53 protein-coding genes and 1 pseudogene (2 of these 54 running past the window's edge) are annotated in these 57,671 nt (G+C 47.0%); 30 read left to right on the top strand and 24 right to left on the bottom strand.

Annotation, left to right across the window (positions count from 1 at the left end; genetic code table 11):
• Positions 1-1,050, top strand: the 3' portion of a protein-coding gene (locus C943_RS05105) for an NAD(P)/FAD-dependent oxidoreductase (protein WP_008624945.1). It extends 63 nt beyond the left edge of the window; the window shows 1,050 of its 1,113 coding nt (coding positions 64-1,113); the start codon falls outside the window, past its left edge; the stop codon is at positions 1,048-1,050.
• Positions 1,051-1,075: 25 nt separating this feature from the next.
• Here the strand turns inward: C943_RS05105 and C943_RS05110 are convergent, their stop codons facing one another.
• Positions 1,076-1,969, bottom strand: coding sequence for a UbiA family prenyltransferase (locus C943_RS05110; RefSeq protein ID WP_008624947.1), 894 nt, complete (start codon positions 1,967-1,969; stop codon positions 1,076-1,078).
• 85 nt (positions 1,970-2,054) lie between these two features.
• Between C943_RS05110 and C943_RS05115 the strand changes: the two genes are divergently transcribed.
• From C943_RS05115 to C943_RS05125, 3 genes are read left to right on the top strand one after another with little or no spacing between them, the layout of a single operon-like run.
• Positions 2,055-3,131 carry a type III polyketide synthase gene (locus C943_RS05115; RefSeq protein ID WP_008624950.1) on the top strand — a complete coding sequence of 359 codons (1,077 nt, stop codon included), beginning with the start codon at positions 2,055-2,057 and terminating at the stop codon, positions 3,129-3,131.
• On the top strand, positions 3,131-3,838 hold the full coding sequence (locus C943_RS05120; RefSeq protein WP_008624951.1) for a methyltransferase domain-containing protein: 708 nt from the start codon (positions 3,131-3,133) through the stop codon (positions 3,836-3,838). Before C943_RS05115 ends, C943_RS05120 begins: the two co-directional genes overlap by 1 nt.
• A gap of 42 nt (positions 3,839-3,880) precedes the next feature.
• On the top strand, positions 3,881-4,726 hold the full coding sequence (locus tag C943_RS05125) for a mechanosensitive ion channel family protein (protein WP_008624953.1): 846 nt from the start codon (positions 3,881-3,883) through the stop codon (positions 4,724-4,726).
• Between the two features lie 77 nt (positions 4,727-4,803).
• Here C943_RS05125 and recG read toward each other — a convergent pair whose 3' ends face one another.
• A complete protein-coding gene (gene recG / locus C943_RS05130) occupies positions 4,804-6,897 on the bottom strand; it encodes an ATP-dependent DNA helicase RecG (protein ID WP_008624955.1) in 2,094 nt (697 codons plus the stop codon).
• Positions 6,898-7,100: 203 nt separating this feature from the next.
• On the opposite strand from recG, the gene C943_RS05135 reads away from it, so the two are divergent.
• Positions 7,101-8,915 (top strand): serine hydrolase, encoded by a 1,815-nt coding sequence (locus C943_RS05135; protein WP_008624966.1) that lies wholly within the window; start codon positions 7,101-7,103, stop codon positions 8,913-8,915.
• Positions 8,916-8,925: 10 nt separating this feature from the next.
• Here the strand turns inward: C943_RS05135 and C943_RS05140 are convergent, their stop codons facing one another.
• From C943_RS05140 to dapF, 8 genes are all read right to left on the bottom strand, one after another.
• Positions 8,926-9,327, bottom strand: coding sequence for a hypothetical protein (locus tag C943_RS05140; protein ID WP_157198435.1), 402 nt, complete (start codon positions 9,325-9,327; stop codon positions 8,926-8,928).
• A gap of 176 nt (positions 9,328-9,503) precedes the next feature.
• The gene (locus tag C943_RS05145) at positions 9,504-10,316 is read right to left on the bottom strand and encodes a mechanosensitive ion channel family protein (protein WP_008624975.1); all 813 of its coding nucleotides are present in this window, start codon (positions 10,314-10,316) and stop codon (positions 9,504-9,506) included.
• A 128-nt stretch (positions 10,317-10,444) separates the two neighbouring features.
• Positions 10,445-11,302: a histidinol-phosphatase gene (locus C943_RS05150; protein WP_008624976.1), complete on the bottom strand. Its 858-nt coding sequence runs from the start codon at positions 11,300-11,302 to the stop codon at positions 10,445-10,447.
• Positions 11,303-11,314: 12 nt separating this feature from the next.
• Complete coding sequence (locus C943_RS05155) at positions 11,315-12,094, bottom strand: S1/P1 nuclease (protein ID WP_008624977.1); 780 nt, start codon at positions 12,092-12,094, stop codon at positions 11,315-11,317.
• A gap of 33 nt (positions 12,095-12,127) precedes the next feature.
• Positions 12,128-13,315, bottom strand: a complete 1,188-nt coding sequence (locus C943_RS05160) for a M20 metallopeptidase family protein (protein WP_008624978.1) — start codon at positions 13,313-13,315, stop codon at positions 12,128-12,130.
• A complete protein-coding gene (locus C943_RS05165) occupies positions 13,302-13,847 on the bottom strand; it encodes a hypothetical protein (protein WP_008624979.1) in 546 nt (181 codons plus the stop codon). The genes C943_RS05160 and C943_RS05165 overlap by 14 nt, the downstream gene beginning before the upstream one ends.
• A 10-nt stretch (positions 13,848-13,857) precedes the next feature.
• Positions 13,858-17,238 carry a preprotein translocase subunit SecA gene (gene secA / locus C943_RS05170; protein WP_008624980.1) on the bottom strand — a complete coding sequence of 1,127 codons (3,381 nt, stop codon included), beginning with the start codon at positions 17,236-17,238 and terminating at the stop codon, positions 13,858-13,860.
• Positions 17,239-17,401: 163 nt separating this feature from the next.
• Positions 17,402-18,178 (bottom strand): diaminopimelate epimerase, encoded by a 777-nt coding sequence (gene dapF / locus C943_RS05175; protein WP_040479172.1) that lies wholly within the window; start codon positions 18,176-18,178, stop codon positions 17,402-17,404.
• Positions 18,179-18,360: 182 nt separating this feature from the next.
• Between dapF and C943_RS05180 the strand changes: the two genes are divergently transcribed.
• From C943_RS05180 to C943_RS05195, 3 genes are all read left to right on the top strand, one after another.
• The gene (locus C943_RS05180; RefSeq protein ID WP_008624984.1) at positions 18,361-19,131 is read left to right on the top strand and encodes a superoxide dismutase; all 771 of its coding nucleotides are present in this window, start codon (positions 18,361-18,363) and stop codon (positions 19,129-19,131) included.
• A gap of 178 nt (positions 19,132-19,309) precedes the next feature.
• On the top strand, positions 19,310-19,774 hold the full coding sequence (locus C943_RS05185) for a pyrophosphohydrolase domain-containing protein (protein WP_008624988.1): 465 nt from the start codon (positions 19,310-19,312) through the stop codon (positions 19,772-19,774).
• Between the two features lie 693 nt (positions 19,775-20,467).
• Positions 20,468-20,890 carry a hypothetical protein gene (locus tag C943_RS05195; RefSeq protein ID WP_040479086.1) on the top strand — a complete coding sequence of 141 codons (423 nt, stop codon included), beginning with the start codon at positions 20,468-20,470 and terminating at the stop codon, positions 20,888-20,890.
• A gap of 205 nt (positions 20,891-21,095) precedes the next feature.
• Here C943_RS05195 and C943_RS05200 read toward each other — a convergent pair whose 3' ends face one another.
• Positions 21,096-22,670, bottom strand: a complete 1,575-nt coding sequence (locus C943_RS05200; RefSeq protein ID WP_008624990.1) for a tetratricopeptide repeat protein — start codon at positions 22,668-22,670, stop codon at positions 21,096-21,098.
• 313 nt (positions 22,671-22,983) lie between these two features.
• Here C943_RS05200 and C943_RS05205 point away from each other — a divergent pair, with 313 nt between their 5' ends.
• From C943_RS05205 to bla, 12 genes are all read left to right on the top strand, one after another.
• Positions 22,984-23,661 carry a hypothetical protein gene (locus C943_RS05205; protein ID WP_008624995.1) on the top strand — a complete coding sequence of 226 codons (678 nt, stop codon included), beginning with the start codon at positions 22,984-22,986 and terminating at the stop codon, positions 23,659-23,661.
• A gap of 18 nt (positions 23,662-23,679) precedes the next feature.
• Positions 23,680-24,249, top strand: a complete 570-nt coding sequence (locus C943_RS05210; protein ID WP_008624997.1) for a DUF4136 domain-containing protein — start codon at positions 23,680-23,682, stop codon at positions 24,247-24,249.
• Between the two features lie 22 nt (positions 24,250-24,271).
• Entirely contained in the window at positions 24,272-25,948 is a 1,677-nt protein-coding gene (locus C943_RS05215) for an arylsulfatase (protein ID WP_008624999.1), read from the top strand.
• A gap of 31 nt (positions 25,949-25,979) precedes the next feature.
• The gene (locus C943_RS05220) at positions 25,980-26,426 is read left to right on the top strand and encodes a YqhA family protein (RefSeq protein WP_008625001.1); all 447 of its coding nucleotides are present in this window, start codon (positions 25,980-25,982) and stop codon (positions 26,424-26,426) included.
• Positions 26,427-26,487: 61 nt separating this feature from the next.
• A complete protein-coding gene (locus C943_RS05225) occupies positions 26,488-26,760 on the top strand; it encodes a hypothetical protein (RefSeq protein ID WP_040479178.1) in 273 nt (90 codons plus the stop codon).
• A 24-nt stretch (positions 26,761-26,784) separates the two neighbouring features.
• Positions 26,785-27,366, top strand: a complete 582-nt coding sequence (locus tag C943_RS05230; protein ID WP_040479090.1) for a hypothetical protein — start codon at positions 26,785-26,787, stop codon at positions 27,364-27,366.
• Between the two features lie 8 nt (positions 27,367-27,374).
• Complete coding sequence (locus C943_RS05235) at positions 27,375-28,115, top strand: DUF2490 domain-containing protein (protein WP_008625008.1); 741 nt, start codon at positions 27,375-27,377, stop codon at positions 28,113-28,115.
• 355 nt (positions 28,116-28,470) lie between these two features.
• Positions 28,471-29,070: a hypothetical protein gene (locus C943_RS05240; protein ID WP_040479091.1), complete on the top strand. Its 600-nt coding sequence runs from the start codon at positions 28,471-28,473 to the stop codon at positions 29,068-29,070.
• Between the two features lie 180 nt (positions 29,071-29,250).
• Entirely contained in the window at positions 29,251-29,706 is a 456-nt protein-coding gene (locus tag C943_RS05245) for a hypothetical protein (RefSeq protein ID WP_157198437.1), read from the top strand.
• Positions 29,703-30,272 carry a DUF1990 family protein gene (locus C943_RS05250; protein WP_040479096.1) on the top strand — a complete coding sequence of 190 codons (570 nt, stop codon included), beginning with the start codon at positions 29,703-29,705 and terminating at the stop codon, positions 30,270-30,272. The genes C943_RS05245 and C943_RS05250 overlap by 4 nt, the downstream gene beginning before the upstream one ends.
• A 373-nt stretch (positions 30,273-30,645) precedes the next feature.
• Positions 30,646-31,056 carry a VOC family protein gene (locus C943_RS05255; RefSeq protein ID WP_008625020.1) on the top strand — a complete coding sequence of 137 codons (411 nt, stop codon included), beginning with the start codon at positions 30,646-30,648 and terminating at the stop codon, positions 31,054-31,056.
• A 238-nt stretch (positions 31,057-31,294) separates the two neighbouring features.
• Positions 31,295-32,086: a subclass B1 metallo-beta-lactamase gene (gene bla / locus C943_RS05260; RefSeq protein WP_008625024.1), complete on the top strand. Its 792-nt coding sequence runs from the start codon at positions 31,295-31,297 to the stop codon at positions 32,084-32,086.
• Positions 32,087-32,099: 13 nt separating this feature from the next.
• On the opposite strand, the gene greB is transcribed toward bla, so the two are convergent.
• A complete protein-coding gene (gene greB, locus C943_RS05265; RefSeq protein ID WP_040479097.1) occupies positions 32,100-32,573 on the bottom strand; it encodes a transcription elongation factor GreB in 474 nt (157 codons plus the stop codon).
• A 320-nt stretch (positions 32,574-32,893) separates the two neighbouring features.
• Here greB and C943_RS05270 point away from each other — a divergent pair, with 320 nt between their 5' ends.
• Complete coding sequence (locus C943_RS05270) at positions 32,894-33,379, top strand: hypothetical protein (RefSeq protein ID WP_157198438.1); 486 nt, start codon at positions 32,894-32,896, stop codon at positions 33,377-33,379.
• A gap of 190 nt (positions 33,380-33,569) precedes the next feature.
• The gene (locus tag C943_RS05275) at positions 33,570-34,451 is read left to right on the top strand and encodes a bestrophin family protein (RefSeq protein WP_008625028.1); all 882 of its coding nucleotides are present in this window, start codon (positions 33,570-33,572) and stop codon (positions 34,449-34,451) included.
• 69 nt (positions 34,452-34,520) lie between these two features.
• Here the strand turns inward: C943_RS05275 and katG are convergent, their stop codons facing one another.
• Both katG and C943_RS05285 read right to left on the bottom strand, forming a co-directional pair.
• Positions 34,521-36,725 (bottom strand): catalase/peroxidase HPI, encoded by a 2,205-nt coding sequence (gene katG, locus C943_RS05280; RefSeq protein WP_040479101.1) that lies wholly within the window; start codon positions 36,723-36,725, stop codon positions 34,521-34,523.
• A 300-nt stretch (positions 36,726-37,025) separates the two neighbouring features.
• The gene (locus tag C943_RS05285; protein ID WP_040479103.1) at positions 37,026-38,030 is read right to left on the bottom strand and encodes an SMP-30/gluconolactonase/LRE family protein; all 1,005 of its coding nucleotides are present in this window, start codon (positions 38,028-38,030) and stop codon (positions 37,026-37,028) included.
• A gap of 209 nt (positions 38,031-38,239) precedes the next feature.
• Here C943_RS05285 and C943_RS05290 point away from each other — a divergent pair, with 209 nt between their 5' ends.
• Both C943_RS05290 and C943_RS05295 read left to right on the top strand, forming a co-directional pair.
• Positions 38,240-38,728, top strand: a complete 489-nt coding sequence (locus tag C943_RS05290; RefSeq protein ID WP_008625038.1) for a DoxX family protein — start codon at positions 38,240-38,242, stop codon at positions 38,726-38,728.
• 12 nt (positions 38,729-38,740) lie between these two features.
• Positions 38,741-40,378 carry a Gfo/Idh/MocA family protein gene (locus C943_RS05295; protein WP_008625040.1) on the top strand — a complete coding sequence of 546 codons (1,638 nt, stop codon included), beginning with the start codon at positions 38,741-38,743 and terminating at the stop codon, positions 40,376-40,378.
• A gap of 180 nt (positions 40,379-40,558) precedes the next feature.
• Here the strand turns inward: C943_RS05295 and C943_RS05300 are convergent, their stop codons facing one another.
• Together C943_RS05300 and hemH are read right to left on the bottom strand one after the other, a co-directional pair.
• Positions 40,559-41,266 (bottom strand): hypothetical protein, encoded by a 708-nt coding sequence (locus C943_RS05300; RefSeq protein ID WP_008625052.1) that lies wholly within the window; start codon positions 41,264-41,266, stop codon positions 40,559-40,561.
• A 194-nt stretch (positions 41,267-41,460) separates the two neighbouring features.
• A complete protein-coding gene (gene hemH / locus C943_RS05305) occupies positions 41,461-42,495 on the bottom strand; it encodes a ferrochelatase (protein ID WP_040479104.1) in 1,035 nt (344 codons plus the stop codon).
• A gap of 190 nt (positions 42,496-42,685) precedes the next feature.
• Here hemH and C943_RS05310 point away from each other — a divergent pair, with 190 nt between their 5' ends.
• The 4 genes from C943_RS05310 (at position 42,686) to C943_RS05330 (ending at position 49,530) form a co-directional block, all read left to right on the top strand.
• Complete coding sequence (locus tag C943_RS05310) at positions 42,686-43,489, top strand: inositol monophosphatase family protein (protein WP_008625054.1); 804 nt, start codon at positions 42,686-42,688, stop codon at positions 43,487-43,489.
• A gap of 133 nt (positions 43,490-43,622) precedes the next feature.
• Positions 43,623-46,607, top strand: coding sequence for an AsmA-like C-terminal region-containing protein (locus C943_RS05315; RefSeq protein ID WP_008625055.1), 2,985 nt, complete (start codon positions 43,623-43,625; stop codon positions 46,605-46,607).
• A 672-nt stretch (positions 46,608-47,279) separates the two neighbouring features.
• Positions 47,280-47,831 carry a gluconate 2-dehydrogenase subunit 3 family protein gene (locus tag C943_RS05325; protein ID WP_008625057.1) on the top strand — a complete coding sequence of 184 codons (552 nt, stop codon included), beginning with the start codon at positions 47,280-47,282 and terminating at the stop codon, positions 47,829-47,831.
• Positions 47,824-49,530, top strand: a complete 1,707-nt coding sequence (locus C943_RS05330) for a GMC oxidoreductase (RefSeq protein ID WP_008625058.1) — start codon at positions 47,824-47,826, stop codon at positions 49,528-49,530. Before C943_RS05325 ends, C943_RS05330 begins: the two co-directional genes overlap by 8 nt.
• Before the next feature lie 45 nt (positions 49,531-49,575).
• Here C943_RS05330 and C943_RS05335 read toward each other — a convergent pair whose 3' ends face one another.
• Both C943_RS05335 and C943_RS05340 read right to left on the bottom strand, forming a co-directional pair.
• A complete protein-coding gene (locus tag C943_RS05335) occupies positions 49,576-50,268 on the bottom strand; it encodes a hypothetical protein (RefSeq protein ID WP_008625059.1) in 693 nt (230 codons plus the stop codon).
• 271 nt (positions 50,269-50,539) lie between these two features.
• On the bottom strand, positions 50,540-51,658 hold the full coding sequence (locus C943_RS05340) for a fatty acid desaturase family protein (protein ID WP_008625066.1): 1,119 nt from the start codon (positions 51,656-51,658) through the stop codon (positions 50,540-50,542).
• A gap of 317 nt (positions 51,659-51,975) precedes the next feature.
• Here C943_RS05340 and C943_RS05345 point away from each other — a divergent pair.
• Positions 51,976-52,242, top strand: a pseudogene (locus C943_RS05345) (23S rRNA (pseudouridine(1915)-N(3))-methyltransferase RlmH); the annotation flags it as partial.
• A gap of 77 nt (positions 52,243-52,319) precedes the next feature.
• On the opposite strand, the gene C943_RS05350 reads toward C943_RS05345, so the two are convergent.
• From C943_RS05350 to C943_RS05370, 5 genes are all read right to left on the bottom strand, one after another.
• Positions 52,320-52,751, bottom strand: a complete 432-nt coding sequence (locus C943_RS05350; RefSeq protein WP_008625068.1) for a type II toxin-antitoxin system VapC family toxin — start codon at positions 52,749-52,751, stop codon at positions 52,320-52,322.
• Entirely contained in the window at positions 52,751-53,002 is a 252-nt protein-coding gene (locus tag C943_RS05355) for a DUF6364 family protein (protein WP_157198439.1), read from the bottom strand. Before C943_RS05355 ends, C943_RS05350 begins: the two co-directional genes overlap by 1 nt.
• 78 nt (positions 53,003-53,080) lie before the next feature.
• Positions 53,081-54,223 carry a cysteine desulfurase family protein gene (locus C943_RS05360; protein WP_040479181.1) on the bottom strand — a complete coding sequence of 381 codons (1,143 nt, stop codon included), beginning with the start codon at positions 54,221-54,223 and terminating at the stop codon, positions 53,081-53,083.
• 64 nt (positions 54,224-54,287) lie between these two features.
• Positions 54,288-55,679 carry a phosphoglucosamine mutase gene (gene glmM, locus C943_RS05365; protein ID WP_008625072.1) on the bottom strand — a complete coding sequence of 464 codons (1,392 nt, stop codon included), beginning with the start codon at positions 55,677-55,679 and terminating at the stop codon, positions 54,288-54,290.
• Between the two features lie 59 nt (positions 55,680-55,738).
• Positions 55,739-55,969 (bottom strand): hypothetical protein, encoded by a 231-nt coding sequence (locus tag C943_RS05370; RefSeq protein WP_008625073.1) that lies wholly within the window; start codon positions 55,967-55,969, stop codon positions 55,739-55,741.
• Positions 55,970-56,040: 71 nt separating this feature from the next.
• Between C943_RS05370 and mazG the strand changes: the two genes are divergently transcribed.
• A complete protein-coding gene (gene mazG, locus C943_RS05375) occupies positions 56,041-56,841 on the top strand; it encodes a nucleoside triphosphate pyrophosphohydrolase (protein WP_008625074.1) in 801 nt (266 codons plus the stop codon).
• An 88-nt stretch (positions 56,842-56,929) separates the two neighbouring features.
• On the opposite strand, the gene C943_RS05380 is transcribed toward mazG, so the two are convergent.
• Positions 56,930-57,671, bottom strand: the 3' portion of a protein-coding gene (locus C943_RS05380) for an NAD(P)/FAD-dependent oxidoreductase (RefSeq protein ID WP_008625075.1). The gene runs 461 nt beyond the window's last position; only the last 742 of its 1,203 coding nucleotides appear in the window; its start codon lies off the right edge, out of view; its stop codon occupies positions 56,930-56,932.

Genomic DNA, 57,671 nt, shown 5'->3' on the forward strand with positions numbered 1-57,671 from the left:
CTGGCGAAGGCAGGCCGCGAGGTTTTACTGGTGGAGAAAAAGGCTTACCCTTTTCACCGGGTTTGCGGAGAATACATTTCAAATGAGGTTAGGGGCTTTTTGGAACAAAACGGACTTTTCCCAGAATCGCTTGCACCATCCCAAATCGATCGATTTGTCTTGACTTCTACCGACGGCAATCGCGCCGAAATCCCGCTCGAAATGGGCGGATTTGGCATCAGCCGCTATGCCTTGGATTTGTTTTTGATGGAAAAAGCAAAAGCTGCCGGTGCCCAAATCCTCGAAAAAACCCAAGTCGAATCGCTAGCCTACGACAAATTTCAAGACGGTTTCGAAGCGGTTTTGGCAGACGGCAAGCGGATACGTGCAAAATATATCCTCGGTGCCTTTGGCAAAAGGTCCAAGTTGGACAAGGCATTGGACCGGGATTTTATCCACCGCCGCAGTCCATACATTGGTGTCAAATACCATATCCGAACGGATTTTGATCCCCATACGGTGGCCTTACACAACTTCGATGGGGGCTACTGCGGCGTCAATCGGGTCGAAAACGGGACATACAATCTTTGTTACCTTGGCTCCCAAAAACAACTGCGCCAATATGGGAATATTGCCGCCATGGAAAAGGCCGTACTTTATCAAAATCCTTTTCTCAAGGAAATCTTCGAGCATTCAGAGTTCCTTTTTGATAAACCCGAAGTGATCAATGAGATCAATTTTTCACCCAAGTCGCCCGTCGAAAACCACGTGTTGATGCTTGGGGATGCGGCAGGCCTGATTACTCCGCTTTGTGGCAACGGGATGGCCATCGCTATCCACACCGGCAAATTGGCGACAGAAGCGATCTTACAAAACAAGGACAGGCAAGCCATCGAAGCCCAATACCGAACGGAATGGAAAAGCCATTTCCAGCATCGTCTGTGGTTCGGACGCCAGATCCAATCCCTCTTCGGGGCCAAGTGGGTATCTGAGTTTTCGGTTGGATTGATCAAAAAATCCCCTTTTCTGGCGCGACAGATTATCAGGATGACGCATGGGAAGAGGATTTGAGGTTGGAAGATTGAGGACTTCAGAATTACCCAAAAACCTGCATCACCTGCGTATTTTCCAAGAAGTACCAAGCGAAGAAAATATTGAGCGCAGTGGCGGAGATACGGTTCATCCACATCGCCCAAGTGTAGTTGATGTACTTTTCCTCGTCTTTGCGCACAAAGGAAAACCATATCAGGAAAAACAAGATCACGGGAAGCATGGCAGCCAAAAAGCCGAAAAGAGCCGTTTCTTGATTTCTCCCCAAGAAAAACCAAGCAAAGCAAATCCCCGTCAACAAAAACCACACGCTGGAAAAAAGAAAGGTGCCCTTTTTCCCCAACTTCAAGCTCAGTGTCATGTCGCCCCGTTTGGCATCCTCTTCATGTTGGTAGATTTGGGTCAGGGGATAGGAACCCCAAAGCATGATACTGGTCAACATGCCAGGAACCAGCACATGCGGCATCGCGAATACCTCCCAGCCAAAATCGCTCAATCCCGCATAGGCCATTCCAAATGTAAAACACCCTTGAAAGAACCCCGCGACCAGCCAACTGCCGTAGGGGTACTTTTTGAGACGGACGCTTGGATGGCTGTAGGCCATCGACACGAGGCTGTAGACCAATAGCATGCTGCTGAACTGCCAATTGACGAGGAATCCAAGCGCCAAGGCAATCAGGAAAAATACGAGCGAAAGGTAATAAAGCCCCTTCGTGACTTTGGGAGGGTTTCGGAGGCCACCGATGCTTTTCTCATCCTTGTCAAAATAGCTGTTATAGCCATTGCTGGACGGATACAGAAAAAAGTGCAGCGTCACCAGGACAATCAGCAACCGGTCCGGACTCAGATTGGGTGTAAGTGCCAAGGCAAACAGGAATACCGGCAGGAGATAAAAAGAAAACGGAATGCGGAGGTGCTTCCAACTGGCTAGCTCAAACATAAAATTGGTTTATGGGTAACTTTTGGGAGATGCTTTGGTTATCAATGCAGCGATGAAGTTAGAAAATTTAGATTAACTTACCTTGATGAACAACCACATCCTCAGTGTCGGTACTTCGAATCCGGGTCCTCCGGTTTCCCAACAGCAGATTGCGGCTTTTATGAAATTGGCTCATGGCTTAGACCATGAGGAAAACCGGAAGCTGCAGTTTATCTACCGACAGACGGGAATTCACAATAGGTATTCGGTAATCGATGACTTCCGGCATTTGGATGTGGACAAATTCAGCTTTTTCCCACAGGATCCTTCTTTTGAACCTTTCCCTTCGACCAAAAAAAGAATGGGGCTTTTTCAGATGAAGGCGATGGATTTGGCCACGATGGCCATCCGTGAATGTCTGGAGAAAGGTGGGATATCCACTGCTGAAGTGACCCATATTGTGCTAGTTTCCTGTACGGGCATGTTTGCCCCGGGCTTGGAGTTGGAGATCATCCACCAGATGGGTTTCTCTCCCGACGTCGAGCGCTATGCGATCCATTTCATGGGATGCTATGCCGCTTTCAATGCCATTCGGCTTGCGGATAGAATCTGCGACAGTGACCCAAAGGCCAAGGTTTTGATCATATCCGTGGAGCTCTGCACCATTCATTTCCAAAAGGACTATACCGAAGACAATTTGTTGGCAAATGCGATTTTTGGTGACGGGGCCGCCGCGGCCTTGGTCAGTCGCCAAGAAAGTGGCTTGACGATCAAGGATTACAACAGCCGCGTCTTTCGGGAAGGCGAGCAGGATATGGCTTGGGGAATTGGGGATTTCGGCTTTGAGATGAAGCTCAGCAAATACGTCCCCGAGCTGCTGCAAAAGGGGTTGGGTGAAATCATGGCTTTCTTGGAATCGAAATTCGAGATTTCGAAAATCAGAAATTTTGCAATCCATCCAGGAGGCAAGCAGATTTTGGCAAAGGTCGAAGAGGCATTTGGCATCCAAAGCATATCCAACCAATACTCCCACGAAGTGCTGAAGGACTTTGGTAACATGTCCTCGGCGACGATTCTTTTTGTCCTAAAGAAATGGCTCGAAAATCCCGCTTCAAAAGGGGATATCCTTGCCATGGGCTTTGGGCCTGGTCTGACCTTGGAGACTTTATTGTTGGAAGCCTGATGGGGAAATTTGCGCAGCGCAGCTACCAAAAAGAGATCATGGACGATCTGGAGGTCGGGGGTGAAGTGCTGGAGCAGACCTTGCGGGAACTCAAGACCATCAACCGCTTACTTGGCGGTAATGCGGTCACTACGGCTGGGTTGAGAAAATTGTTGGAAAACAATTCGGAAACCGAAATCACCGTTGCAGACATCGGCTGCGGCGGCGGAGATATGATCGCTGTGATGAACGATTGGGCGAAGGCAATCTCCCAAAACCCCAATTTTCTTGGCATCGATGCCAATCCAAATATCATCAGGAGGGCTGAGAAAAACCTGCGAGCTTTCACAAATGTGTCTTTCAAAGTACAAAATGTCTTTGATCCGGAATTTCCGCAGGAAAAAGTAGACATCCTTACCTGTACGCTTTTTACCCACCATTTTACACAAATACAACTTCTCGAGATGCTGGCCTCGTTCAAGCGAAAAGCCCGATTGGGAATCGTTATCAACGACCTTCACAGGCATCCGCTTGCTTATTACAGCATACGCATTTTGACAAAACTTTTCTCCAAATCCCCCATGGTCAAAAACGACGGCCCACTGTCCGTCTTGCGGGGATTTCGACGCGACGAATGGGAGGTTTTGCTCCAAAAATCGGGTTTCCAAAAATTCGAAATCCGCTGGAAATGGGCTTTTCGTTGGCAGGTAGTGGCCTGGATTGCTTAATTTAGTGGGATAAATCAAAATTTTAACCTAAGTAAAACAGTCATGGATTACAGTTTGGATTTGAAAACATTGGATTTGATCAAGCAGCAATTGATCGATTTGGCATTCCAAGTTGGGCCGAAAATCGTGTTGGGCCTGATCATATTTTTTATCGGAAAGTACCTCATAGGCATGGCAAACAAGATCATGCGGAGGGCTTTTGATCGTTCTGAAGTCGATCCTTCCCTTGCCACCTTTCTGCTGAGCTTTTCGCGAGTGGTGCTATGGGTGTTGCTTTTGATCAGTATCGCGACTACGATGGGGGTTCAAATGACCTCTTTTATTGCCATTTTGGGTGCTGCCGGCTTGGCCGTAGGCCTCGCATTGCAGGGCTCACTTTCAAATTTTGCAGGAGGGGTATTGATCCTCTTGTTCAAGCCTTTCAAAGTAGGCGATACCGTGGAAGCGCAAGGAACAACCGGAGAAGTCGAGAGCATCGATATTCTCTACACCAAAATCAAGAACTTCGACAACAAACTCGTCACGCTTCCCAATGGGATTTTAGCCAATAACCTGATTGTGAACTATTCCCAAAAATCAACAAGAAGGGTTGACATGAAAGTGGGCATTGCCTATGGCACAGATATCAAAAAAGTCAGAAAAATAATCCTAGGCATCCTGGCAAAGGACGAGCGTATCCACCATGAACCGGTAGCAGTGGTTTTATTCAACAACTTCGGGGAAAGCTCACTTGACCTCATTATTCGCTGCTGGACCGATACAGCCAACCTATGGCCAGTATATTGGGAAAACATGGAGGCGATCAAGGAGGCTTTGGAAAAAAATCAAATCAGCATTCCTTTCCCACAGCGCGAGGTGCATCACCTTTATCCGGAGGAAAAAAAGTAAGCGAATCTGCCGTGTCTTTTATCAGGAATAGCCACTCTGTTAGGTGGCTATTTTCTTTTACAATCTGTCCTGAAACCCTAAGAAATCCTACTCCAGTTCATTTCGTGTTTCCGTTGCACTTGGATTTGGCGGAGCACCATCACATTTTCCGGTTTTTCAAAAAGCGGGTCTTCCTGGAGGAGATTTTGCGCGGCATCCCGCGCCATGGTCAGGATAGTGGCATCCTTGCTCAAGTCCGCAATCAACAAATCCGTCAATCCGCTTTGCTGCGTACCCATCAAGTCACCAGGGCCACGAAGCCGCAGGTCGACATCCGCGATTTCGAAGCCGTTGTTGGTACGCACCATCGTGTCTAAGCGCAGGCGGCTGTCTTTGGAGAGTTCGTACTTGCTCATGAGGATGCAATAACTTTGGTCTGCGCCCCGACCTACCCTGCCCCGCAACTGGTGGAGCTGGGAAAGGCCGAAACGCTCGGCATTCTCTACAATCATCACGGAGGCGTTGGGAACGTTGACCCCAACTTCAATCACGGTAGTGGCGACCATGATTTTGGTTTCCCCCTTGACAAACCGCTGCATTTCGAAATCCTTATCCGCCGCCTTCATATTGCCATGGACAATGCTGACTGGAAACTCCGGAAAAGCCCGAAAAATACTCTCATAGCCATCCATGAGATTCTTGAGGTCCATGACCTCGGACTCTTCGATGAGGGGATAGACCACGTAGACTTGCCTGCCCGCCAGTATCTGCTGCCGCATAAAACCAAAAACCTTCAAGCGGTCCTTGTCATACCGATGCACGGTCTCGATCGGTTTCCTTCCCGCAGGTAGCTCGTCGATGACCGAAATATCCAAATCCCCGTAGAGCGTCATGGCCAAGGTTCGCGGAATCGGCGTCGCCGTCATTACCAATACATGTGGCCAAAATCGCTCGTTTTTCGCCCAAAGCTTTGCCCGCTGCGCTACCCCAAATCGGTGCTGTTCATCGACAATGGCCAGGCCGAGGTTTTTGAACTGGACTATATCTTCCAACAGCGCATGCGTGCCGATCAAAATAGGCAATTCACCCTGCAGCAGCAGTTCATGGATGATTTTCCGCTCGGACTTCTTGGTAGATCCGGTCAGGAGCGCGATGCGAAGACCCATCAATTTGGCATAAGGTTTTAGGCCTTCGAAGTGTTGGTTGGCCAAAATCTCCGTCGGTGCCATCAGGCAGGTTTGTGCACCAGAACTGATCGCGATCAGCATACAGATAAACGCCACCATCGTCTTGCCGCTGCCCACGTCACCCTGGATCAGTCGGTTCATCTGTTTGCCGGACTTCATATCCGTAAAGGCTTCCCGAATCACCCGCTTTTGTGCACCCGTCAGTTCGAAGGGAAGGTGCTCTTTGTAGAATACATTTACCAATTCCGTTTGTCCTAAAACCTGTCCCTGCGACTTCTCGGTGCGTGTAAGCTTCAGCTTTAGCAGACGCAGTTGGAGAAAAAAGAACTCCTCAAACTTCAGCCTGAACCGGGCCCTTTTCAACTCTTCCAATCCGGATGGGAAATGGATTTGTTGGATCGCAGCCTTTTTTTCTTGCAGGTTGAACCGCCGGATGATTTCAGGGGGAAGCGTTTCCTGGATTTGGGGCAACGATGCGGGGACCAGGACTTCCATGATTTTGGAAATACCCCGTGAGTCGAGAAACTTGGCGCGCAGCTTTTCGGTGGTATTGTATACGGGCTGGAAGAAGCTTCTTTGTTCCTGTAGCGAAGTCAGAGGTTCCATCTCGGGATGGGCGATGCTCATTTTCCGGCCATATCTGTTGGGTTTCCCATAAAAGACCATCGGCACACCCGGCATGAGTTTTTTGACCACCCACTGCAATCCTTGGAACCAAGTCAGTTCCATTTCCCCCGTCTCGTCTTCGATAATGGCGACGAGGCGCTTTCTCCTCCCATCCCCGATCGTTTCGATTTTCCGGATCTTAGCGATGAGCTGGACATTTTCCAGATCTTCGTTGATTTCCCGGATTTTGTAGAATTTGGTGCGGTCCTCATAGCGGAAGGGGTAGTGTTGCAGCATTTCCCCATAGGTAAAAATATTCAGCTCCTTGTTGATCAAAGCAGCCTTTTGGGGCCCCACGCCCCGGATAAATTCAATTCTAGTATCGAAAAAGGTGGACAATCGCGTTGCTATTTGAGAAGGCAAATTAACAAGGGGAGATTGGATAAGCTATCTTTTGGTCCTAAGGTTCATCATTTTCCAAGACCATGGACTCGCCTCTCTTAGGCTGCATGGCAGTGTTAGTTGTTAGAGATAAAAACTCGATTCCAATCATTTTTTGCCAAAAAGCAGGTAAATTGATGCTTTTCAAACCCCAACACAAAATGAAAGCTAGAATATTGACCATCATTGCTTTGTTATTTTTTCAAGCGGCCTTCGCCCAGCGCAAGCCCGCCGAAGATACCCGCCTCAAGGGCTTGGATGCCGAACTGCAGGTGCTGCTCGATACTTGGAAGGCTGCGGGCTTTGCTGTGGCTGTGGTTGAAAAGGACAAAATCGTTTATGCCAAAGGTTTTGGATATCGTGACTATGAAAACAAGCTACCAGTCACGCCACAAACGCTTTTTGCGATTGGGTCAAGCTCCAAGGCCTTTACTTCGGGTCTGTTGGGAATACTGCGGGAACAGAAGAAACTTGAATTTGGAGAGAGTCCAATAAAATATATTCCCGAACTGAAGTTCAAGACAAATGAGATGAACAACCTCATCACGATCAAGGAATTGATGACCCATAGCACGGGGCTTCCAAGGCATGATTTCAGTTGGTATCTGTTTCCAAGCAATTCCAGGGACAGCCTGATTCAGCGGATTGCAAACCAAGAGCCTTTCGCCAAGGTGCGGGAAAGGTGGTACTACAACAACTTCATGTTTTTGGCACAGGGAGTGGTTACGGAGAAGATCACCGGGAAATCTTGGGACGAGAATATCAAGGAACATTTTTTCACACCCTTGAATATGACAACATCCACTACGGTCATTGATGGACTGAAGAATGGAAAAGACGCGGCATTTGGCTATCAAGTCCTAAGTGACAGCATCATCAAGAAGATGGACTACTACGATATCGCCGCGATGGGCCCTGCCGGAAGTATCAACAGTAGCGTGACGGAAATGTCAAACTGGGCGATCACGTGGATCAACGGAGGTAAGTTCCAAGGAAATCAAATCCTTCCTGAATCCTACGTCAAAGAGGCGATGGGCTCGCGAATGATCATCAATTCGGATATTCCTGACGCTGAGTTTCCCGATATCCAATTCGGCAACTATGGCTATGGATGGTTTGTATCTTCCTACAAGGGCCACTATCGCGTGGACCATGGCGGCAATATCGACGGCTTTTCGGCCAACGTGAGCTTCTTCCCAACAGATAGCCTTGGAATCGTGGTCCTTGCCAACCAAAACGGATCCGTCATTCCCAATCTTGTCCGTAACATCATATCGGACCGGATGCTGAAGGAGTCGAAAACCGACTGGAACAAATACTACAAAGACCGGGCGGACAAAGCAAAAGCGGCCGAAAAGGAAGCCTTGGCCACCAAAACCTCCAGCCAAAAGAAAGGCACCAAACCATCTCATCTATTGGTGGAATTTACGGGTGATTATGAAAACCCTGGCTATGGGAAGATGGACGTTTATACCAAAAACGACTCGCTTTTTGCGCAGATGAAAACGAGGAAAATATGGCTCAGGCATCACCATTACGATATCTTTGCGCCCTACCAGTTTGCGGATGGCAAGCCCGATACGACCCAAGCCATCCCTCTTTTCTTCAACTTCCGAACCAATGACCAAGGGGAAATTGCGTCCCTCATTGTCAAATTCGAACCCACTACGGATCCAATCGAATTCAAGCGGACACCAAAAGCGATGGCGATGGAGAAAGCGGATTTGGAAAAACTGGCAGGGGAATATGAATTGGCTGGGATGGTGGCCAAATTCTACCTCAAGGGGGAAAATCCGATTCTATACTTGACCGTGCCCGGACAGCCCGAATATGAACTCGTAGCGGTCGAAGAAAACAAGTTTCTGATCAAAAACCTGGAAGGATTCAAAGTAGAATTTGTGGTAAATGAGGCTGGAACACCGCAAGAAGCCATGTTTGTCCAACCCAACGGCACCTTCAGGGCAAAGAAAAAATAACAGCAAATCCCTACTCAAGCCGCTCAAAAGCGTAGACCAAAAACCATCGGTTTCCCAGAAGTGCGAATCTTCTGTCCCAAAGCATGCCCTCCTTTTTGGACCAGGCCTTCTCGTCTACGGTGTAGGATTTTTGCTTGCGTTTTGATTTGTATATGGACAGGTCGAGACTGTCCTTAGGCGTTTTTAGCATGGTCCATTCGTCGTCTTTCCAGCGGAATTCGTCGGTGCCCTTCATATAGGAACCTTGGAGGGGAAAATAGATTCGAGAAGCTTGGAAAGTACTGTCCGCGAAAAACTGGGCGTAGAACATTTCAAAATCCTCAGTAGGCCCCATCTTGATTTTAGCCATACCTGCGGGGGCAGTTTGGCTGTAGGCGAAGACGGGTAGAAAAAGAAGGCACAGATATGCCATGACCATTCTAATCGAAAAAAGCCCTTTTCTGATTTGCATACGTCTCTGAGGGAAATGGGTGATTTTCAGATTTTTAAATCCCTATTTTTTCGTGAATTACATGATGAAAATTAAAAAATGCAACAATCCAAGCCTGTTTTTAAACTAAAACAAGCTTGGACAAAAGAAATACGCTACTAAGTCTTATTGATGATGACCCTCGTCGGTACAGGTCCGGCGATTTTGTTGTTGGCAAAGGCGTCCCTGACTCGTTCCTGTATGGAGAAAAACACGTCCCAATAATGGTCTGGGCTTGCGTAGGGCCTGATTGCCAAGGTTACCATGCCGTCCGCGATCTTCAAGACATTGACGCTCGGTGCCGGATCCTTCAAGACAAATTCGTGGTCCTCCAGGACTTTCAATGCTACTGATTTCGCTGCCGTCAAGTCGGCGTCCGGTGCCACAGCCATGGTGATGTCCACGCGAAGGTTTCCGTGACGGGTGAAGTTGACAATTGTATTGTTGGAAACCGCACCGTTGGCCAAGATCACGGTTTTGTTTTCGGCGGTAAGTAGCACGGTGTTGAAAATCTGAATCTCGGTGACCACGCCGGTTTGCCCGTTTGATTCAATCAAGTCTCCGACCTTAAAGGGCTTGAAGACCAAAATCAGCACACCTCCAGCAAAATTTGCCAAGGAACCCTGCAGTGCCAGGCCAACCGCCAAACCCAAGGCACCAATGACTGCAATAAAGGAGGTGGTCTGAATGCCCAACATTCCCGCCACGGAAATCAGCAAAAGCACCTTAAGACCGACACCGACAAGACTGCTGAAAAATGATTGTAATGAGACGTCAATTCCCCGCTTGTTGAGGACTTTTGAAACCATTCCCGAGAGGTAATTGACGATGTATAGACCGACTACGAAGACGATGATGGCTCCGAGTAGTTTTGGACCGAAAACTTCCGCCCATTCCAAAAACTTCTTTAAGTAACCTGATGCTTCTTCCATATCAAAAATATTTAGCGTGTTTGGTTGTATTTTGATTCTTGTAATTTATGAAGAATTTTCAACACAAAATCATGTGTAACGAGACCTCCTGTAATTATTGGCTAAAAATTAGCAACCTTTTGAAGAACCTATGATACAAGGCCTTTCAGCGGAACAAAGCACCATTGGCCTTGCTTCAGAACCATGAGTTCACGGAATCCAATTTCCAATAGAAGCTTGACGGTCTGTTCAAATTCCTTGGTGATCTCCGAAGGGTGGTGGGCGTCTGAATTGAGGCAAACAGGGATATCCAATTCCCGCATGATTTTCAGGCCAATGATTCCGGGATAGGGCTCTGAAGTGCGCTTTTTATAGATTCCCCGGGTATTGACTTCGACGATGACCTCGGATTTCTTCGCCAGCTGAAGCGTTTCCGTAAGTCTGTCGCGATACCATCGATCAGCTTCATCAAAAAATGGAAACTTGCTGTTGTGCATCTTGATTTTGTCCACATGCCCAAGGATGGTGGGCTTGTCTCTCTCCAGCATTTGGCAGGTCAGGGCAAAATAAGAACTGATTGCCTTTTGGACATTGCCTTCAAAAATCTCCCTGAGGCCTTTTTGGAACAGCTCGAGGGTGCCGTCAATTTCCCAAGGTTTTCCGTCTTCAAGCTCCTTGACGAAATGGACTGAACCGACCGTAAAATCCAATTTGCCCCTATCTGTCCATGATTTGATTTGCCGCGGCCACTTTTCCAAAAAGTCTACTTCCAGTCCCTTGTAGATTTCGATGCGGTCCGAATACTTGGACTTTACCGCTTCCAAATCCCGGAGATACGCATCAAAATCCGCTTCCTTCATCGACCACGTCGTATCAAACGGCACCGGACTGTGGGAAGTGAAGCCCAGGCTCCCTATGTTTTGCCTGATGGCTTCCTGGACATGCTCCTCCAATTCCCCCACGCCGTCGCAGTATTTGCAGTGGTGGTGGTAATTGGTCCAAGGCATATGTGTGGGGTTCTAACCGTATATTTCTTCCAAAACTTGCGCCAGACGAATGCCCGCCGCCGTGAGTCGCTCCTCTACGTGGTGGTAATGCTTATAGATGTACTCATACCCAATCCGCCCATTTTCAGGAATGTCATACATGTCAGGTCTCATCGCGGCTGCTTCTTTCAGCCATTCCGGCGGACCTGCAGATTGGTATTGGGAGATTTTGGCCGGGGTGATGCGTTTGTGGAGTTCTGTGGCGATTTCGGTGTAGCTCATCTTTTTGCCCTCGATCAGGTCAGAATCCCAAATCGCGTGGATGTTGGTCTCTTTGTTGAAAAACGTCACCTTGACGTCGTTTCCGCCACGGTCTCCCGGCTTGCCTACGTGGAATGGCTGGTGCAAATCACCGACGATATGGATCAGCATGCGGAGTTGGTCTCTTTCTTCCTCAGGGCTCAAGCCGCCTTTTTTGAGGGTTTCTTTGATCTTAAGAAAAGCGGTGTAGGCATCTCCCGCCGGTTCCTGCAATGCAGGATCGTAGCTTCCGTCGGCTGTGGTGACCCAATGCCAAGTATTGGTATAGTCATATTTCCTGTCCGATCGGATATTGTCCATCCAGACCCCGACACCGGAAATGGACTCCTGCTGCAGGATGGCCTCCACTTTTTTCACGGTCTTTGGTTTCATTTGCCATTCCGCCAATTTTCCGATCACATAGTGTCCGATAGGTCCCCAGGCAAAGGAATTGATCTGAAGGCCGAGCACCAGTAACAGGGTGAATCCGATTTGTTTGGTTTTAATGATCATTACTTGTCTATCTTTTATTGAAAGAGATATGAGTCAATTTTTAAGTTCATTTACGGCAATGAAGGCCATCAAGCCCGAACCGATTTCCAAGGCTTCCTCATCGATATCGAAAGTCGGCGTATGTACTCCGGAGGTAATTCCTTTGGATTCGTTCCGTGTGCCGAGGCGGTAGAAGCAGCCGTCAATTTCTTGGGTATAGTAGGCAAAATCCTCCGCGGCCATCCAGATGTCCAGGTCCAGAACATTGTCTTCTCCCAAATAATCGATCGCTGCCTGCTGGGCTTTTTCCGTCAAGGCATCGGCATTTTTGAGAAAAGGATAGCCCTTTCGGATTTCGAAATCGAGCTGTCCACCCATGCCTTCCACAATGCCATGGGCAATTTGCAGCATGTGTTGGTGGGCTTTGGCCCGCCAGTCTTCATTGAGGGTACGGAAGGTTCCCTGGATTTTTACCTCATTGGGAATGATATTGGTAGCACCGAGCGCTTCGACGCGGCCAAAGGACAAAACAGAAGGGATCTTGGGGGAGGCATTTCTGCTGACAACTTGCTGCAGGGCGACGATCATGTGTGAAGCGATCAATACCGGATCGACCAAAGTCTCTGGCATCGCACCGTGTCCACCTTTTCCCTTTACGGTTATATACAATTCATCGGCGCTTGCCATGTACATGCCCTTTCGAAAGCCGACTTTGCCAACAGGAATCATCGGCATGACGTGCTGTCCGATTATTCCCGAGGGTTTGGGGTTTTCCAAGGCTTTGTCTTTGATCATCAGCGAAGCACCACCCGGGATCAATTCCTCTCCGGGTTGAAAAATGAGTTTTACGGTTCCCTCAAATTCATCCCGGATCTCATGCAGAATTTTCGCCGCCCCCAGCAAGGAAGCGGTGTGTACATCATGCCCGCAGGCATGCATGACCCCATGGTTTTGGGATTTGTAGGAAACCTCGTTTTGTTCAATGATGGGAAGGGCGTCCATGTCGGCCCGAAGCGCGACGGTCTTTTTTCCGGGGTTTTTTCCCTCGACCAAAGCGACCAAACCGGTTTCGGCCTTTTTTTCCAAATGGTTGATGCCAAAGGCACGAAGCTGCTTTTCTACAAAAGCAACCGTCTGGTATTCATGGAATGATAGCTCAGGGTGGGCGTGGAGGTGTCGTCTCGCATCAATCGTCTCCTGCTTGATTTGCTGGGCTATGGTTTTGATTCTATTGATTACCATCGATTGGCTTGACTTCTGGTACAACATATCCCTCTCTTACAAACCTATCCTGGATAATTCTGGCAGAAGGGAATTGGGGTTTGAGTTGGTGGTAAAATGACAGGGCTTCGATCCGGTTGGCAAACTTCCCGACTTTAATCAAGTAGCGGGGCTGTTGGTATTGCATGTCGGTCTTGAATTCGGGGAAATAGGTGAAAAGCTCGTTTCTGGTCTTGAATGCCAAATCCCTGTCCACTCCACTGAATACCAAAACCGTGAATCCGCTCCAATACATTTCCGCTTCGTTGGTTTGCTTCAAGCGATCCAAAGCAATTCCCAATTCCTCGTCCACCGCCAAAGAACCACTCGGCTTCACCTCTTCCTCCACGTCCTTGGCAAGCTGCTCTTCCAAATCAGGAAATGTGATTCGCGTTTCATCCAAACTTTCCGAATAGGAACCAAACTCATTGGCGGTTGCTGCGGGCTTTTTGAGCAGGCTGCAGGAACCCAATAAAATTACGGCTATGAAAGATAGAAGAAGTGGTCCTTTCATGATGTTTTTGTTAATGTTCGAGGACAACGCATTTGCCGGCAGCTACATCTTGCTCGACGCTTTTAAACTTCACGTCCTTGAGAACCTTGCCATCCGGATATTGTACCGACACTTTGTCGTTGCGTCCATATGAGCGTTCAGATTTTCTTGGTGCCACGATTTGCGGAGGCGCAGTCCTGTTTGCGACCGCGGCTGCCGCCTGCCTTGCTGCACCTGGATTGAGAGTGCTGTGGACTTCTTCCTTGGAAGTCTGGATTTTGGGCTCTTCCCTTCTCGGTGCCTGCGCTGCCTTTACTTGGCTTGGATCTTGGGCAGGCAGATCTGCCTTGGAAATGAATGAAATCGTGTCCTCATTGAGCTTGCCTACAAAGCGCTTAAACATCTCGAAGGCTTCGAATTTGTAGATCAACAGCGGATCCTTCTGCTCATAGACGGCATTTTGAACCGACTGCTTCAGGTCGTCCATATCGCGAAGGTGTTCCTTCCAGTTCTGGTCAATAATCGCCAAAGTCACATTCTTCTCAATCGCCCGGATCAAGTCCCTGCCTTCGTTTTGGACGGTGGATTCGAGGTTGATGACTACGCCGATTTGCTTGAAATTATCGGTAATGGGTACCATGATCTCTTTTACCGTAGCGCCTCTTTGGGTATACACATCCCTGAGGACAGGGAGCGCTTTTTGGAGGATTCGCTGGTTCTTGTTGGTATAATGCGCATAGGCCGCGTCAAACAACTGCTGCGTCAGCACGTTGGCCTCTTTGGTTTTCAATTCATCCTCCGTGAATGGATGGTCGATACCCAAGGAACTGTAAATATTGACCCTGAGGTTGTCGGCATCCAAGGTGGACTTGCCCATGGTGACCAGGTCAAAGGCAACATCGTACATGACATTGAGGATGTCGAGCTCGAGTCGCTCACCCTTGAGGGCATTTCTACGACGGCGGTACACGACTTCCCTTTGGGAGTTCATCACGTCATCGTACTCCAAGAGACGCTTCCGGACACCAAAGTTGTTTTCCTCGACTTTTTTCTGTGCCCGCTCGATGGACTTGGTAATCATGGAGTGCTGGATCACTTCGCCCTCTTCCAATCCCATCCTATCCATCAACTTGGCTATCCTATCGGAGCCAAACAAACGCATCAGGTTGTCTTCCAAGGAAACAAAGAACTGTGAGGAACCTACGTCTCCTTGACGACCGGAACGACCTCTCAGCTGCCTGTCCACACGTCTGGATTCGTGTCTTTCCGTACCGATAATCGCCAATCCACCTGCTTTTCTGGATTCGGGCGTCAACTTGATATCCGTACCACGACCAGCCATGTTGGTGGCGATGGTGACCGTCCCTGCCTTACCCGCTTCGGCTACGATATCAGCTTCACGGGCATGCTGCTTGGCGTTCAATACTTGATGCGGAATCTTCCTCAACGTTAGCATTCGGCTGAGTACTTCCGATATTTCAACCGAAGTCGTACCTACTAGTACTGGTCTGCCAGCATCCGTCAGTTCCTTGATTTCGTCAGCGACGGCGTTGAACTTCTCGCGGACGGTTTTGTAGACTTTGTCTTCCTTGTCCTTTCTGATGATTGGCCTATTGGTTGGGATGACCACCACGTCCAACTTGTAAATCGTCCAAAACTCACCCGCTTCGGTCTCTGCGGTACCGGTCATACCGGCAAGTTTGTGGTACATTCTAAAGTAGTTCTGTAAGGTAATCGTCGCATAGGTCTGGGTCGCGTCTTCGACTTTAACGTTTTCCTTCGCTTCGATCGCTTGGTGGAGACCATCGGAATACCTTCTTCCCTCCATCACGCGGCCTGTCTGTTCGTCGACGATTTTCACTTTTCCATCCACAATGATGTACTCGGTGTCCTTCTCAAACATGCAATAAGCCTTCAGCAATTGGTTGACCGTATGGATACGCTGCGCCTTGACTCCATAGTCTTTGATGATTTCCTCCTTGCGGATCAGCTTTTCGGTATCATCGATGCTGGTATCTTTTTCCAACTCAGCCACCACAGTACCGATATCCGGCAGGATGAAGAAGTTGGGATTCTCGTTTTTCTGGGTGATGACCTCGATGCCGTTGTCGGTTAGCTCGACGGTATTGGTTTTTTCGTCAATGGTAAACAACAAGGGTTGGTCAGCCTCAGGCATCATCCGCTTGTTGTCTTGGAGGTAGTAGTTTTCTGTTTTTTGAAGAATGACCTTGATACCCGGTTCAGAGAGATACTTGATCAATGGCTTGTATTTCGGCATACCGCGATAAGCACGGAAAAGCGGCAAACCTGCCTCTTTTTCATTGCCTTCCTGGATGAGTTTCTTGGCGGTGTTGAGGTAGCCCTGTACGAGCTTACGCTGCTCGTCAACCAAGGTCGAAACCCTCGGTTTCATATCCATAAACTCGTGTTGGTCGCCACGGGGAACCGGACCGGAAATGATCAAAGGCGTCCGCGCATCATCAATCAGAACCGAGTCCACTTCGTCAATCATCGCGTAGTGGTGCTTACCTTGTACAAGGTCATTGGCGTCACGGGCCATATTGTCCCGGAGGTAATCGAAGCCAAACTCGTTGTTGGTACCATAGACGATATCGGAGGCATAAGCTTTCCTGCGGAGATCGGAGTTTGGCGGGTACTTGTCGATACAGTCGACAGTAAGGCCATGGAACTCAAAAAGCGGGGCGTTCCATTCGGAGTCCCTTTTGGCGAGGTAATCGTTGACGGTGACGATATGGACACCGCGGCCTGAAAGCGCATTGAGGTAGGCTGGCAGGGTGGAAACGAGCGTTTTACCCTCACCTGTGGCCATCTCGGCGATTTTTCCCTTGTGGAGTACCATACCACCGATGAGCTGTACGTCGTAGTGGACCATGTCCCAAACCACTTCGTTGCCGGCGGCGATCCACTTGTTGTGCCAAATGGCATCTTCTCCCTGGATCTCGATATTTGGTTTTTTGGCAGCGAGTTCGCGGTCACGCAAGGTTGCCTTGACCACCAATTTGCCGTTTTCCTTGAACCTCCTTGCCGTTTCCTTGACAATGGCAAAGGCATCCACCATCACTTTGTCAAGTGCGAGTTCCAAAGCCTCGTCTCTGGATTTTTCCGTTTTGTCTATTTCTGTGAAAAGGGCATCCTTTTCATGGACCTTCTCCGGTGCAAGGGCAGCAATCTGTGCGCGGATGCCTGCAATTTTCTCGTCGATTGACTTGAGGTCCGCGTCGATGATAGCCTTGATTTCGACTGTTTTTGCCCTTAGTTGCTCGTCATTCAGACTTTTGAGTTTCTCGAAAGCCTGATTGATCAAAGCTACTTTTGGACTGAATTCCTTGACATCTCTTTCCGACTTGGTTCCGAATATTTTTGCCAATCCCTTGGCGACAAATTCTAACATAATTTCTGTCTAGCTAATGCGGGCCTAAAATTACGCCCTTTTTATGAATAATTAGGAATCGAATCCCGGCTTCCCGTCTATCAAATCCTGACTGGAAAACCTGTTCCAAATACTGAATGCAATCGAATGTAACCGATCACAGCTAACCGGTACTGCCAACTGATCACTGCACGCTGATTTTCCCCTCAAACACTTGCTCTGCAGGACCGATCAGCAGGATATCAGTGAAGCTCCCGTCCGCCGCTTTTGTAAATCTCACACGGAGATTTCCCCCGGGGGTTTTGATGTTGACCTCATTGAGTTGGTTTTGGAAGCCATAGACCAAGGCGCAAGCAGTCACGCCCGTGCCACAGGAAAGTGTCTCGTTTTCCACACCCCGTTCGTAGGTCCTGACATATAGCTCGTCTTCCGAAAGCGGTGTGATGAAATTGACATTGGTGCCGCCCGGGGCATACTCACTGGAAAACCTGATCTTCCTTCCTTCTTCAAACACGGGATAATCCGCCACATTCTCGACGTAGCGGACATGGTGCGGAGAGCCGGTGTTGACAAAGAAATCTACGCCAGCATTGCTGAGGCTAAGGACGTCCCGCATGCCCAATTCCACCCAATCGCCGGCCACGCGTGCATCATGGGCGCCATCGATGGCCCAAAAGGAAGTACGCTGATCGATGATCCCAAGAAACTTCGAGAAAGCAACCGCACAGCGCGCCCCATTGCCGCACATGCTTTGTGAGCCGTCTGCATTGAAATATATCATCTCGAAGTCGTAGCCTTGCTTGTTTCGGATCAGGATCAGCCCGTCCGCGCCGATGCCAAACCTCCGGTCGCAGAGGCGCTGCACCAAGGCAAGATCCCGTTCGGGGAAGGCTTCGGACCGATCGTCGATCATGACAAAATCATTTCCGGTACCTTGGTATTTGTAGAAAGTAATTTCCATGTGAAAACCTTGTTGCGGCAGGTTTTTTCTTTTTTCAAAAACCAAACCAACAATTTGACTGTTCTGCAAACATAACCAAGTTGTCAGGAAATAGGACGTTCTGTCCGACTTTCCGTTTCATAATGTGGACGATTTGGTTAACTTGAGCCTCTTTCCATTTTAAACACAAGAACTACAAACCCATGAAAAAGAAATCTTTTGACCCGAATAGAAGGAAATTTTTGGACCAAGGCGCCAAGGCTACCTTGGCTTTGGGGATAGGTGCGGGATTGATTGGACTTCCATCGGTTTCGGCTTTTGCCAATCAACCAAGGAGAAGTCCGAAGTTCCTCGCCCAAACGGGATTTGCGCAGACGCCTTTGGCATATGCCTACAATGCCCTTGAGCCGCATATAGATGCCATGACCATGGAAATTCACTATACCAAGCATGCCGCAGCCTACGCCAACAACCTGAAAGATGCAGCGCGCGACGAAAAGGTGGATACCAGCAAGCCGTTGGAGGACGTGATGAAGAACATTTCCAAATACTCCGTCAAGATGCGGAACAATGGGGGCGGCCATTACAACCACGAGTTGTTTTGGAAAATCATGTCGCCCAAAGGTGGAGGCGAGCCCGCAGGGGACTTGGCAAAGGCCATTGCTGCTGATTTCGGTTCATTCGCGGCATTCAAGACCAAGTTTGAAGATGCAGCCAAGGCCCGCTTCGGCTCAGGATGGGCCTGGCTCTCAGTCGATGCCAACAAGAAGCTGGTGGTAAGCTCTACACCCAACCAAGACAATCCCCTGATGGACGTGGCCGATGTGAAGGGCACGCCGATATTGGGCTTGGACGTATGGGAACATGCCTATTACCTCAAATACCAAAACAGAAGGCCCGACTACATCACGGCATTTTGGAATCTCGTGGATTGGAACGCGGTGGCGGAGAGGTATAAGATGGCGGTCAAGTAGGAAGTACGAGGGTTGGAGGTACGAAGTACGAAGTACAAAGAACCAAGTAGGAAGGAACTTTAAGGCTTTGGAGTCTCCCTTCCCTCAAGGGAAGGCGGAGAGGATAGAATAGAAATTTCAGAAAAAACGGGGCGGATTCGTCCCGTTTTTGTTTTTTTAGGGGAAAATAAGACAAGCCATGCAAGACCCCAAGAGCCTCACATCCGTAGCTGCATTCCATGAGACCTTCAAGCACCCGATTTTGCCTTTTCCACAGGTACCGGACGAAAAACGCTGCCAACTGCGTGTGGCGCTCTTGGCTGAGGAACTGAAGGAACTGGAGGCGGGCATCCGCAACAAGGACATCGTGGAAATTGCCGACGCGCTCTGCGACTTGCAGTACGTGTTGTCGGGGGCGGTATTGGAATTTGGCTTGGCGGAAAAGTTCAAGGCATTGTTTGACGAGGTGCAGCGCTCCAATATGAGCAAAGCCTGCAAAACCATCGAGGAAGCCCAAGCCACCGTGGCGCATTACCAAAGCCAAGGCGTAGACTGCCACTTTGAGCAGTCCGGAGAACTCTATCTGGTCTATCGTACCGAGGACCGCAAGACGCTGAAGTCGGTGTTTTATTCTCCGGCGGATTTGAGGGAGTTTTTGAAATGAGGGGATGACGAGGTAGAAATACGAAGTACGATGTACCAAGAATCGGAGAGCGGAAGGTGGATTTTTTGATGGAGATTTTCATCCAATTATTAGTATCAAAACTTCTAGAAATCAAGTCGCCCTTTGACGATTTGTGATAATTCCATAGTTTTAATAAACCCTGATAAATACAGGCACGAAATCAGGCTTAGCAGCCTAGATGCGGTATGCTAAGCTTGAAAGTCGTCAGGGGTATATACAAGTTAGCGGTCATTGTAAAGAGACAACATAAAGAAACAGTAAAATAGAAAAATTAACACAGCAATTTTGATAGTAAACTTCTTGACACTTTTAGCATTTGTTCTTCACACTTTCTGTGGGTGACAAGAAATAGAAAGTAAACGATCCGGTAGAATGGAATGACAAAATTTTCCGAAAAAGAGAGAAATGGAAGATGCCAAGATGTGGTTGGCATTGGGTTTCGTTTGACTTACTTTTTGCTTCAATCGCACCTGGAGTTATTAACTTTACTGAATTCTTTGATAACGAAAAAATATTGTTACAAATATTGAAAATATATTTTTCAGGAAATGCAGTAGATTGGACTTTGACAATTGCAATTTCAAAACAGTTTTCCAAAAATCATTTAAAACTATCACAATGGATATTGCATATTGATGGACTTATTTACCTAGGAACAAATAAATTGGACTTATGCTTAAACTTGGCGGATACCTGAATATTCTATTTGCAATCTTACATATTGTTGGATTGCTTTGGGCTGAAAAAATGTTTGAAGTTGTTGGTATAGCAGAGGGAATGGCTCTTGCTAAACAAGACATACATCCTCTGTATCCTTATTTTATTACAATAGTAGTAGGAGTTTTATTTTATATAATGGGCCTGTATGGTCTTTCGGCTGATAACAGGTATAAAAAACTACCATTATTAAAACCAATAGTATTTTGTATTGGAGGGATCTATTTGTTACGTGGAATAGGTGAACTTATTTTTGATATAGGTTGGCAAAAAGCAAGTCCATTATTAGAAAACACCTACTCACTAATAGCGATTTTCGTTGGACTTTTGTATTTAGTAGGAGGACTGAAAAAATGGAAAATAAAAAAGGCAAAATAATTTACAACGACCCGCTAACATCGGTAACCGTCGCACATAACCGTCGCTTAACCTCCCGTTGAATCAAGAAAACAGACTTTTTTCTCGCCCGGCTGCATAAGGAATTTGACCCCTGCGGAAAAACCCTGAACTGAATTTGCTGAATTCATCAGGTCGGTGGAATGGGAGCGGAGATATTGGTTGGGACTTTTTACAAAGTTTGACGTTATCGATCAGCCATCTTGAGTGCTACCGACAAGCGATCGATCATTTCGTCCGATTGCAGAAAGGATCCTAGAATATGCTTCGATAAGGCCCAAAAATCAGGAATAAGTTGGATCAGCTCTTGGGTAAGGATTTTTGCGGTACCAAGATTTTTGATTTCGGCGTATGAGGCGGCTTTCAGAATCAAGTCCCATATGACGCTTTGTCTTTGCATTTTCTCGGCCCAGTATATGGCATCTTCAAACTCATTCTTTTGAAAGTGATAAATACTTAGACCAGCGTTAAACCACCACGGATAGTATGGGTTCACCTGAATGGATTCACTCAACAAGCCATACCCACGCTCATACTCGCCAGCGCAAATCAGACAAAATCCCAATCCACCCGCAATCCCGGTAGCCTTCGACTTTAACCTTATCCATTGATCAATGATTGTCATGCAGTCTTTTTGTCTATGCTGGAAAAGGTAGGCAAGACCAAGTGTTTGATACGCATGTTGGCAGCGCGGATCGATGCTAAGCGATCTTTGCCCGCATTTCACGCCTTCTTCCAAAGGATCCAAGACATCGCATTCATATCCGTAAAAAAATCCTGCCACATAGGTCTCTCCAAGAATGGCCCAACCTAAAGCATATTGGGGATCCAGCTGAACGGTATTTTGCATGACCGCCAACCCTTTTTTGAATGTCTCTTCATTCAGATCGTTGAGTAGGTAGTAATACCAAAAAACTGCATCATACACCTTTACATCGAGCGCATGCTTAATCGGTGATGCCTTTGCTGCTTCCCGGAAAATAATTCCATGACTGCCTCCAATCTGATTTATCACATGCTTCACAATATCATCCTGAATCGTAAAAGTGCCCATCTCCGATTTTTCCCTTTCATAGGAACTGGCCCATACCTGATGGTCTGTGCCACTTTGAATAAGTTGGACACGAATACGAATCAGATTTTTGTTTGATTGAATACTTCCGGTAATCAGGTAGGTTGCATCCAACAGCAGCGCGGCTTCTTTCGAATCAATTCCCTGGGAAGCCATTTTTCGCGAGGAATAATAAGACACCACCGTGAGTTCATTGAAATTTGTGAACTCGGTACATATCTGATCACAAAGACCATCCGCTAGATTTTGCAGGTCATTTTCTCCCAAGCAGTGAAAAGGAAGGACAGCCAAAGTCGGTTTGAAAATGAATTTTTGAGTCTGTGTCGAAGCCGATTTGATAGATGGAGAAATCAATTCAAAACTTGGTATGTAGGCGCCTTTTGGAACGGAAATGAGAACAGGATCACTAAGACCAGGACCGCTGTAGTATTCAAACAGCGCCCTTCGAAGCCTTCCCGCATGGATTCTTACCGAAGCATCTGCCTGAGGATCATACCCGACTTTTTTTGCCAGCACGTTCGTTCCGATCGTATATTCTTTCAGTGAATTCGCTCTCCCTTCCAGTGTTTCCTCCACTATAAACCTGAGAAATCCTGACAATATCATCGAATTGCTAAACACCGAAAACAATAATATTCGATTCAGTTGGTCAATTATCTCTTGTTTAGGGATCGGTGAACTCGCTGCCATTTTACTGTTAATTAACTGGATCGAATGATTTATAAAACTACAAAATTTTAGTTTCGACCCGTAATTCGATACAAAAATGCGGCTTTCATAGGAACATGGGCCAATCTTTTTTGAAGTTTCAGGACCTCAAATCCAAAATGACCAAGCCGCGAAACAACGTTTCCAATCTCGACGCCTGCCATCATTTGACAGGTTCAACCCTGTCGCGGAAATGAAGAGCGGAACTTGATGCGGCCAAACGACGATGATGCAAAATGTAAAATACCAAAGAGCCAATAACCGACTGTTTAACAAAGCAATACCATAAATCCACATGAAAAAGATAAAAACCATTGCAGTACTTTCCGTTCTTTTTGTTTCCATTTCCCTGGTTCAAGCCCAAGTGGATAAGGAAAAATTGTCCTTGGATATTTCGAAAGCGGAAGAAGCCAATCAGCTTAAATTGAAAGAATACGTCTGGAAACGAAGGTCGGATGTGTTTATCGAAAGCCAATTGAAATTGACGACAATCACGGAATTCAGCTATACGCCTGAAGGTAAATTGGAAACCAACTTGGTGGATGCTGAAACTACCGTAGAGAAAAAGCCAGGCTTCCGGGGCAAAGCCCAAGCAAATGCCGCCGAAGAAAAGATCGAATACATCGAAAAGGCACTTAAGATCGCCCTAGACTATACCTTCATGACCAAAGGTGAGTTGTTGGATTTTTTCGGCAAAGCTACTGTAACTGAAAAGGACGGATTGATAGAAGCCGTCGCTGATGATGTACATGTCAAAGGTGACCGATTGCTGGTACGTATCGACCCAAACACCCACCTGTTCACTTACAAAGAGTTCACTAGCCTATTGGGCCAAGATAAGATAGAGGGCAAATTGAACTATGAGAAGTTCAGCAATGGGACAAGCCACCTGTCTACGACTACGGTAAACCTGCCTGCTCAAAAAATGAATATTGACGCAAAGAATCAAGACTATACAATTCGAATAAAATAAAGCTAAATTTAATTTCTGATGAATATGAAAGCCACAACCAAAATCATGTTGCTTCTCCTGTTGAACTTTATGGTGATTGCGTGCAGTTCCCCCTTGAAGGTCATCACGGACTATGATACCAAAGCCGACTTTAGCAGGTTTCAGACTTTTTCATTTTATCAGCTTACTGACAAAGGCCCGGGATTGAGCGAACTCAATCAGCAAAGAATAATCAACGCGATAAGGGATGAGTTAGTCAAAAAAGGTTTTAAAGAAGATTTGACAAATCCAGACCTGTTGGTGAATGCAACGGCTATCGTAACGGAAGAAAAGCAGGTGACATCAACCAACTATTACAACTATGGTGGTTACTACCGTCCATACCGATGGGGGCCGACCTATGTAGGAGGATCTACGGTTTATAGCGTTTCGGAGCTTAGGGAAGGCTCTCTGGTAATCGATATCATTGATGCTTCGACCAAACACTTGATTTGGCAAGGCACAGGCAACAAGGAAATAGATACAGGATTGAAAAAACCGGAAACCGAGGTTCCTGCTGCTGTGGCGAAAATTCTCGCAGGCTTCCCTCCCCAACCTAAACAAAAGTGATGTACTGAATCAATCACATAAGATGAAAAAACTATTCCCATTTATTCTAGCTGCATTGGCGGCCTGTGGCCAAAAACAAAACGAAGAGATACTTCCCCAAAGGCCCAACATCCTTTTTATTGTCGCAGACGATCTGGGCTTCAGTGACATTGGACCCTTTGGCGGAAATATCAATACGCCTGTGCTGGACCAATTCAGCAAGGAGGGAATGCTGTTTTCAAATTTCTATGTGCTACCAACATGCTCCCCGACACGCTCTGCACTCCTGACTGGCAACGATAACCACGTCGCGGGAGTCGGCATCATGAGCGAAGTCAGCTATCCGGCTGTGGCAAACCTCCCTGGATACTCGGGGCATTTGAACAATCAGGTGGTGACCATCCCTGAACTGTTGAGGGAGAGTGGCTACCACACCTACATGGCAGGCAAATGGCACTTGGGTGACGATGAAGGACAAATCCCCTCCGACCGCGGTTTCGAGGAATCCTTTGCACTCCTTCAGGGAGGAGGAAGTCACTATGCCGATCAGAAGCCGCTTTCACCGCCTCAGGTAATGGACTATCGGGTAAACGGAAAGAAAATCGCCACGCTTCCTGCGGATTTTTACTCGACCAAGAACTACACCGATACGCTGATTCACTATATCGACAAAAACAAAGGCGATCAGAAGCCATTTTTCATCTACGCTTCCTACACTGCCCCCCACGATCCGCTGCAGGCGCCCAAGGAGTACATTGATAAGTACAAAGGCAAATTCGATTCCGGTTGGGATTCACTGCGGGTACTCAGGCTCAACAACCTGAAGGCCTTGGGCATCATTTCCGCGGATGTAAATTCCTTTGCGCCGAGTGGTATTCCGCAATGGTCCACGCTGAGTCCCGAACAAAAGGCGGAGTTTGCGAAGGATATGGAAGTGTATGCCGCGATGGTCGAATACCTCGATATGAGTATTGGTCGCTTGCTCGATTACCTCAAGCAACAGGGCTTGTATGACAATACAATGATCGTATTCATGTCGGACAACGGCGCCAATGGCGTCATGGCCACCACCTATCCGGGCAATGCTGACGGAAAATACCTGGGGGCTTTCAACAATGAGTTGGATAACCGCGGATTGCCAAACTCCTTTGTTGAAATGGGACCGGGCTGGGCACAGGCTTCCTCCTCACCTTTCCGATTGTTCAAAAGTTTTGCTTCAGAGGGCGGAATCAGGGCTCCTTTGATGATTAAGCTCCCAAATGCTGCTCCAAGTCCCGGACAGTGGAACAAGAGTTTTGTCCATGTGACTGACCTTATGCCCACGGTTTTGCAGCTTGCTGAAGTATCCTATCCTGCCCAGTTCAAAGAAAAGGCTGTAAGGCAACCGATCGGAAAATCTCTGCTGCCCGTGCTGACAGGGACCGCCCAGGAAGTCCATGCTGACGGTGCAGGAATGGGCTGGGAACTATTTGAAAGGAAGGCCTACATCAAAGGCAAATGGAAAGTCTTGAGATTGCCCGCACCATTTAGCACCGGTGAGTGGCAGCTTTTTGATCTTGAAAAGGATCCGGGAGAAGCCAATGACCTTTCCCAGCAATTTCCTGCCCTGCGGGATTCCTTGGTCAACGAGTGGCTGAAGTATGCCAAAGCCAACGACGTCTTTGACCATCGAGGCCATTACGATTCGCTTTTGAGCAGAAGTCTGATGGGGGATCATTGAGCATCCTAGCCAAGAAAAGCAAAATCAATCTATGAGTCGGATTTTCAAAACCACTGTCTTGGTCATTTCCATGACCATGTTTGCGAATTTTGTCTTCACAGCTGGTGTGGGGGTATACAAGACGATTCATGCATATGCCATACTGTACGCGGACGGGGTCGCGGGAAAGCCTGGACTGGAGATCGTGGAGTCACTCGACTTGTTTTTGGTCGCGTTTGTTTTCCTTATCCTTTCGCTGGGCTTCATGAAAATGTTCTATCCGGAATTCAAAGGCTTCCACCATATCAATTTGCCGTGGCTGAAGATCGATGATTTCTATCAGTTGAAACACCTGACCTGGAATGCCATATTGTTGACCTTGTTGATCACCTTTGGTACCCATGTAATCCGTTCGACGGGTCCCTTGGAGTGGACCCTATTGATCATTCCTGCATCGGTGTTCCTTTTTTCCATGAGTTCCAAGATGCTCAAGCACTAGCAAGTCCAGCTTTCAGACATAGACAGCTTGCATAAAATCTTCAATGATAAAAAGACAAAAAATGAACAGCATAATGGTATTGATCACCCTTTCGGATAGTGGAATAGAAACAATCAAATCGAATCCTGAATTGCCGAAAAAGGAAATGGAATTTGTGGCCCGCTGGAAGGACGAAGGCATTTTGGAAAGCTTCTTCATTTCGGTTTCAAAAAAGGATGCTGTTTTGATTTTCAAAAACGTAGACGAATCCACAGTCAAGGGACTTATTGAATCTTTGCCATACTTCCACTATATGGCCCAGATTGCCTACCATCACTTGAATAAACAGTTCTAAGCATCAAGCTCCGTGGATTGTTCTATGAAGTGGCCAGCAAGTATCTTGTTTATCATCTTCCTGGTGTTTTTATTGGGGAGTTTCCGTGTAAACGCTCAGACGGAATCCGAAAATCCGATTGAAGAAGAGGCATCCGGCAAGCATCGCCTGACCATTTTGATGGCAAATGCTTTCATTCCCGCAGCAGACAATATTGCAGGCCAAAGCAACATGTTCATTGTACCGGCATGGGGTATCAATTACGATTACTGGATCAATGATAGGATCGGTTTTGGTGTTCACAATACTCTCATTCTCCAACAATACAAAATCGAAAAGAGCCGGGAAGAAATCATTATAGAACGTTCCTTCCCGGTGGTGATCACCGGCGAGTTACTTTTCATACCTATGGAAAATTTGTTGCTGTCGGCAGGAGCGGGACGGGAACTTGAAAAACAGGAGAGTTTCACCGTCGTTAATCTTGGTGTGGAGTATGGATTCGAGCTTGGGAAAGGGTTGGAGCTGAGTCTAAATCTGCTATACGACAACAAAATTGATGCTTATGACAGCTGGATGTTTGGTGTAGGGTTCAGCAAGTTTTTTTCGAGGACCGCTAGGAAGAAATAGGTTTCGTCATGTCGCTGCTCCGATTTTTCTCTTTCATCTTGCTTGTGCTATTTGCAGGAAAGGTTCATGGGCAGGAGTCGAGCAAGCAAATCTGGAATGAATACATGTTCAACATTCCATTTGCCAAGGTGTACAACGTGGAACTGGCCGCAAACTATAGCACCGTCTTGGGTACGCCCAAGTGGAGATCTTTCGAATTTCAGGCCACCCCAGAATGGACCATTTCGAAGCACGTGGATTTGATGGGCGGCTTCCTGCTGGGCAACACCTTTCAGAATGAGACCACCAACACGGTGGAACTAAGGGGAATGCTGGGAACACGGATTCATTTCACGCCCCAAAAAAGAATACTAACCCGTTTGCTTGTACGCTTCGAGCAACGCAATCAGCGCGACCAAGAAAGCGCACAGTGGGAAAACAGTCAGCGCTCGAGAATCAGGGCAGAGACGATTGTTCCGATCAACAAAAAATCCATGTTTGCTGGGAATCAACTTTGGTATGGTATGTTGGATGCGGAGTACTTTTTGGTTTTCGATCAGGATCTGGAAGAACGATTTGCAAACCGATTTCGGCTGAGGGCAGGCTTGGGCTATCGGCTTAGCAATAGTTTCCGATTTGAATTTGTCTATACCATGCAGCAATCGAAAAACACAATTGATGGCAATTTCAACACCACCGACAATATCTTCCGTTTTCGGGTAAAGCAATTTTTGAACAAGCCTTCCAGACTTCAGGGAAATGGAAATTAGGGATTGGGCAAAGCCAAAAACCGGTTTGTTCTGTTCTGAGGACGACCTTTGAGGTTTTGGAACCTCGAAGGTCTGGCTTGCCACAAAGACGCTAAGGCAAAGAAATTTGGATCAAGAAGAGCCATTGAAGGATCGGGGCTTTTTTATCGTTCATTGGTATTTGGTTCCAAAGACCTAAACCCATCTCATGACCACGGGACTTGACGAAATAAAAAGTCCGTTGGACAATCTGGATATATGAAAAACTACTTAGTTTTATAGAAGATATTTCCACAATATTGTGGAAAGCACGCCAAATCGGAATGCTTTCCACAATTAATTGTGGAAAGCGAGACGTTGTGCACAAGCTAAAAAAATGAAACGACTAACATTCATATTAATCACAATTGGACTTTTAAGTTGTAAAGGAACGGAACAAAAAGTAGTGAATATGGACGACCTAACTCAGGATTTAGAGACTTTAGCATTTGAAGGAATTAGCATTGACTTCAAATTCAACTCGGACAAACCGACTTTTGGAGACTTGTTTCTGATAGTTGGATACGAAAATCCAAATTTCCCTCCAAACAGCAGGGAGTTTAAAAGTCTTCAAAACTTGGGATTTGAACAAGTGGACGACTACTTTGGAATTAGGAATACAGACGACATTGGCGATGACGTTAAAATTTGGATGTACCCAATAATTAATGGTGAAGAAGTTTACCATAACGAAGGACCTTTTGACGCGATTCGACTTAATTATGTCATTGTTCGTAATGACAAAGAAACCGAAGTTCTTTTTGAAAAAGCGTTCAATTCCATAGCAACAAATTTGAATGTAACGCCAACTTTTAACGGACAGCCAATTGACAGTTACGACAACATTAAAAAGACAATTAATGATGCCATTCAATATTGTAAACAAGAACTGAAAGTAGAACCAGGTTCGGATGAAGCTTTACAACTTGATTGGTAAAATGAAAAAATAAAAAGCCAGTGCACAACACAGCATATAGCTTATGGCGGGTGAACGGCTGCCAGCAAGGTTTTCGCTCCGTAGCCAGCTTTGGTTTCGGTGGACAGGAAAGTGCTTCGAAACCGCCACAAGCCATATGTAAACCGTTATGCCTCACCCTAAAAGACGACACAACAGACAATGAACGTAGGAAGTAAATATGCGATATATTCAGTTTTGATAGGTGCGACTATTGCGTATTCAATTATGACATTTTTTAGTTACGAAGGAAATTTGCTCATAGCACTAAGTTGGATTAAAGAATGGCATTATGTTTCAAATTTATTGGTCGGACTTTTTGGACTTTTGCTTTTTGGCTACTTTTTCGGAAGACTTGCAGCCAAAGAAATCATTGAGAAAAAGAAAGACCATACTTGGGTAGGCTTTAAGTATGGCGTATTGACATTATGGTCAGGAACTTTGTCGGGTAGTTTGGTTGGATTCTTTCAAGAAGGTTTCCATAAAATAGGAATGTACGATGACCCATTTGTGGACTACATTTATAAACCAATGTTTTGGGTAACATTCTTTGGACTTTTACCAGTTCTGTTCGTTGGTTTTTGGTTTGGCAGACAAATAAAGAAACACTCAAAATGAAAATTTATCTATCAGACCAACTAAATCAGTTCAAAAAACACCTTGACTTTCTAAAGACAAAGGGCGTTATGGACTATGATAAAATACGTCTGATAGAAAAAATCACAACTATTGAAATCAACACGACAAAGAAAATTGACCAACTAAACCTTGACTTTTTGTTCGACTACAAAATTTTCCCGGACAACATTATGACCTTTAAAAACCAGTGGACAGAAGAGAATAGGAAAATGAGAGTTGGCGACACAATTGCACAACAAGTATATATTCCACCGACTAAGACATTTTCACAGAAAATAATATTTGGTGTAAGAGTTAATGCAATTATTGACCAATCGGACAAAAAAGGATTCAGCTACGAAACACTTGAAGGACACGTTGAGAAAGGTATTTCGACCTTTACAGTTGAACAGCTTGACAACAAAATAATCTTTAAAATTCAAACTTACTCGACACCAGGAAACATATTGACTAAATTACTCGGGCCGATTTTTTCTGTTCCATATCAAACGTTTTGTACAAAGACTGCATTGAAAAACGTAAAAAGACAATTAGAAAATCAATGAAACGGACGACAGAAAAAGAAGGGCGAAGGCATAACACGGGTTTTGCGTCAGGCGGGTTAACGTGCAAACTTGGAGCTTTGTACTTCTATTCAAGTTTAGTGCAGGTTGACAGTTTTGTGCTCCGAAACCCGCCCGAACGCAAAGCCCGAAAAAAAAATTTGTTAATAATTTAGTTCAAAGCCTACCCTCCGGTTCATTTTTTGTGGATTGACTTTTTTGGAGCCAAAACCTAAGCTCGGAAAAATCACTCAGCTTATAAGCACCTTTGGTCGCCAAGTCAAGAAATCACTCCCCAAAAAAAGTGTACTTTGCAGTAGCCTCTTTTCCTGATTCCCTTTAAATCGGTACATTCATCGGATAAAGGAAAAGAACCATGGTCACCATATCCACCTACCTGCTATTGGACGGCACCTGCAAGCAGGCGATGCAATTCTACCACGCATGCTTTGGGGGAGAACTGACGCTGTCAGCAGTAAAGGATACGCCCATGAAAGCGATGTTTCCGCCCGAAATGCACGATAGGATCATCCATGCAAACCTCAAGGCGCCCGGAATTTCGCTTTCCGCCTCGGATTGGATGCTTCCCTCTGAGCAGCCTGTGAGGGGCAATACGGTATGTCTGTATATAAGCGGTGGGACTGTAGAGGAAACAGAGACGGTATTTGGAAAGTTGTCGGATGGGGCCGATATCACCGACCCCTTGACCAACCAAGCCTTTGGGGTATATGGTGCATTGAACGACCAATTCGGAATCCGTTGGATGTTTCACGCTGAAAATGGCTGATCCCGGCAACGAGGTATGGCCATGTGAGTATTGGGGGATTTTGATTTGGTTTTTAGAGGATTGGGCATTCTTTGGTTTAAGCGAAATGAATGGATGAAATTTGATAAAAGTTTTCCCCAAGACAGACTAGTTTTTTCTAACTTGTACAATAGCCCGAAAAATTGGAAATAAGGAAGATTCGGGTGCTTTTCGCCAATCCAGCTTTGGAAAAAACCAGAAAATAAAACCAAATCACGCCATGAAACCTGTACCAGTTCTCGTTTTGATGTTTCTTTTTTTATACCTGAACATTTCTGCCCAAGCCCAACAGAAAAGCCCCTTTCAAGCCCAAGAAATCTATCGGTCCGAGACATTGGTACTGACGCAGGTATCAGAAAATACTTTCATCCATACGTCCTTCTTGCAGACCAATGATTTTGGAAATGTGCCCTGCAATGGCCTGGTGGTAACGGATGGCAAGGAGGCTTTGGTTTTCGATACGCCGACCGATGTCGCTGCTTCGGAAGAGTTGATTCAATGGATTACAAAAAATCAAAAGTTAGAGATTAAAGGAATCGTTCCGACCCACTTCCACAACGATTGCTTGGGTGGATTACAAGCTTTTGAGGAATTGGAGATTCCCTCATATGCTACTTTCAAAACGATCGACCTCGCTAGGGAAAATAACTTTGTGGTGCCAAAAAATGGATTCGCGGATTCGCTTGTGCTGAAAGTTGGTGATCGTACCGTCTTGGTAAAGCACTATGGTGAAGGGCATACCAAGGACAATGTCGTCGCCTATTTTCCCAGCGAAAGGGTACTTTTTGGAGGCTGCCTGGTCAAGGAAGTCGATGCGACCCGTGGCTATCTCGGCGATGCCAATTTGGATACTTGGTCAGGTACGGTAGAGGCGGTGAAAAAGGGATTTCCCGAAACCAAGATCGTCGTCCCCGGACATGGAAAGCATGGGGGCGTAGAACTACTCGACTATACGATCAAACTTTTTCAGACCAGACACTTTGGCGAAAGAAATGGCAATGAGGTAAAATGAATGGTTATTTAGCCTACTTCTGATACTCAATTTTCGAAACCCGCCAAACAAGTTGCTGGGTTGGGGTTTGCACGATGGCTTCGTCACCAACTTCCTTTTTGAGCAAGGCCTGTGCCATGGGCGAATCGATCGAGATATAGTCCCTGCGCTCAAAAATCTCCTCTCCGCCCACAATGCGGAAGCGGATTTTTTGTCCCTTTGAATTTTCGACCTCAACCCAAGCCCCAAACATCACCTTTCCTTCCTGATAGGGAGCATATTCCACCACCTTCAGGTCATCGAGGCATTTGCGCAGGTAGTGGACCCGCTTGTCGATTTCGCGGAGGCGTCGTTTGTTGTAGTGGTAGTCAGCGTTTTCAGAGCGGTCGCCAAGGCTGGCTGCCCAGGCAACTTTTTGGGTGGTTTCGGGACGCTCGACCTTCCAAAGGTGATCCAATTCGGCCTTCAGTTTTTCCAAGCCTTCAGGAGTGATCAACATTGTCTTCATGTCCTTCAATCAGTTCTTTTTGGGTAGATAAGCCTTTCTTTTGTCTCGGCAATGCTGCCCCAAAAAACGCTGAAATGTGTCAAAATCCCAAGTCCTTGAAGTTTTCTGCTTTGGACCAGAAATCGAACATGTCAATTAATAGGGCGGGACTAACGCATTTCTTCAAATTACCCAGCCGTTCAATTTGTGGTAGCCGAGGCCGACCTTTCCGCCGTTGGGGCAACGCTGCCGCGCTACCGTCCCTATTTGATAATTTGCTTTTTCAACAAAAAAAGCCCAAAATCAAGGAAGTTTTTGTTTGAACTTAGACCGAACAACCTATGATGTCATGTGAAAATTCAATCAAGCTGTGCGGACTGTTGCTCGTTTTGGCACTTTTCTCCTGCAAACGGCCCGCCAATGAACAGCTGCAATCGGAAACTGAGGTTGCCAAGGAAGACACCACTGCTTTCTCCCTTGATTCGTTCACCGAGTTTCCGGAAGAAGTAATGGGTTGTTCCTGTTATTTTGGGCTCGATTCTGCTGCATTTGCCCAAGGTCAATATGAGTTTGTGAGCGACTTCGGCGAAACGGCCTTTGTGTCCATCAATGGTGAAATAACAAAATTTACAAGAGTCAGCCGTGAAGAGGTAGATTCTGTGACCACAAAGTCGAGGTATGAAAATTTGGATTTTTGGCTAAGCATTCAGCTCATAGATGGTCGGGCGCTGGATTATGAAGTATCTCGAATGACTGGAAAGATGACGCTTGGCAACAAATCCGGGAAAGAGATCAGCGTGGATTTGTTTGGGGTATGTGGGTGTTGAGGGCGATTTCCTATCCGAAAAATGGCATGGTGAAGAGACCATTATCCGGAAAGTGAAAGTATTGATTTTTGAGATTTGGCTGTTTCCGTTCGATTCGCTTTATTTCCTTTTGTTCTTATGGATGGCCAAGCCGCCAGGTTTGGTCTTTGAATAAACCATCACACCAAACGCTCATTTTCCTAACTATTCCATGTTCTACTACAATTCAAAAGATTGGCTGATCGCCATCTTTAAGGTTACCAAAGGCGATACCGTCAGGGCATTGATTCCCTCATTGCTTTTTGTAGGCTTACTTTCCTGGGGGATCGTTCAATTGGAAGTCAATTACCTCAAACTGTCCGAAAGCAGCCAAGCCAAGAACATTACCATCATGCACACCTTGTTAGGCTTCGCTATTTCCATGCTGTTGGTTTTTCGGACCAATACGGCATATGACCGTTGGTGGGAAGGTCGTAAGCTTTGGGGCGAACTGGTCAATAACAGTCGCAACTTGGCGCTCAAGGTCAAGGTATTTTTGCCTTTCGAGGATCAAAGTACACGGACATATTTCCGTCAGGTGATTCCGCTGTATGCCGCAGCGCTTCGTCGGCATTTGCAGAAGCAGAGTACGATTTTGCAGTTGGACGAAAGCCCCCATCCCGAGCTTCCCGATCTGGATAAAGGAGCCCATGTCCCTAATTGGATCGCTGAAAGCATTTTTTATAAAGTAAATTCCATGTACACTTCGGGAACGATTTCGGGAGACCAATTAATCGTGTTGAATGGGGAATTGAAGTCGTTTACCGATATATGTGGGGCCTGCGAAAGGATCAAAAACACGCCGATTCCCTTTAGCTACAGCTCATTTATCAAGAAGTTCATCTTTCTCTATGTGGCTACTTTGCCTTTCGGTTTGGCCTTGACCTTAGGCTACTTCACAATTCCCGTGACGGCGTTCATTTTTTACGCTTTGGTAAGTTTGGAATTGATCGCTGAGGAAATTGAGGACCCCTTTGGACATGACAGCAATGATTTGCCTATGGAAAAAATCGCTGAGACTATCAAAGCCAATGTTGCCGAAATCATGTCCTGATTTTTGTCCAGGCACAAAAAGAAAAGGCGACCCGTCATCGGATCGCCTTTTTCTTCGTCGATATTTGAATTATTTCAAATCAAACCTGTCGAGGTTCATCACCTTGTTCCAAGCTGCCACGAAGTCTTTTACAAACTTCGCTTTGCCATCTTCGCAAGCATAAACTTCAGCCAAAGCTCTCAATTCAGAGTTGGAACCGAAGATCAAGTCAGCGCGGGTTGCAGTCCACTTAGGCTCACCGGTTTTTCTGTCGCTACCTACGAACACGTTCTGCTTGTCAGAAGTTGCTCTCCAAGTAGTACCCATATCCAGCAAGTTCACGAAGAAGTCGTTGGTCAATTTGCCTGGAGTAGCTGTGAATACACCGTGCTTGCCTCCGTCCCAGTTGGCGCCCAAAGCTCTCATACCACCTACGAGGGCAGTCATCTCAGGAGCAGTCAAGGTCAGCAACTGTGCTTTGTCGATCAAGGCTTCTTCTGCTTTCACTTTGCAATCAGCAGCCATGTAGTTCCTGAATCCATCAGCCCAAGGCTTCAACCACTCGAAAGAATCCACTTCGGTTTCTTCTTGGGAAGCATCTGTACGGCCTGGAGTGAATGGCACGGAGATATCGAATCCAGCGTCTTTTGCAGCTTTCTCAACAGCAGCGCAACCGCCCAATACGATCAAGTCAGCCATGGAGATCTTCTTGCCTCCACCAGCAGTGCTGTTGAATTCTTCCTGGATGCTGGCCAGTACGCCCAATACCTTGTTCAACTGAGCGGGGTTGTTGGCTTCCCAGTTTTTCTGAGGCTCCAAACGGATGCGGCCACCATTGGCACCGCCTCTGAAATCAGAACCACGGAAGGTAGAAGCAGAAGCCCAGGCCGTAGAAACCAACTCAGCTACGGTTAAACCGGAAGCCAGAATATTAGCCTTCAAGCCTGCGATGTCCGCTGCATCAGCCAACGGATGGTTTACTGCAGGGATTGGATCTTGCCAGATCAAATCTTCGGCGGGTACTTCAGGACCTTTGTAACGGGCCTTAGGTCCCATATCTCGGTGAGTCAGTTTGAACCAAGCTCTTGCGAAAACGTCAGCGAAGTACTCAGGATTTTCATAGAATTTTCTGGACACCTTTTCATACTCAGGATCAAATCTCATGGACAAGTCCGTAGTCAACATGAAAGGCTTGTGGAATTTACCAGGAATGTGTGCGTCAGGAATGATCGCTTCGGCATTTTTAGCCACCCACTGGTGGGCACCCGCAGGGCTCTTGGTCAATTCCCACTCGTATTCAAACAAGAACTTGAAGTAGTCATGTCCCCACTTGGCTGGAGTAGAGGTCCAAGCACCTTCCAAACCGGAAGTGATGGTATCTGCGCCGTGGCCAGTGCCATACGTGCTGTTCCAACCTGTGCTCATCTCTTCGATAGAAGCACCTGCAGGCTCAGCGCCAACATATTTACCTGGATCAGCAGCACCGTGCGTCTTCCCGAAGGTGTGGCCACCTGCTATCAAAGCGCAAGTTTCCTCATCGTTCATTGCCATACGGCCGAATGTCTCACGGATTGCCTTCGCAGCCAAAAGCGGATCTGGCACCTTGTTAGGACCTTCTGGGTTCACGTAGATCAAGCCCATTTCGGTAGCTCCCAGTGGATTTTCCAAAGCTTCCGGATTACGGTGAGCAACCCACTCTTTCTCAGAACCCCAATAAATATCTTGCTCAGGCTCCCATACGTCTGCACGACCGCCACCGAAACCGAAAGTTTTGAAGCCCATAGATTCCAGAGCCACGTTACCGGTCAAAATCATCAAGTCAGCCCAGGAAAGCTTTCTGCCATACTTCTGCTTCACTGGCCAAAGGAGCAATCGCGCCTTGTCCAAGTTGGCATTGTCTGGCCAAGAGTTCAATGGTGCAAAACGCTGCGTACCTGTTCCGGCACCGCCACGTCCGTCCTGCACGCGGTAAGTACCCGCGCTATGCCAAGCCATACGGATCATGAATGGACCATAGTGACCGTAGTCAGCTGGCCACCAGTCCTGAGAAGTAGTCAACACCTTTTCGATGTCTGCCTTCACTTCTGCCAAGTTCAAAGACTCGAATTCCTTCGCATAGTCAAATCCCTCATCCATTGGATTGGAGAGAGAGGAATGTTGGCGAAGAATGTTCACATTCAATTGGTTTGGCCACCAATCAACGTTCTGTTGGCCTTTGCCCGCTGCAGCGGCCATAGAGCCATTGTGGAATGGACATTTTGAGATGTCTCCTCCGTTTTTACCGTGTGTATCCATGATGTTTATATTGATTTGATTTTATTCCGTTTGGCGAAGTTACCAAAAGGAATGGTTATTCGATTGAAAAAACGATAGATAAAATCTATCGATAATTAGCTGTGGAGATAAGCCTACAAGTTACCAAATAATGCTCTCGTAACAAAGCTGAGAAATGTCAGGTTAAGGAGAAAGAAGGGCAGTCGGGTCATGTTACATGCCATCGGTATCGAAACTGCTTTACCAAAAAAATAGAATTATTTATACCTCCCGAAGTGAGCACACCCCAAATTATGCAGTTCTTGAGTCGAATCATTTGTACTATTTCAGCACCATTTTCAACACATAGCTGTCTGCGGTCATGAAGAGATTTTTTTCATCGGAGGAAAGCGCGCAGTTGGATGTAGCTTCACCAGTTTCGATTCGTGCCAAGGGTTTGCCATTTTGGTCAAAAACCCACACCCCACCCGGTCCCGTCGCAAACAGTATTCCCGAGCTGTGCATCTTCATCCCATCCGGAAGGCCTTTGTAGCCGTCTTTTCCAACATATTCAGTGGCGTCAAAGAAGATTCTGCGGTTTTCGACTTTTCCCGGGGCTACCAAGTCGTATTCGTACCATACGGCAAGTTTCGGATCCGAATTTGCCACTAGCAGTTTGTCTTGGCTGGGAGAAAACGTGATCCCATTGGGCCGACTTATGCTGTCGACCAAGACCAATTCCCCATCCGTTTTCAAGCAATAAACTCCCTGGAAATCCAGTTCCTTGGCTGGATCGTCCATATTGAATTCCAATCCGTAGGGTGGATCGGTAAAATACATATTCCCCTCCCGATCAAAAACCACATCGTTGGGACTGTTGAGCCTTTGGCCTTGGAAATTGTCCGCGAGGGTGGCAAATGTAGCCGCAGGCTGTTCCAGGGGAGCATCCATTCTAGCCATACGGCGATCACCGTGTTGGCACAGGACCAAGCGCCCTTGTGGATCAAGTGTCAGCCCATTTGCGCCTACCTCACCGCCTCTTTGAGTAGTTCCCGTATAGCCCGACGGCTGAAGATATATACTGCTCTGACCATCCTTGACTTGAAAAATGGCGTTGTTGGGAATATCGGTGAAAAGCAGGGTTTGCTCTTTTTCAAGCCAAAGGGGTCCTTCCGACCAACTATGTCCTGTGGAAAGGACTTCAAGTTTAGTTTCGGGATCGAGGATTTCCATGGCTGTAGAATCCAGGATATGGATGGAGGCGTCCTGTTTGGTGGGCATGGTCGTTTCGGTTTTGCTGCAGGCCATCACGGCCAACAGACTCGGTAGGATCAACCGCTTTGTCATTGGTTTACGGTTTGGAGGTTTTGGATAAAAATAGGGAAAAAATGGAAGTGGCTCGCAAAAGGTAGGAATTAATGGCTCAAAACGGCACTCCCGATCAAAAACTCACCATTTTCCCAAAAGATTAAAAATCAGTCTTTTAACTGATTTTGGTCATGCTATTTGAGGTTTAAAGGAACTAATATCGCCCAACTTTAAACTCAAATACGCGAATGATCCAACCAACCCGATTTTCGACCTGGCAGACTTTCGGCCTCGTGCTGATGCGTCTCCTGATTGGCTGGCACTTCCTTTACGAGGGAGTGACCAAGCTATACAGTCCTTCTTGGACCGCAAAAGGCTACCTGATGAGTGCCACGTATATGCAATCCTTTTTCCAATGGATGGCTGGCGACTCGATGATTTCCATCATTGATACGCTCAATATTGGGGCGTTAATGGTGGTTGGTGTCTGTCTGATCATTGGCTTTAAGACACGATTTGCCAGTGTGATAGGCATCGGACTTTTGCTCTTTTATTTTCTGGCACATCCGCCATTCCCCGGATTTCCGCAGGGTGTCACCGAGGGAAGCTATTGGATGATCAACAAAAACCTCATCGAAGCCGCGGCCTTGTTGGTGGTTTTTCTGTTCCCAACTTCTACGTCTTTTGGCTTGGAAAGGCTTTTTGCAAAAAAGGAAATCCAATCTTCCACCACTTAATCCCCTGAAATCATGGCAACAGATAAAAATCTTTTCAAGGGATTCTCAAGAAGGGATATCCTGAAGGGCCTCGCCGGTATTCCGGTCGTAGGTGCGGTATGGGCAGCTGGTTACAACAGCACCAAGAAAAACAAACTCGAGCGGGAGTATTTGCTCGAAAAGCTCAACATCAAAGCCACTCCGCCACCTGCCAGTGGCCCGATGAGCGGAGAACCTTTGCGGATCGGCTTGATCGGTTTTGGTATCAGGGGCGAGCAGCTGATGCGCTCGCTGGGCTTTGCCACCAACGAGTGGTTGGAGGAAATGGCCAAGTCAAGTGCGGAAAATCCGAATGACAACAGGCTGGCGGACTTCAAGGCCCAAGAAAACCTCAACGTCAAGCTCACCGCCATCTGCGATATCTTCGATGTTCGCGCGGAAAAAGCCTTGCGTTCCTTCAACGCAGCCGGAAATACCTGCAAAAGGTATGGATCATATCTCGAATTGATCAATTCGGGAGAAGTGGATGCCATTATCATCGCTACACCCGACCATTGGCATGCACCGATGGCAAAAGCCGCCGTGGAGGCAGGGGTCCATGTATATGTCGAAAAACCCATGACCCATACCATCCAGGAAACGTACGAGCTGAGGGATTCGGTACGTAAAAACCCAGGTGTTGTGTTCGCCGTTGGCCATCAGCACCGTCAGACCCAAAGCTTCCTTACGGCCATGGATGCGATCGGGAAAAATACCCTCGGGCACGTTTCCCTCATCATGACCACCACCAACCGTAACGATGACAATGGTGCTTGGCAGTATGAAATCCATCCCGAAGCATCCACGTCTACGATCGACTGGAATGCCTTCTTGGGAACCGCGCCCCAGATTCCCTTCAATGCCGAGCATTTCTTCCGCTGGAGAAAATGGTGGGCCTATGGGTCGGGCTTATCTGGCGACTTGCTGACACACGATTATGACCGGATCAATTGCATCCTGAAAATGGGCATTCCGAAATACATTACCGCTTCGGGAGGCATTTACACCCATCGGGATGGCCGCAATGTGCCCGATGTAATGCATATCAACATGGATTTTCCTGAGTACAGCACCGGTGGCAGTCAGGCAGAGGGTAAGGAAAAGGGTATGACCCTTGTGTACAGCGCTACTTTGGGCAATCAGTTTGACCGGGGAACGGTCCTCATGGGACATGATGGTACCATGGAATTGGGAAATACCCTGAAAATCTATGCTGACCCAAGGTCCACCAAATACAAAGACCTTATCCAAGAAGGCAGGATCGATCCAAAAGTGCCGATCTACCAATACGACCCAAGTGCCAATGGCGTAGATGCGGTCACTTCAGCTACGGCCAAGTACTTTGCGGACAAAGGCTTGCTGTGGACCTATCGCGATGGGAAGCGGGTCGATTCGACCTTCCTCCATATCCGCGAATGGCTCAGCTGCATCCGCAACGGCGGCGATCCAAGCTGCGGTATCAATGAGGGATTTGACGAAGCGATCACCGCGCATATGGGTGGGCTCGCCTACAAAATCGGTAGGAGGATCGAATGGGATGCAGCGAATGAAAAAATCATCGCCTTACCGGGTGAGGATTTGGATGCCATCCTGTTGGACAATTCTGTCGGAATGGCGATAGTGAATGCGTGAATTTAAAAACCACCAATCGAAAAGGGTTGCCAATGATTTGGCAACCCTTCTTTTTTCAACAGAACTTCGAATGAGCCTTCGACCGGTGACCTAAATGAAAATTCAAGTCTTGCTTTGGGGAAGGTATAATTGGTATCTGAATGGAATAGCGAAAATCCAGCCCAATCCCTCCTTCAAGAATTATTTTTGCACCTTTTCATACACCCTCGCTTCAAAGGTTTTTCCCTCCTGAACTTCTTCTGCGACGATGATAAATTTGTCGTCTATGCCAATGACCTCAAAAGTCCTTTCGAAGGAATCGTTCACCCCTTTGGTTTCCGCACCGCCTAGGTACACGTTTTCAACAAAAACCCTTTTGTCCTTGACCTTTATCGTATTCGGGTCCAGCTTGAATTGGGACATCAGCATTTCTGTCTTTAAGCCTGCCCCGTTTCGATCCGCTTTTGAGATCTGTACCGGCCTTAGGTTTCCATCCTGAAGGAAATTCCTCACCTTTTCGGGATTGATGGCCAAATCTACATGTCGGTAAAAAACTGCGTGGTAACTTACAAATCGGCCGAATCCACCCTCAATGGTACGATGTAGAACCCATACATGGGAAGCACCACGCATCGAAGCCTCCTCCAATAGCTTTCTTCTTGCCCGATTGTTGATTCTATTCATTGGTGAAAAAATGGTCGCGCCGCGAGCCTTTGAATAGGCCTCCGCGATTTCAATTTGTCCCTCTACTTCGTCCTTATCATTGACTATCTTGAGGTCATTGATTTTTGTAAATCCGGATATGTCATGGTTATTGCCAGAAAACTGGGCCATGCCATCGACACCAAGGAGCAGTGAAAAAGACAGCAACAATACAAATTTGAATGTGGTAGACTTGGTATTTTTCATATATACTAATTTTTTTGCCAATGACGAAAAAATATAGGTAATGAACAAAGGTTACATGTTAAGTTTTCAAAAATTCTTCAAAGAAAAGGCGTCGGCAGTCCAAACTAATAAAGGGAAATCCATCTAATCAGATGGATCTACAAACATGGTTGGAAAAAAAATTGGCTGTTAAAAACAGCCAATGTATTCGAAAATCAGGTGTTTTGTTCCACCAAGTCCTTTACGCAGTCGACCCAAGTGTCGCGGGAATTGAGGCTAGGGACGAGGTCCCATCGCTCTCCGCCAAGTTCCTCAAACTGTTCCTTGTACTCCTGCCCCACTTCGACGGTGGTTTCCAAACAATCCGCCACAAAAGCCGGTGAGAAAACGAGTACTTTTTTTGCTCCTTTTGCAGCCAATTGCTTGATCATGTCCTCGGTGTAAGGTTGGATCCAAGGGTCTTTGCCGAGGCGGGATTGGAAGCAGGTGACGACCTTGTCCGTCGGTAGTCCCAATTTCTCCACAATCAGCCTCGTTGTCAAGAAGCATTGGCTGCGGTAGCAAAATTGGTTTTTCTTGGTGTACTGGGCGCAGCATTTGTCACTCAGTTGGCAATAGCCATCCACGGAACCTTTGCGGATTTGTCGCTCGGGAAGTCCGTGATAGGAGAAGAGGTAAGCATCGTAACTTTCCTTTTCGAGCATTTCCCGACCCAACTCAGCCCAGGCTTCCAGGAAAAGTGGATGTTCTACAAAATTGTTGACAAAGGTAATATTGGGAATGATCTGCCAAGTACGGGCGATTTCCATCACCTTGTCTACGACAGATCCGTTGGTCGCAGAGGCATACTGGGGAAAAAGCGAAATGACGATGATCTTTTTGACATTGGCTTTGTTCAGCTTTTCGAGCCCTTCCGCAATACTTGGTGACTGGTAGCGCATGGCCATTTCCACTTGGTACAGGTTCGGATCGAGTTTTTGGACCAATTTTTCCTTGAGGTCTACCGTGTGGAAAAGCAGGGGCGAACCTCTTTCTGTCCATAGCTTGGTATATTCGTGGGCAGATTTCGGCGCACGGAAAGGGGCTATGATCAAGTGTACCAACAGCCAACGGGGAATGGCTGGAATATCGATCACGCGTCCATCCATCAAAAACTCCCGTAGGTATTTTCTTACGTCTCCCGTAGCAGTGCTGTCTGGGGTTCCCAAATTGACAAGTAGCACTCCGGTTTTGGCTTTGTTTTTATTCATCAGGCTGAAAGTATGGCAGTATCCTGCATAGGGAACCAAAAGTAAAGGCTTTGGTTAACATTTTCCAATCGATAGATTCAAACGGCTATAGGAAAAACCTCTGAACCTGCTGCTTTGGGGTCGAAACCAAGCTCCAATCCCTTACTTTTGTGGGGAGAAAAAACGGAAAGTTTCAAACTGATCTATAACCATGAAGGATTTGCAAGATATACTCGTACAGACTATCTCGGTAGCCAAGGAGGCCGGGGCCTTTCTTCGAGAGGAAAGAAAGTTGTTCAACGGCGCCAGTGTCGAAAGCAAGGGCCTCAACGACTTGGTGTCCTATGTCGACCGAGAATCCGAAAAATTGATTGTCGCAAGGCTGCGGGAGATCTTGCCGGAGGCGGATTTCATCACGGAGGAGGGCAGTGCCGGACGCGATGGCAAATCCTATACTTGGATCATTGACCCGCTGGACGGCACCACCAACTTCATCCATGGGCTGCCCGTGTACTCGGTCAGTATTGGCCTGAAGTATGAGTCCGAAATCGTCCTCGGCGTGGTCTATGAGGTCAATCTGGACGAATGCTTTTATGCTGCCAAAGGTCTAGGTGCCTATTGCAATGGCCATCGTATCCGCGTCAGCGAGGCCAAGACCTTGGGACAAAGTTTGGTTGCGACGGGGTTTCCATATTCCGCATTCAAGCAAATTGATGAATACCTCTCGGTCCTGAAAAAGCTGATGGAAAAATGCCATGGTTTGCGTCGGGTGGGAAGTGCCGCCGTTGACTTGTCTTACGTGGCTTGTGGGCGGTATGAAGGTTTCTATGAATACGACCTCAAGCCCTATGACGTCGCTGCGGGCATCATCATCATCCAAGAAGCGGGCGGTAGGTGCACGGATTTTTCATTGGGAAATAATTACCTCTTTGGAAAAGAGATCGTAGCCACCAACGGCCATATCCATGACGAAATGGCTGCGGATATCCAAAAGGCCTGGAACCTTGTTCCCTGAAATGGGATTAACCTTGTATCAAAAGTGATGCATATTCCGTTTTGAAATAGGTCAAAGTCCGCATGCATCGGTCATCTCGCAGTACCTAAACCCGCAATTGCTCAAAGTTCCATTCACAACAAACTCTATCTCCATGAAAAAAGCAATCATCATCGTCGGCTCCATTTTTCTGCTGGTTTTGGTAAGTCTTGTGGCTTTGCCGTTTTTGTTCAAAGACAAAATCATTGCCCGCATCGACAAGGAAATCGCCAATTCGATCAATGCGCAGGTGTATTACGACCTCGATCAAATCAGCCTGAGCGTGTTCAAGCGGTTTCCGAATATCTCCGCTACCGTGGGCCAATTTGGCATCGTGGGCAACGAGCCCTTTCAGGCAGATACCCTGATCCATTTGGATGAGCTGCAGGTCGATTTCAACCTCCGCTCGGTATTGTTTGGCGAAATCCCTTCCCTGACGGGCATCCACCTAAACGGAGGCAGCCTCTACGTGAAGGTGCTCGAAGATGGCCGCGCCAATTATGACATCACCTATCCATCCGAGGAGGTCACAGAGCCAAGCAATTTCCAAATGGAGATAGACCTGATCGAAGTGAATGATTTTGATCTGGTCTATGATGACCGTTCCCTGGATTTTCTGATGGTGTTGGGCCAAATCCAAGCGAGCGGAAAAGGCGATTTCACGGCTGATGTATATGATTTGCCCTTGAAGATGCAGGCGCTCGTCGGAGAGATGGTCTATGAGGGCACCAATTATTTGAGCAACAAGAATTTCAAAGGCAGCACGACACTCCAGGTGGATATGGGCAATATGAAGTTTTCTTTTGCTGAGGGTGAGTTTGGTTTGAATGATTTCCTGTTTGGTTTGGAAGGCTTCATTGCGATGCCGACCGACGATATCGAGTTTGACCTGACTTTTGCTGGCAAGGACAACACATTTAAAAGCATCCTGTCCCTTGTCCCCGGAATGTACACGGAGCGTTTTGCAGACTTGAAAACTTCCGGCACCATGGATTTCAACGGGAAATTCAAAGGCATCTACAACGATGCGAGTTTTCCATCCTTTGACATCGCGCTGTTAGTCAAGGACGGTATGTTCCAATATCCGGACTTGCCGAGGCCGGTTTCCGATGTGAACGTGGATTTGCGGATCAAGAACGAAACCAACAACTTGGATAATACTTCCGTCAACATCCCGGTTTTCAACCTGAAATTTGGAAACAATCCGATTTCGGGCAAATTCCTTTTGGGCAACTTGGTCAGCTATCCGATGGAAGGTAATCTCAAGGGAAAGTTGGATTTGGATGAATTGACTTCCATCTTTCCGGTGGAAGGCATGACGGTGAAAGGCATCTTGGATGTCAATGCAGAAGCCAAAGGCAGCTATGATTCCACCAACCAAACCATGCCGGCGATTTCCGCCAACCTCAACCTGAGCAATGGCTTTGTCAAAAATGCCGAATACCCAACCGCCCTCGAGGCACTCCAAGTGAAGGCACTTGTCAGCAATCCGAGCGGTAGGATGCCCGATTTTGTGGTGGATTTGAGTCAGTTTGGCTTTCAGCTTGAAAATGAGCAGATTGACGGAAGGCTCAAAATCACGGATTTTGATGCAATGAATTGGGATGGGGCAGTGAAAGGAACGATTGATTTGGGAAAAATGCTGGCCATCTTTCCTATCGAAAACACCACGATGTCCGGAAAAATCGCCGCCGATATTCAAACCAAAGGCTCCTACAAGGACGTGGAGGCAGCGCAGTACAATAAGCTTGATACCCGCGGAAATATGTCCGTCAGCAATTTTGCCTACACTTCGGCGGATTTACCACAAGGGATCAAAATCAATAGCGCCAAGGCAGACTTCACGCCCGAGCGCATCAATTTGACACAATTTGATTCCCAAGTCGGCCAAAGTCCGCTCCAAGCAAGCGGCTTCCTGTCCAACTATATGAATTATCTTTTGCAGGAAAACCAGACACTGAAGGGGCAGCTGAACCTCAACTCAAGTCGCTTCAATGTCAACGAATGGATGACCGAATCAAGCAGCAGTGACACCGCAGCACTCACGGTCATCGAGCTCCCGACGAATATCGATTTTTCCATGTCTGTAGCGGCAGCCGAGGTAATTTATGACAATCTCAACCTCAAGGATGTCAAAGGAAATATGACTTTGCGGGAAGGGGTCCTCCGATTCTCTGAAGCATCGATGAGTGCCTTGGGCGGCAGGATCGTCATGAACGGTTCCTATGACCCAAGGGATGTCACTGCGCCAAAGTTTGACTTTGGATTGAACCTGGTCAATTTGAGTATACCGCAGGCTTTTCAGTCTCTCAATACTGTGAAGGCCTTCGCTCCGGTGGCCCAGCACCTTACCGGAAATTTCAACACCAATTTGAGTTTCTCCGGAAAATTGGGACAGGACATGATGCCGATTCTTTCCAGCATCTTTGCCAATGGTCTGGTGAAAGTCTCGGAGGCCTCGTTGCAAAACAGCAATTTGGTGCAAGGCATCACCAGCTTGACCAAGCTCAACGATACCAATACCTTGCAATTGAGGGACTTGAATATCCCGATCGATATCCAAAATGGTATCCTGGAGGTGAAGCCGTTCAATGTGAAGCTTTGGGATTACCAAGCCAATATCCAAGGTAGTACGGGTTTCGACGGCTCAATCAATTACCTGATCAATATGCAAGTGCCAGCCGGCAAATTCGGTGCGCAGGCTAATGCACTTTTGGCAAGTATTTCCAGCACCCAGGCGAATGAAAACACGATGATTCCGGTGGCGCTGAATTTGGGAGGAACCTATGCCAGTCCAAAGGTAGGCTTGGCGGGCGGCAACAGTATCGAGACGCTCTTGGCAAACTCGCTCAAATCCCGTGTATCCTCCGAAACGGCAAATATCCAGCAACAGGTCACCGAGCAGTTCAAAGTGACCGAAGACAGCATCAAACGCGAGCTGAAACTCAAGGCTGATATGGTACAAGATTCCCTGCAAAAAGAGGCGGAGAAAAAGCTCAACGTGACCAAGGACAAAGCCGTGGAAGAAGGGAAGAAACTGATCCGAGGTTTGCTCAATCCCAAGCCACCTGCCAAGCCAGACACCACGAAGAAGAACTAGCACACTTTTTTTATTCGAGTTTGTCGACAAAAAATATCCGTGAAAATCTGCGTCATCTGTTGTTGGAAAAAAGAACCACAGATTTCAAAGATGGGCAAAGATGTTTCAGTGATCGAAAGCTTGGACCCTCGGAAATCTGGATAGTCCGTTTTCAACGAACAAAAAGATAGATACTGTTGCCGTGCAATACCCCAATTTGTCACTTGCAACAGATAAGTTTCCATCTGCGAAAAACTGCGTCATCTGTGGTTGAAAAAAAACCACAGATTTCACAGATGGGCTCAGATGTTTCCGTGATCGGAAGCTTGGACCCTCGGAAATCTGGGTAGTCCGTTTTCAACGAACAAAAAGAAAGATACTCCTGCCGTAAGCTTCCCCAATTTGTCAAAGGCAACCGATAAGTTTCCATCTGCGAAAATCTGCGTCATCTGTGGTTGAAAAAAAAGAACCACAGATTTCACAGATGGGCACAGATCAACGAGGTATCCGAGGGTTATTCCTTCAGATTACTGAGTCGTTTGTTGCCAACGAATGAAGGCAAATCCCACATTAAGAATCCGATCCGTGAAAATCTGTGTCATTTGTGGCTAAAAACAAGCACCGCGGATTTCTTTTATGATTTTTCCCTAAATCGTTTTACCTTTTAAGCTGATTGACAATTAACCTAATAACATGAAAAGAAGAGACGCGCTCCGCAGCCTTGCATTGCTGACAGGCGGACTGGTGTTGGTACCTTCCTGTGATTTTTCCAAGGAAGATATCCTCAGCGCCTACCAAAAGCTCCAAATCACTCCCTCACTCAGTGAGCTTTTGGCCCAAATTGCAGATACCATTATCCCTTCCGGAAAAATCAAAGGAGCCAAAGACCTCAGTGTGCAGGATTTCATCCTTGTCATGGTCAATGACTGTGTCGACGAGGAAGGGCAAAAATCCTTCATGGCCGGTATAAAGGGATTTGAAGCTTTTTCGGAATCCAGTGCCGGCAAAGCATTTTCCAAGCTCGAGGTTTCCCAGCGGGAATCCCTGCTTCAGACAGGCCTGGCATTGGAGGATGAAAAGCAAAAGCATATCAAGGACTTCCTATCGATGGCCAAGCGCTTCACCGTCCAAGGATTTATGCTCTCCGAATACATCCAAACCGAAGTTAAACCCTATTCGCTCATCCCGGGTGAATACAAAGATGTCTTGATCGCTGACCTCAAACCTGAAAGAATCCATGGCTAATCTAAATATTGACGCAGTGAAGGAAAGAACCTTCCAAGCGATTGTGATCGGTTCGGGTATCAGTGGAAGCTGGGCGGCCAAAGAACTCACCGAACATGGCGTGAAGACCCTCGTCATCGAGCGGGGACGCGATGTGAAGCACATCAAGGACTACCCGACGACCAGTATGCTGCCCTATGAGTTTGAGCATCGGGGTCAGATTCCCCAAGATGTACAAAAGGAAAACCCGGTAGTCAGCCGCTGCTATGCATTCCGCGAAGATGCCCAACATTTTTTTGTAAAGGACAAAGAGCATCCCTACATCCAAGAAAAGCCTTTTGACTGGATTCGCGGCTATCAGGTGGGCGGTAAATCCCTCCTTTGGGCCAGACAGGTACAACGTTGGTCGGATTACGATTTTGAGGGTCCGGCAAGGGATGGATTTGCGGTGGATTGGCCGATTCGCTACAAGGACATCGCGCCATGGTACAGCCATGTGGAGAAGTTCGCCGGAGTTTCGGGCAACAAAGACGGCCTGCCCCACCTTCCTGATGGTGAGTTTCTGCCCGGTTTTCCGCTGAACGTGGTGGAGCGGTACTTTCAGGAACAATTGAAAAAGCACTATGGCAATGATCGGCACATGATTTTGGCGCGCTGTGCCCATATCACGGGAAATTTTGATTTCTATGCCCAACAAGGACGTGCGAAATGTCAGGCAAGAAATCTTTGCCAGCGTGGTTGTCCTTTTGGTGGATATTTTTCCGCCAATGCCTCCACGATTCCATGGGCAGAAAAAACCGGAAACATGACGCTGCGGACGGATGCCGTGGTCCATTCCATCATTTACGATGAGGAAAAGGGCAAGGCTACTGGCGTCCGAATCGTGGATGCCCATACCAAGGAAATGGAGGAATACTTTGCCGATGTCATTTTTGTCAACGCTGCCGCATTGAATACGAATTTGATTTTGCTCAATTCAACCTCCAACCGTTTCCCCAACGGGCTTGGAAACGACAATGGATTGCTAGGCAAATACGTAGCTTTCCACAATTACCGGGCAGGCGTATCTGCCCAATATGAGGGCCATCTTGAATACACGACCCAGGGTGGAAGACCTACTTCAGGCTATTTCCCTAGATTCCGAAATGTCTTCAAACAGGAAACCGACTTCCTTCGTGGCTATGCTGCGGGGTTTGGGGCAAACAGAGGTGCCTATGCCGACCAGAATACTATTGGACTCGAGCTCAAGGAAAACCTGCTCAACCCAGACAAATACGGTCCGTGGAATGTAGGCTCGCACATGATGGGCGAGACCATTCCCAAAGAAACAAACTATGTGGCGCTCGATCCCAACCAAAAAGACGCATGGGGTATCCCGCTGCTCAAGATCCATGTCGATTACGACGACAATGACGAAAAAATGGTGAAGGATTACCTTGCCCAAATGACGGAAATGTTCGAAAAAGCGGGTTTCACCAACATCAAAACCCGTGACGATCGGCGCGCACCGGGATTGGATATCCACGAAATGGGCGGGGTCCGGATGGGCAAGGACCCAAAGACTTCGCTGCTCAATGCCAACCATCAGCTGCACGCCGTACCAAACGTGTACGTCACAGATGGTGCAAGCATGACTTCCACATCCACCCAAAATCCATCGCTTACCTATATGGCCTTTGCGGCAAGGGCCGCCCACCACGCGATGAAAAACCTTGGATAATAAAAAACCCGGGCAAATCTACCCGGGTTTTTTTGTGTTCTTTTTTTAAAATCCCACCAATTCCCTTCGCCCCAGTCTCATGTAAAATCCCACGTTGACGCTCATGAACCGCATGGCAGAGCGGTATGTTGATCCCGCATGATATTCATGAACTACGTCAGGCTGGGCTTCACTTACAAAGTCGAAATAGACATTCTCCCCTTGTGAATTTCCAGTTACGACATTTGGCTCGTTAGCTGTCATGAATCTCACGTCTCCTCCATTTTGGTAACCCAACCGTAGGTCGAGGAAGTACCTGTCCTTCGGTTGGGACTTGATGAGATATCCAAAATCCATCATCAAGCCCCCACCTAATAGCAGGTAAGAAGTCCTATCCTTTACCAGCGTAGATGTCTCCAAAGGTTTGGGACAATCGGAGGTAAACTGCTCCCTTGGATCCAAAATCGTCAGTTCGGTAGAAAACCGGCTAAATCCTGCTCCGGCGAGCAGATATGGATTGATCAATCCCGCATCCAACAAGTCGTAGCGGAGGTATAGGCTATTGTTGGTAAAACTGTTGAAGACCTGTACATCAACAATACCCTCATAGCCATTATCGAATTGGTAGGTTTCCTGCCGTTCCTGGAAACCATACTGCGAAAACGCCAGCTGCATACCAACCGCAAGTCTGGTCTTGGGAATTCGGTAGGCCAAGTCGGTGAAAATTCCATGGGCGGGTTTCTGTAGGATGTTTCCCATGTTACCCCTCGGGTTTGAATACTGGTAACCTACACCGAACTCAAATTGTGCATGGGAAATACTTGGAAAAAACAGACATAGCGACAAAACAAACGAAAGACAGAAATTACCAATTTTCATATATTTTGGATTTAAATGTGAACGTTTGATCTGCTTTGCAGGTAAAAAAAGCATTGTAGTTATATACGGCCTCGTGCGAAAAAGGCTGATAAATTTTACCTGTTTTTTTCGCTATGAAAAAACGGGCCAAGCCTATACTAGAAGCTTGCGATCAAACGATCTCCGCCTTCAGATCAAATTGGGGATTGTGCGTTGGGTTGTCTGTTTTACCGAGCTGCTTCAGAAAGCGGAGGTGTTCGATCAAGACTTTTGAAAGCGAATAATTTCGGTAGGGGAAGTTGAATTCCTTTGCGGTTTGCTTGACGATTTTGGTTAGTTGGAAGTAATGGATATGGTTGATGGTAGGGAAGAGGTGATGAATCACGTGGGTATTCAAGCCTCCCGTGATCCAGTTGATAAAATTATTTTCCGCGGCAAAATCTACAGTTGCTTCAGCTTGATGTGAACCCCAATCGCGGTGCACCGTTCCTGTTTCATCAGGAAGTCTGTACTCAGATTCTCCTGTGACATGCACGGGCACAAGTACAAAGCCTATAAACAAACCAATGGCAAGGTGCATCAACACGTGGTAGCCCAACATCTCCATCCAAGAAATTTCGAGCACCATCTTTGGAACAATTATCATATAGCTAATCACAAATACCTTCGTCGCAATCAGGATCCAAATCTCCTTGGTCGGATGTGGGTTGATAGCCCGATTTCCAAAATTATGTTGTAACAAGAGTTTGAAGTCCTTGAAGTAAACAATATTAAGGCTCAAAAGTGAGTACAAAAACGGTGCGTATAGGTGTTGGTATTTGTGAAACCACTTGCGTTTGGAGTTTGGATTGAGGCGCACCAGTTTGCTTTGATCGATATCGTCATCTTTTCCCGGGATGTTGGTGAAACCATGATGCGCAAAATTGTGCTTGAGTTCCCAGAAATAAGAAGAAATTCCAACCGCATTCCAAGCATAGGCAAAAAGCCGGTTGACCCATTGACTTTTGGAAATCGCATGGTGAGAGGCATCGTGTCCAATCGAGAAAAGCAGAATAGTGATGGAAATACCAAACACCACAAAAAGAAAGGCCAGTCCTAGTCCATGAAACTTGCCGCTAAGGATGGCAATGTATAATGCGGCTGTGATGATGAAGTAGAAAACTATTTTAAACCAAAAGAGCCCGTTGGCTTTTTTTGAGATTTGATTATCGTGAAAATAGGCCTCGATCCTTTCTACTAAAACCTTATAAAATCCATGATCGAGGGGGTGGTCAAATTTAACTTTTTGCATAGGTGGTTCGGTGATTTGTTTGTATAAAATTAGAGAAGGTGATTCAATAATATGTTTATAAATGAGCTCTTTATCTCTCAAAAAATGCAAAACGCTTCACAGATTTTTTGAAAAAACGCAAAATCTCCCGGTCACCAAATTTTTTTTTTTGCAATTAAGCTTTGGAGTTGCAGCCTGCCGGATAAAAAGAAGTGTATCCGGCAGCTTACGGATTTGAGAAACTGTTAGAAAGCCTTTGGCCCCACATACCGACAGCTATCTAAGAACCCATTTATGGGAGGCATTTTGATCTTGAAGAAAATCCTGCCACCGTTGCCTTGGTGCTGTTGGATGAAAGTTGCATGCAAATGGGTTCGGTGGAGTTTTCCGAATTTCTCCAAAAAAAGATGAACGGGGGGCTGAAGCAATTGGTCTTTGTCATCGGCGGACCCTATGGATTCTCCGAGGCTGTGTACCAGCGCGCCAACGGGAAGTTATCCCTTTCCAAAATGACCTTTTCCCATCAGATGGTGCGGGTGTTTTTTGTCGAGCAGTTGTACAGGGCCTTTACCATTCTCAGGAATGAGCCTTATCATCATGAGTGATGAAGAGTCCACTTTTGCCCCTAAGGCCTTCACATATTTCCACATCCGGATTATTGGAAATGGTGGATTTGAGAGATTCAAAAATGCGCAGAACAGAAAGTTTCGAGTTCCTTTACAGATAATATTCTCAATGAATTTGAGGAGAGTTTCTGAAAATCCTGGTCAGAAGTCAGAATGATATCGATGCCGTTTTCCAGGGCCATAAAATAGTGAATGGCATCTTCGATATCTGATTGTGATGATTTCAGGGCAACGGTGACCGTATGCCTGTCCCCTGAAATCAAGGCGAATTTTTCCAGCATAAGCTCGAGGAGTTCCTTGCCAATCGCGACTCCCTTTGCCTTGCAGATGTAATAGCTACAGATTTGGATAACAGAAATCGACCAGTATCCCGATATCTTACCTTCATCTACCCATTGAAAAATCCTCGTCAATTCATTAGACTGTTCTGAGCGATCAAGGAAAAAATCAAGTAGCACATTTGCATCAAAAAATACCTTTAAGGCCATCACTTAGCTCCTTTTCGCAAATAATAGTCCCGCTTCCAATCGATATCCTTTTCGAATTCAGCTTGATTTTCGGGCATCTTCTTGACAAATTCCACAAGAGAGACTTTCTCCTTGAGGGAACGTTTTGGTCGAAGCAGAGTCTCAAAGTAATCCTCCACCATGGAAGAAATGCTTATTTCATTTGCCTCGGCATATTTCTTCACCTCGCTGATTAGATTTTCGTCGAGGCTGATATTAAGCGGCTTTTTCATATGGAAAATATACGCATAAGTGAATTCATGCGCAAGATATTTAGAAAACATACGACTTTGCTCTGATCCAATGTATTGCTACACCTCCACCCCGTACAATTCCTTTAGTTTTCCTACGGTATAATCCACCTCCGCTTTGGTATTGAAACGGCTAAAGGAGAAACGCACCGAATCGCGTAGTGGATCGGCGTGGATTGCCCTGAGGACATGTGACCCTACTGTCGCGCCACTGCTACAGGCAGAGCCGCCTGAGGCCGAAATGCCATGAAGGTCCAAGTTAAAAAGCAACATCCCGGCGTTTTCTTCCGAGGGTGGTAGACTCACGTTGAGCACTGTATACAGGCTTTTGCCCATTTCGGCAGAGCGGCCGTTGAATGAGACGTCTGGGATATTCGCTTTGAGCAAGTCGATGAAATATTGTTTGATGCTTTCGATATGCGTCCGGTGTGCTGCCATATCTTCGTAGGCCAGTTCCAAGGCCTTGGCGATGCCCACGATACCGATGACGTTTTCGGTACCGCCGCGCATATTTCGTTCTTGCGCACCACCATGGATGAGGGCGTGGATTTTTTTGTCTTTCCTTACATAAAGGAATCCTGAGCCCTTTGGTCCATGAAATTTGTGTCCGCCGGCGACGATCGAATCCACGGGAAGTGACTTCAAATCATGCACGAAATGTCCCATTGTCTGTACGGTATCAGAGTGGAAAAATGCTCCATGCTGCCGTGCCAATGCGCCAATGGCCTGCATATCATTGATGTTTCCGATCTCATTGTTTGCGTGCATCAGGGAAACCAGCGCTTTCGGATGCTTCACCAGCAAGTCCTCCAATTGCTGCATGTCGATATCGCCGGATTCATTGACATCAAGCAGGTGAAGTTGGACCTTGCCCTTTTTGGCACACTCTTCCAATGTATGCAAAACAGCATGGTGCTCAATCGGGGAACTGATGGCATGGGTGATGCCGTGGGTTTCTATACTGCAGACGATGGCGGTGTTATCGGCTTCGGTGCCGCCCGAGGTGAAAAAAATCTCTGAGGGGGAAGCTTGGAGCAGTTCGGCAACTTTCTTTCTCGCTTTTTCGATCGCGGACCTCACTTCCCGACCATGGCTGTGGACGGAGGAAGGATTGCCGTAGTGCTGCTTCATAAATGGCAACATGGCCTCTATGACCCTGTCGTCCATTGCGGTCGTCGCCGCATTGTCAAAGTACACTCTCATCATGCATTACATTTGGGCTGGGTTGGAACTTGGCGCCTCGTAGGCGCCAAGACCACAAAGGTAATTATTTGCTTGAAGTAATTACCTCCTTGATGTCCAAGATGATCTTGTTGGCCAAATGCTCTGCGGTAACTTGGGTGGCTGATTCCGAATAAATCCTGATGATGGGCTCGGTGTTGGATTTACGCAAATGCACCCATTCCTTATCAAACTCGATCTTGACCCCATCGATATCGTTGATTGGCTGCTTCTTGTATTTCTTTTTGACCTCTTCCAGAATCTTGTCGACGTTGATTTCCGGCGTCAGCTCGATCTTGTTTTTGGAAATGTAGTAGTTGGGATAGCTGGCGCGCAGTCTGGAGATGCTTTTTCCAAACTTTGCCAAATGGGTCAAAAACAAACCAATCCCCACCAAAGCATCACGTCCATAGTGTGACTCAGGATAGATGACGCCACCGTTGCCCTCACCGCCGATGATGGCATTGGTTTCCTTCATCTTGTTGACGACATTCACTTCTCCCACGGCAGCAGCTTCGTATTTGCCCCCTCTTTTTTCGGTCACATCACGAAGCGCACGCGTCGAACTCAAGTTGGATACGGTGTTTCCCGGTGTTTGGGAAAGAACATAATCCGCCACAGCCACCAATGTATATTCCTCTCCAAAAGGAGAACCATCCTCGTTCATGAAGCACAGCCTGTCCACATCTGGATCGACGACAATGCCCAAGTCAAATTTCCCCTTTTTCAATTTGCTGGAAATATCCCTTAGGTTCTCTGGAAGCGGTTCAGGATTGTGTGGGAAGTGCCCATCGGGGGTACAGTACATTTCTTCGATATCTTCTACACCCAATGCGCGCAGCAACTTCGGCAAAGCGATACCACCCGTCGAGTTCACGCAGTCGATCACGACCTTGAATTTTCTTGCGGCAATTGCCTCGCGGTCCACCAACTTCAGTCCAAGCACATGCTGCACATGCCGATCGATATAATCTTCAATCAGCGTATATTTTCCCAAAGACTTGACGTCTGCAAAGGAGAAGTCTTCTTTTTCCGCGGCTTCCAAGATGGATTTTCCTTGGGCATCGGAAATAAATTCTCCCTGGGAATTGAGCAATTTGAGGGCATTCCATTGAGCAGGATTGTGGCTGGCGGTGAGGATGATACCGCCGCCCGCTTTTTCCAAAGGCACCGCCAATTCGACGGTCGGCGTCGTGCTGAGGCCAAGGTCAATCACGTGTATACCCAAACCTTGCAGTGTCGCCGTCACGAGTTTGGAGACCATTTCACCCGATATCCTCGCATCACGGCCGATCACCACTTTGGGGTTTTGGGTCTCTTTTACGACCCAGCTTCCATAGGCCGCGGTAAACTTCACCACATCCAAAGGCGTCAAACCTTCGCCCGGCTTGCCTCCAATGGTACCTCTAATTCCTGAAATAGATTTGATTAATGCCACTTGTGAAACAGTTTAGAAATCAATAAAAAAACCGCAAAAGGCGGGATAAAAAAGACTGGTTATTTGAATTTGGCCAAGACCTTGTCGACCTCGTTGCCTGGGTTGCCGCAGGAACTGTTGGCATCAACGGTCTTTCCGCAGTAGCTGCAAGTCTCTCCATCCTTGTTCAAGTAGGGATTTTGGGACGCGCAGGTGCCCTTAAACTGACCATCTTTGATGAAAATCAGCCTGACGGACATCAGGATAAAGAACAATGCCAAGAAGCCTATAGTCAAATACAAGGTTGCCATATCAATGGAATTTGCGCAAATTTACGGAATAACTTCAAAACGTCCTTACTTTCTGAATAGTTTCCCCCTTTATGTCTGATTTGTCACAAAGAGCGTACCAATTGGAGGCCTTCGGTCGCCTCCTGACCATCATGGATGAACTCCGTGCCCAATGCCCCTGGGACAAAAAGCAGACCTTGGAAAGCCTCCGCCATTTGACCATCGAAGAGACCTTTGAATTGTCTGACGCGATCCTCGAAAACAACCTCGGCGAAATCAAAAAAGAGCTCGGCGATATCTTACTCCACATTGTATTCTATGCCAAAATCGGCTCTGAAAAAGAAGCCTTCGATATCGGCACTGTCATCGATAGCCTTTGCGAGAAACTCATCCGTCGGCATCCCCACATCTACGGCGACACAGAGGCCAAAGACGAGGAAACGGTGAAGCAGAATTGGGAAAAGATCAAGCTGCAGGAGAAAGGAAATACTTCCGTCTTGGGTGGCGTACCAAAATCACTTCCCGCTTTGATCAAAGCCATGCGCATCCAGGAGAAAGCCCGGGGCGTAGGTTTTGATTGGGAAGAGAAAAATCAAGTGTGGGAAAAGGTGGAAGAGGAAATGCAGGAGTTCAAGGAGGCATTCGATGCCGTGTCAACCGAGCAAATCGACAAAGAGCGGGCTACCGGGGAATTTGGAGACCTGCTTTTTTCCCTGATCAATTACGCCAGGTTCATCGATATCAATCCCGAAGAAGCCTTGGAGCGCACCAACCTCAAATTCATCAAGCGTTTTCAATACCTCGAAAAGTCGGCACGCGAAGCGGGAAAAAAGATCGAGGAGATGAGCCTGGCCGAGATGGATGTCTATTGGGAAGAGGCCAAAAAACTCTAAGCAATCTGCCATTTTTCCCCCATTCTCTAAACCAAAAAAACCCCGAAAATTGAATTTCCGGGGTTTTGATCGAGCTGGCTTCCCTGCATCATGGCAAGAAGCTCAGACCGTGGCGGGTTTTCCACAGGAAGTATTTCTCGAAGAGGACTTTGCCAAAGTCATAGATGACATTGGGAATCATCACCGCAAAACTTCTGGGTTTGAAGAGGTTATTGCTCAAAATCACCACTTCTTTTTTGCCCGCATCCATGATGCAGATCCCTGGGATTTTGCCCCAAGGCTTGTGTACCAACTCTGATTTGCCTTTTTCCACCCTCACGATGTTTTCTGCAACGATTTTCCCTGTTTCATCGCTGGGATATCCTGTTTTAGGACTGCTGAAAGGAACCTTTCCAGGTTTGAAAGGGAGTTTTACATCCACTGCGATACCCGCTGCCCATACGTTTGGATAGACGGGGTGACGGTAATCGTCTCCAACGGGCATGTATCCGGCACCCGTCGCGCCGAGTTTGGGAGAATTTTGGACAAAATCCACCCCAACAAATGGCGGCATGAGCATGGAGAATGAGTAGGGGAGCTTTTCACCATTGGAGAGGAAAACTTCCTTGTCGGTCATTTTCTCCACGGCAACCTCCGTCCTGAAGTGGATATTGAACATCTTCATGAATGACTTCAGCATCGTTTCGGCACCAGTCATGCCATCAATCCCGAAGTGTCCCAAGTAAGTTTCCGGCGTGATCCAATACAGATCCACTTTTTTGCGGATTCCCTGCTCGCGGAGCCATTTTTCGAAGTTGAAAACAAACTCATAGGCCGCGCCCATGCAGCCT

The organism is Mariniradius saccharolyticus AK6, from assembly GCF_000330725.2.
Taxonomy (GTDB): domain Bacteria; phylum Bacteroidota; class Bacteroidia; order Cytophagales; family Cyclobacteriaceae; genus Mariniradius; species Mariniradius saccharolyticus.

What these genes read in the sequence shown, in the direction of transcription:
- C943_RS05340 (WP_008625066.1), bottom strand. Translation starts at nt 51,658, where the DNA reads ATGCAAAAAGTTAAATTTGACCACCCCCTCGATCATGGATTTTATAAG.
- C943_RS05165 (WP_008624979.1), bottom strand. Translation starts at nt 13,847, where the DNA reads ATGAAAGGACCACTTCTTCTATCTTTCATAGCCGTAATTTTATTGGGT.
- C943_RS05300 (WP_008625052.1), bottom strand. Translation starts at nt 41,266, where the DNA reads ATGAAAAATACCAAGTCTACCACATTCAAATTTGTATTGTTGCTGTCT.
- C943_RS05115 (WP_008624950.1), top strand. Translation starts at nt 2,055, where the DNA reads ATGAACAACCACATCCTCAGTGTCGGTACTTCGAATCCGGGTCCTCCG.
- C943_RS05250 (WP_040479096.1), top strand. Translation starts at nt 29,703, where the DNA reads ATGAAAATTTATCTATCAGACCAACTAAATCAGTTCAAAAAACACCTT.
- C943_RS05275 (WP_008625028.1), top strand. Translation starts at nt 33,570, where the DNA reads ATGTTCTACTACAATTCAAAAGATTGGCTGATCGCCATCTTTAAGGTT.
- C943_RS05140 (WP_157198435.1), bottom strand. Translation starts at nt 9,327, where the DNA reads ATGGCATATCTGTGCCTTCTTTTTCTACCCGTCTTCGCCTACAGCCAA.
- C943_RS05150 (WP_008624976.1), bottom strand. Translation starts at nt 11,302, where the DNA reads ATGCCTTGGACCAATTACCACCACCACTGCAAATACTGCGACGGCGTG.
- C943_RS05350 (WP_008625068.1), bottom strand. Translation starts at nt 52,751, where the DNA reads ATGGCCTTAAAGGTATTTTTTGATGCAAATGTGCTACTTGATTTTTTC.
- C943_RS05240 (WP_040479091.1), top strand. Translation starts at nt 28,471, where the DNA reads ATGAAACGACTAACATTCATATTAATCACAATTGGACTTTTAAGTTGT.
- C943_RS05315 (WP_008625055.1), top strand. Translation starts at nt 43,623, where the DNA reads ATGAAAAAAGCAATCATCATCGTCGGCTCCATTTTTCTGCTGGTTTTG.
- C943_RS05295 (WP_008625040.1), top strand. Translation starts at nt 38,741, where the DNA reads ATGGCAACAGATAAAAATCTTTTCAAGGGATTCTCAAGAAGGGATATC.
- C943_RS05155 (WP_008624977.1), bottom strand. Translation starts at nt 12,094, where the DNA reads ATGATCATTAAAACCAAACAAATCGGATTCACCCTGTTACTGGTGCTC.
- C943_RS05185 (WP_008624988.1), top strand. Translation starts at nt 19,310, where the DNA reads ATGCAAGACCCCAAGAGCCTCACATCCGTAGCTGCATTCCATGAGACC.
- C943_RS05135 (WP_008624966.1), top strand. Translation starts at nt 7,101, where the DNA reads ATGAAAGCTAGAATATTGACCATCATTGCTTTGTTATTTTTTCAAGCG.
- C943_RS05330 (WP_008625058.1), top strand. Translation starts at nt 47,824, where the DNA reads ATGGCTAATCTAAATATTGACGCAGTGAAGGAAAGAACCTTCCAAGCG.
- C943_RS05195 (WP_040479086.1), top strand. Translation starts at nt 20,468, where the DNA reads ATGCTTAAACTTGGCGGATACCTGAATATTCTATTTGCAATCTTACAT.
- C943_RS05200 (WP_008624990.1), bottom strand. Translation starts at nt 22,670, where the DNA reads ATGGCAGCGAGTTCACCGATCCCTAAACAAGAGATAATTGACCAACTG.
- C943_RS05270 (WP_157198438.1), top strand. Translation starts at nt 32,894, where the DNA reads ATGATGTCATGTGAAAATTCAATCAAGCTGTGCGGACTGTTGCTCGTT.
- C943_RS05110 (WP_008624947.1), bottom strand. Translation starts at nt 1,969, where the DNA reads ATGTTTGAGCTAGCCAGTTGGAAGCACCTCCGCATTCCGTTTTCTTTT.
- C943_RS05360 (WP_040479181.1), bottom strand. Translation starts at nt 54,223, where the DNA reads ATGAGAGTGTACTTTGACAATGCGGCGACGACCGCAATGGACGACAGG.
- C943_RS05325 (WP_008625057.1), top strand. Translation starts at nt 47,280, where the DNA reads ATGAAAAGAAGAGACGCGCTCCGCAGCCTTGCATTGCTGACAGGCGGA.
- C943_RS05285 (WP_040479103.1), bottom strand. Translation starts at nt 38,030, where the DNA reads ATGACAAAGCGGTTGATCCTACCGAGTCTGTTGGCCGTGATGGCCTGC.
- C943_RS05120 (WP_008624951.1), top strand. Translation starts at nt 3,131, where the DNA reads ATGGGGAAATTTGCGCAGCGCAGCTACCAAAAAGAGATCATGGACGAT.
- greB (WP_040479097.1), bottom strand. Translation starts at nt 32,573, where the DNA reads ATGAAGACAATGTTGATCACTCCTGAAGGCTTGGAAAAACTGAAGGCC.
- C943_RS05235 (WP_008625008.1), top strand. Translation starts at nt 27,375, where the DNA reads ATGTCGCTGCTCCGATTTTTCTCTTTCATCTTGCTTGTGCTATTTGCA.
- C943_RS05160 (WP_008624978.1), bottom strand. Translation starts at nt 13,315, where the DNA reads ATGGTAATCAATAGAATCAAAACCATAGCCCAGCAAATCAAGCAGGAG.
- C943_RS05220 (WP_008625001.1), top strand. Translation starts at nt 25,980, where the DNA reads ATGAGTCGGATTTTCAAAACCACTGTCTTGGTCATTTCCATGACCATG.
- C943_RS05230 (WP_040479090.1), top strand. Translation starts at nt 26,785, where the DNA reads ATGAAGTGGCCAGCAAGTATCTTGTTTATCATCTTCCTGGTGTTTTTA.
- C943_RS05355 (WP_157198439.1), bottom strand. Translation starts at nt 53,002, where the DNA reads ATGAAAAAGCCGCTTAATATCAGCCTCGACGAAAATCTAATCAGCGAG.
- dapF (WP_040479172.1), bottom strand. Translation starts at nt 18,178, where the DNA reads ATGGAAATTACTTTCTACAAATACCAAGGTACCGGAAATGATTTTGTC.
- C943_RS05215 (WP_008624999.1), top strand. Translation starts at nt 24,272, where the DNA reads ATGAAAAAACTATTCCCATTTATTCTAGCTGCATTGGCGGCCTGTGGC.
- C943_RS05125 (WP_008624953.1), top strand. Translation starts at nt 3,881, where the DNA reads ATGGATTACAGTTTGGATTTGAAAACATTGGATTTGATCAAGCAGCAA.
- katG (WP_040479101.1), bottom strand. Translation starts at nt 36,725, where the DNA reads ATGGATACACACGGTAAAAACGGAGGAGACATCTCAAAATGTCCATTC.
- C943_RS05225 (WP_040479178.1), top strand. Translation starts at nt 26,488, where the DNA reads ATGAACAGCATAATGGTATTGATCACCCTTTCGGATAGTGGAATAGAA.
- C943_RS05290 (WP_008625038.1), top strand. Translation starts at nt 38,240, where the DNA reads ATGATCCAACCAACCCGATTTTCGACCTGGCAGACTTTCGGCCTCGTG.
- C943_RS05180 (WP_008624984.1), top strand. Translation starts at nt 18,361, where the DNA reads ATGAAAAAGAAATCTTTTGACCCGAATAGAAGGAAATTTTTGGACCAA.
- C943_RS05145 (WP_008624975.1), bottom strand. Translation starts at nt 10,316, where the DNA reads ATGGAAGAAGCATCAGGTTACTTAAAGAAGTTTTTGGAATGGGCGGAA.
- C943_RS05370 (WP_008625073.1), bottom strand. Translation starts at nt 55,969, where the DNA reads ATGGCAACCTTGTATTTGACTATAGGCTTCTTGGCATTGTTCTTTATC.
- C943_RS05255 (WP_008625020.1), top strand. Translation starts at nt 30,646, where the DNA reads ATGGTCACCATATCCACCTACCTGCTATTGGACGGCACCTGCAAGCAG.
- C943_RS05205 (WP_008624995.1), top strand. Translation starts at nt 22,984, where the DNA reads ATGAAAAAGATAAAAACCATTGCAGTACTTTCCGTTCTTTTTGTTTCC.
- hemH (WP_040479104.1), bottom strand. Translation starts at nt 42,495, where the DNA reads ATGAATAAAAACAAAGCCAAAACCGGAGTGCTACTTGTCAATTTGGGA.
- C943_RS05245 (WP_157198437.1), top strand. Translation starts at nt 29,251, where the DNA reads ATGAACGTAGGAAGTAAATATGCGATATATTCAGTTTTGATAGGTGCG.
- C943_RS05335 (WP_008625059.1), bottom strand. Translation starts at nt 50,268, where the DNA reads ATGGGAAACATCCTACAGAAACCCGCCCATGGAATTTTCACCGACTTG.
- C943_RS05210 (WP_008624997.1), top strand. Translation starts at nt 23,680, where the DNA reads ATGAATATGAAAGCCACAACCAAAATCATGTTGCTTCTCCTGTTGAAC.
- C943_RS05310 (WP_008625054.1), top strand. Translation starts at nt 42,686, where the DNA reads ATGAAGGATTTGCAAGATATACTCGTACAGACTATCTCGGTAGCCAAG.
- bla (WP_008625024.1), top strand. Translation starts at nt 31,295, where the DNA reads ATGAAACCTGTACCAGTTCTCGTTTTGATGTTTCTTTTTTTATACCTG.
- secA (WP_008624980.1), bottom strand. Translation starts at nt 17,238, where the DNA reads ATGTTAGAATTTGTCGCCAAGGGATTGGCAAAAATATTCGGAACCAAG.
- mazG (WP_008625074.1), top strand. Translation starts at nt 56,041, where the DNA reads ATGTCTGATTTGTCACAAAGAGCGTACCAATTGGAGGCCTTCGGTCGC.